The organism is Streptomyces sp. NPDC057638, assembly GCF_042800315.1.
In the GTDB taxonomy this organism is placed as follows: domain Bacteria; phylum Actinomycetota; class Actinomycetes; order Streptomycetales; family Streptomycetaceae; genus Streptomyces.
The window spans coordinates 1-57,671 of sequence record NZ_JBHVHF010000013.1 but is presented as its reverse complement, the minus strand read 5'-3'; the positions used below and the strand labels follow the sequence as shown (position 1 = coordinate 57,671).

The window sequence follows — 57,671 nt, the reverse complement described above, 5'->3', positions numbered from 1 at the left end:
CGAGCGGGATCGCCGCTTTCCGGAACTCCGTGTCCGCTGTGCGTGCGCCAACATACCGGCATGACGGTGTGTTGGCCATGCTTGAAATGAGCATGACTCATAGGGATACTGCCGGGCCGCGAGACAGGGTGCGGGAGGGCGCCTCCGACAGATCAGCCCGCGCCGAGGGCAGTCCTCATGCGCGGTGCGGATACCACGGAGTCCCAGCTGGCGGACGGGACCACCTCGCCGGGAGAGAGGCGCCGACAGCCCACCTCCATCACGCGGTGATCGAGCCCGGCCGCCAGCCCGACAGGCCCTCACCGCACACCTCACGGCCTGCGGGCGCGGCCCGCGTCCGCAGGCCGTGACTCCCCGCCCCACAACTCCCCCGCCCCACTGCTACATTGGCGAACCACTGGAACAGCGTTCGAGGGCACGAACATCGTTCCAGTGACAGTGACAGGAGGGCCGCCTCGGTACCTCCAGGCCTCGGAGCGGAGGAACACATGAAGCTGATCATTTTCGGCGCGAACGGCCCTACCGGTCGGCTGGCCACCGCGCAGGCGCTCACCGAGGGCCACTCCGTCACCGCCGTGACCAGACAGCCCGGCGACTTCCCGCTCAGCGGCGCCGGGCTCCGGGTCGTCCGGGCCGATGCCCTGGATCCCGATGCGGTGGACCAGGCGATGGCCGGTCATGACTCGGTCATCTCGGCCTTGGGCGTGCCCTACACCAAGGGGCCGGTGACCGTCTATTCACAGGGCACCGGGAACATCGCCGCCTCGATGGCCGCGCACGGGATCCGGCGCCTGACCTGTGTCAGCTCGATCGGTGTCAACTACCAGGACGCGCCCGGTGAGGCGCTCGTCTTCCGCAAGGTGATCGTGCCGGTGCTGCTCAGGCTGGGGCGCTCCCTCTACGAGGACGCGGCCCGGATGGAGGAGCGAGTACGGACCAGCGGCCTGGACTGGACGATCATCCGTCCCGCCGGACTCTTCGACGCCACGACCACCACCGACTACACCGTCAGCACCGTCCGCCACCCCGGCTGGTTCACCTCACGCAACGATCTCGCCGACGCGCTGGTACGGGAGGCGGTCGACGGGCGGTCCATCGGGTCCGTGGTCGAGGTGATCACCACCGAGGGCGTGCCCGGCTATCCGCGTGTCTTCCTCAAGGAGGCCCTGCGGATCGGTGGCAAGCGCTGAGCGGAGGCGGGAGCACATCAGAGGGAAGGGCACGGGTCCGTCCGCGCGGGCGCCGGGACGGACCGGCCCACTCCCGTAGCTACGGTGAGAGGTGCGGCCGTACCTCTCACCCGTCTCGCCCGCCGCAGGGGCCGACATCCGGCGGAACGGGCTCCGGTCACCGGCGGGGCGTCGCTCAGGCGCCGGGGCCCACCCGTCGCGCCAGGCCGTCCAGCACGAACTCCAGTCCCAGCCGGAAGTTCTCCTCCCAGGCGTCATCCATCAGATACGCGCCCCCGACGAGCGTGGGGTAGTCGTCCCGGCTCAGCCGCAACCGCTCCTGCGCGGCGGCGCGTTCCTCGTCCGGCCAGCACAGACTGGACTGACTGGCGGTGGAGCCCTGGACATGGCTGTACAGCAGCCAGCAGGCGGCCTGGACCTCCTGGCCCCTGAATCCCGCCCGGACGAGCGTGGCCTGGAAGAACTCCATCCAGCTCAGGAAGTTGGGCCCCAGCATCGGCCGCCGGCGCAGCGGCAGAGCCGCCGACCAGGGGTGTCGCAGCAGCATGGCCCGGCAGCCGGAGAGCAGGGCGACCACGTCCTCGCGCCAGGCCCCCACCCCACCGGCGGCGGGCAGCGGCGCCTCCGCGAAGATGGCGTCGACCGCGAGGTCGATGACATCGTCCTTGGTGTCGACATGCCAGTACAGCGTCGTGGCACCGGCCCCGAGCCGCTCCCCGAGCCGGCGCATGGTCAGCCGGTCCATGCCCTCCTCGTCCAGCAGGGCGACCGCCGCGTCGACGATGCGTTCCCTGCTCAGTGGCGGCTCGGACGCCGCCGCCGACGGCAGTCGCAACCAGACGTTCCGCGTTCCGGCGCCGCTGTTGCCACGGCCCGTGCCCCGTGCTCCGCCCGCCATGGCCAGCGCCCCCGCCTTTCGGCCGATCGTGTGATGGGGGCTCACCCTAGTACAGGGATCGATACGCCCGTACCCGGCTCGGGGTGCCGGTCACCGTACGGGACGGTGTTGGTGCCTGCCGGTCAGGCGGCCGGGGTCCCGTCGTTCCCGGACCGGCCCCCGGCCGACCGCCGGGTCCGCCCCTCGCGTTCGGCCTCGTCCAGGCCATGGGGCTGGGGACCCAGCGGCGGCCAGGAGCCGCCGCGACACGAACCCCCGGCCGGTCAGTCGTCCTCGAAGAGCAGCCGCGGGCCCGCTCCCCGCACCGCGAGCGCGTCCTCGGGATTGAACACCCGGCAGCGCTGGAGCGACAGACAACCGCAGCCGATACAGCTGGTGATCTCCTGCTCCAGGCGCTCGATCTCCCGTCGGCGTGCCGCCAGATGCGCGGCCCACCGCACGGAGATGCGCTCCCAGTCCCGCTTGCCCGGCATCCGCTGGTCCGGCAGCCCGGCGAAGACCTCCGCCACCTCGGCCAGGGGAATGCCCAGGCGCTTGGCGACCAGGATCAGGGAGAGCCGCCGCAGGACATGCCGCCGGTAGCGGCGCTGGTTACCGGCGGTGCGCTCGGCGGAGATCAGCCCCTGCGCCTCGTAGAACCGCACCGCCGACGTCGCCACCCCGGCCCTGCGGGCCACTTCGCCCACGCTCAGCAGATCACTCGGGCCCTGCCCCACGGCGGCTCCTCGACTTCACGTTCGGTTGAAGTTCCAGCGTAGCCCGCCGTCGCGCCCGCCAGCCATGCCCCCCAGGCTCTGTCCACCAAGGTGGGGACACGTCCACGAGCCGCCCCGGCCTTTCCGCCGCCGCTCCGGCGCCGTCGGCGGCAGATCCGTACCCGTATCCACCCGAGGCGAGAGACATCGCGCCCGCCCCAGGTCAGCGGTGGGCGCGGGCGTGGTGGCCGCGCGGTGGGCGCGCGTACGGTACGAGACGCAGGTGCCAGGTGGTCGCGTACAGCAGCAGGGCACCGATGAGCCAGGCACCCGTGCCCTTGGCCGCGTCGGACAGCGCGTGTTCGGCGACCGTGGGCCAGGGAGCCCGTTCGGTCCTGCTGGGGTAGGTCTCGCTCACCACGCCGTTCTCCTCCTGGACGATAGGACGGCTCATGTCGTAGACGGTCACCGTCCGGTACGTGTCGATCCCCCGCGTCTGGGTGGCGGCACCGGCCAGGGCGGCCAGCACGAGGGCGGCGATCACCGTCCAGCGGACCGGGCGCGCGGCACACGGCCGTGGAACCGTACGGCCGGTACGGGCCCGACGGCGGAGCAGATACCCGGCCAGGGCCGCCAGGCCGATCGCCGTGCTCAGATGCTGAAGCAGCCGGGCCAGGGTCAGTCCGCCCAGCACGGGATCACGCAGGAACGCCACCCGCGTGACGGCGTACCCGTCGGCATGGGTGAAGGAGTCCCACACCAGATGGGTGGCGATGCCGATCAGGGCCGACAGCGTCAGCCACGCTCCCTGGCGGACGTACCGCGCGGCGCCGCGCGGTACGGCGGACCCGGTAGCGGAGGTGGTGCCGGTGTCCGGGAGCCGGAATCCGGCCGGAAGGAGCGCGCTGACCGGTTCGCGCAGCAGGTGGTATCCGGCGAGCAGGGCGAGCGTGAAGGGGAGGGTGACCGTGAGGACTCCGGTCGGCGTGTGCGAGGTGGTGGCGTTGAGGTAGGGCTCGTACCACGCGCCCGCGTACGACCGGATGCCCGAAGTCGCGAGGAAGTAAGGGACATCGGGCGCCATCGCGCCCGCCACCAGGGCCGCCGGGACGAACGGGCGGCGCAGCAGCGGAAGGACGGCGGCCGGGTGGGACAGGGTGAACGGCACCGCGGGGCACCCCTTCGCTCGGATGGCCCGCTCCGGCGGCGGGCCCGCGCGGGGCGGGCCGGTGGCCGCCTCGGCCGACGGCGGCCGGGTCGGGTGGGAGGGACCGGAGGAATAGTACGCCAGCAAGACTATTCCGTTGGAGTGACTATGTCGAGCGGAGGCGGTCCTCCGCCGACGGGCAGCGGGAGGGCCGGTCGCTGACGGGGTTCGGCCGGGGCGGTCCGGGCGGCCCGGGCGGAGAACCACCCGCGACCGGGGCGGGCGGGCGCCCCTGAGGTCATGGGCGGATGCCCCGAGCGGCCGGGGCGGAGCGTCCGTCATAGCCGCACCAGGTGCCCCGCCCCGGCGGCTCGCGGGCGGCCAGTCGCCCCCTCCACGGGCGAGCCCCTGGCCAGGACACGGCGGGGACTCGAACGGGCTCAGCCGCCAGGCCCCGAGGGAGGATCGCAAGGCGGAGGATGGGGGCACCCCCACCCGGGCCGCCAGGCCCGGGTGGCCATCGGCGATGGGCGGCAACGCTGAGGGAGGCACGCGAGCCCGGCGAGATCCGCCAGACAGGCCCTCAGCCGCTCCCCGGCTCAGCGCGTACGCGAGCGGGCGCGTACCGCGGTGACAAGGAGCGCCAGGACCGGAAGTGTCAGCGCGAGCACGACCATGCGGTCGGGGCCGGAGCCATACCGGACCCCGTCGAGCGCGTGGGCCACCAGCGGTGGGGAGGCCACGATCATCGCGGCCGTCTCCCGCAGTCCCGAGGCCCTCGGCCGTGTCCGCGGCGTCCCGCCTGGCCCGCGACGCCCACTCTCTTTCTGTTCCCTGTGGGCCCGCAGCGCGCACACCACCCCGGTAGCGGTGAGGACCAGCAGCGGCCAGGCACCGTACTCGGTACTGACACCGCTGACCACCCCCACCTCCACGGCCACGACGGGCACCCAGGCGGCTCCGCCCATCGCCACGGCGACCGCGGACACACGGTCCCCCGGCCGCAGTTCGGGCGGACAGGCCAGGACCACGGCGATGGTCAGCAGCGCCACCACCGGAACGACCACCCGGTCCCCGTACAGCCATGGCTGGGTCAGCGCCAGCGCGCCCGTGACCAGGAGTCCGCAGACGGCCGCGGTCACCCCCGCCGCCCAACGGCCCGTCAGGGCGACCACCGCACCGGCACAGACCAGCAGCGAGGAGAGCAGGCCCAGCGCGAAGGGCGCGTCGAGCGTCCGCAGGGACAGCAGGACCGGGCTCGGGGAGACGACGAGCCCCTCCCACCAGCGGGTCAGCCGGATCGCGGCGACGACCGCCGCCGCGACGAGCGCGAACGGCGCCGCCGAGGCGAGGAACCGGCCCAGGTCATCGGCCGGGCCCAGTCCCGTCCGCACCCGCAGCGCGTGCGCCGCCAGGTCCGCGGCCTCGCGCAGCCGGGCCCGGCGGGGCAGGCCGGCCGTCATCTCGCGGTAGGTGTCGGCGATCTCACCGCCGTACGCGGCCCGGTAGCCGGGCGGGTAGAGCCGGAGCAGCCGGGCGATCACGCCGTCACCGAGGCGCCGCCCAGGCCCAGACGCCGCCGGGCCTCCCGGACCGCCACGGCCAGCCGCTCGGCCTCCAGGGCGAGCCGCTCGCGGCCCGTGTCGGTCAGGGCGAAGATCCGGCGCGCCCTGCCGTCGACGATCTCCTCCTGACGCACCTCGATCAGCGCCTCCCCGACCAGCCGGTCCAGCGCGCCGTACAGCGCGCCGGTCCTCGGCACCACCCGGCCGTCGGTGATGGCCTTGACCTCCTGGGCGATCGCGTACCCATGCCGGGGCGCGTCCGCCAGGGCCGTCAGCACCAGCAGCGCCAGTTCCTGCATCGCCCGCTCGCTCATGGGCTCAGGGTATGCCGTGGGGTGGCGCGGGCGGGATCCGGGCGGCGGGGCGCGGTTCCGTCAGGTCAGGGCGTGGGACCAGAAGCGGGCCTTGTAGAACCTGGCGCCGGTACGGACGGAGTCGGCGCGGCCGGAGAAGCCGATCGTGTCGCTCCACCACTCGTTCGCGGTCGGGGCGTCCTGCCAGAACGACGTTCCGTCGGGGAGCCGGCCGAAGGACTTGGTGAAGAGCCAGTCATGGATCCTGACGGGAGGAGCGAAGCCCCACGCGCCCGTCGCCGTGTCGCGCTGGAGCCTGGTCTCCCAGATGCCCCGGCCGGGGTTGGTGGCGTCCCCGCCCACGGTGTAGAAGATCGTGTCGGAGGAGTAGTCGGGCTGGACGTCATGGCCCGCGCCGACCAGCCCCAGCGAGGTCTCCAGCGCGAGGCCCGTCACGCTGCCCGCGGCGTCCGTCACCAGACGGTACGCGCGCAGCTCGCCCTCGCCGGTGGCCACCAGCAGCTCGTTCGCGTCGTCCCACCACACCCCGCGCGCGCCGCGGAAGTCCACGCCGAAGCTGTCCGCGAACGACATCGACGGCAGCCCGCCGGGGGTCGGCGGCACGAAGACAGTGAGGCCACCGCCGTTCTGCCAGTCGCCCGCGGTCCGGCCGAAGACCCTCGCCCGGGAGCTGGCGGTGACGATCACCCCATGCCGCTCGATCCGCTCGATCGCGTGCGGGTTCCCCGGCACGACCGCCGACCAGACGACCGACTTGTCGCTCTCCCGGATCATCGCCACACAGCCGCCGAGCTCCGAGGTGCCCGAGGAGGTGGAGACCAGCACGGCGCCCCAGCGGGTGGTGAGACGGCGCTTCACGTCGGAGAGCCGGTACCACGGTGAGGTGTTGGCGTTGGACGGGGCGGTCCAGTACCAGCCGGGGGTGCCGTTCCAGTCCGCCGTGCCGTTGCTGAAGCGCTGGATCTGGTTGGCGCCCTGCTCGACCGTCAGGATCAGATAGTTCGTCGCGGCGGTGGCGGGCCGGGCGGCCGCCGCCCCCGCCACAGCCGCCAGTCCTGTGGCCACGGTTCCCCGCAGCAGTGCTCTTCTCCGCATTCGCCCGGCCTCCGGATCGTCGAGGGTGAAAGGGGAAACCGTGCCATGGGAGGGAGCGGGGCGACAAACACGGCTCATGCCCCGGTGGGCGCACGAGCTGTATCGCCCCGGGTGGTCCGGGCGCGCGCTCCGCCGTTCGCGTCGCGCGCGCCGCGTCCGACGGTTCGCCGCCTCCGAGGTTCGCCGCGTCCGACGGTTCGCCGCCTCCGGATGCAGCGCCCGGGTTCAGCACCTGAGTTCGGCGCCTGGAGCCAGGCTCCCATCAGTGCCCGGGAGTCATCGCTCGTCGGGACACAGGGCGTCCAGGATCAGGCCGAAGCCGAAGCCGAACTCGTCGCCGTAGGTGTAGCCGGGTTTGAGGACCAGTTCGGTGGCCAGCTCGGTGAGATGGGGGTAGGCGTCGGCGGGCATGGAGTTCAGGATGGCGCCGGCGACCTCCTCCACCTCCTCCGGGCCCTGGAGTGGCAGGCTCAGTTCCTGGATCACGAAGCCGTACAGATAGCTGTCGATCAGCGAGACGGCGTGCGCGGCCATCACGACGGAGAACCCGGCGGTGCGCAGCGTACCGATGACGGCATCATGGTGGCGCAGCGTCGCCGGTCCCGGTGTGGTGCGGGAGTCCAGCAGGCCGACGGCCCAGGGATGGGAGCGCAGCACGGCACGGGCGGAGTCCGCCCGGTGCCGGATCGCGCTCTTCCAGTCGGTGTCGCGCGGTGGCAGGTCGATCTCGCCGAAGACCGCGTCCACCATCCCGTCGAGGATGTCCTCCCGGCCGGAGACATGGTGGTACAGCGACATCGCCTCGACGCCGAGGGGTTCGGCGATGGCCCGCATGCTGAGCGCCGCCAGCCCCTTCCGGTCCGCGACCGCCACCGCCGTACGGATCACGTGCTCACGGCTGAGCGGCGGGCGCGCCGACGTTCCGCGCCGCCCCTTGCGTCCCTCGGGCATCCGTCCCTCTCTCTCGTCTCGGTGCCTCGGTGTCCTGGCACACCGTCAGCAGCCTGTCTCCGCCCTGTCCATTGACCACCTTATGACATAAGGCTAACTTGCCTTATGCCATAAGGTAAGTCTCCGGGAAAGCGGGAAAGGCTGTGCCATGGGATCGGATCGCATAAAGAAGGTCTGTGTCGTCGGAGCCTCGGGGAAGCTCGGGCGGTACATGGTCCAGCACGCGCTGGACCGGGGCTACGAGGTGGTCGGCGTCTGCCGGGAGGCCAGCGTGCCCAAACTCGCCGCGTTCGAGGGGCGGATCACCGTCATCCCCGGACCGACCAACGACCCCGAGGTGATCCGGCGGGCGGTGGAGGGCTGCGACGGGGTGCTCACGGTGCTGGTGCCGTGGGGCGTGCGGAAGTACTCCTCGGGTACGGCACAGGCCGTGCTCGACCACGCCCGGCCGGGCGCGCGCCTGGTCTTCTCCTGCGGCTGGCACATCACCCGCGACGGCAAGGACCGGTACGCGTGGACGCTCGCCGTCGGCGTGCGGATCGCCACGGTCCTGGGCAAGCTCGTACGGGCCGTCGAGATCGACGACCAGGTGGAGGCGTGCCGCCGGATCTTCGCCAGCGACACCCGGTGGACCGTGGCGCGCGGCAGCACCCTGCGGGAGGGTGCCAGCCAGGGCCTGCCCATCTGGCGCAGACATGTGGGCGACCCGGCCCTGGCCAGTGATCTGACCCACCGGGTGGACTACGCGCTGTTCATGGTCGACGCGCTCACCAATGACGCGCTCGTCCGTGAGGCCCCGGCGATCGTCGGCCGGGGCACCCCCAGCGCCCTCGCCCACGGCGGTGACCGTCAGGACCACGGCCACCGGGCGTGAGAGGCGCGGTGGTCCAGCAGGGGCGGGCCACCCCGGCGGCGGGCCGCTCCGTCAGCCGTCGTACCCGGCCCCGGCGGAGTGGACCGCACCCGGGCGGAGCCGGGGGAGGACCCGGCGGATCTCCTCCTCACCGGCGTCCTCCACCTCGATGGCACCGGCCACGCGAAGGTCCAGATGGGCGAAGCGTGGCGCCAGTTCGGCCAGGGCGGCCAGCGGTTCACCCGTGCCGTCCTGGCGCTGGATGACCAGGTCCCTCAGCGACAGCCGCTCCAGCCCGGGCAGGACCGGGGAATCAGCGAGGGCCCGCAGCACCTCGTACGAGGTGGCGTCGAACTCCATCCGCGCGAGGTCCAGGCACCGGAGCCGGGGATACGGGGACGAGCCCAGCTCATCGAGCTGTTCCAGCGGGCAGTAGCCCCCGAAGACATCGCCGCCCATCTCGGCCTCCCAGGACGTCAGCCCGGCGGCCCACCCCAGGGCGAAGCCGCGCCCGGTCCTCGCTCCCGCTCCCCCGCTCACCGGCGTGTTCCAGCCGGATCGCCGCGCCCCTCGGGTCATCCACCGCCGTCAGCGCGTCCGCGTAGGCGAGCCAGGCCTCCCAGTCATCGCTCTCCGGGATGTCCGGCGTCATGTCGGAGTCAGGGGAATCAGAAGCGGAAGCAGGAGCAGAAGCGGAACTCGCAGTGGGGTCGGAAAGGCTCATGTCGTTCTCCCCGTACTGGCCATGGGCACCGGACGGCTCCGGGCCCACCCTCGTGAGCGGCACCTTAGACGCGGCCTCTGACACAGGTCCCGCGTCGCGGGCCCGGTTCCATGGGGGGTGTGTCAGGAGCCGCGCGGGGCCCGCACCACGAGACGGGTGGCCATCCCGGTGGCCGCGTCGCCTCGTCGCGCCGAAGCACCCGCGTCAGGGGCCGGATTCCGTCCAGGACCCCAGATTCCTGGGGTACGCGGCGGCGGGGCGCTCTGAGAACCTCCGTCCTGGCTGTCGAGGTCGGCGGAGCCGTATCCGGCCGCTCCGGATCTCCGGGCGGGACACCACGGGTGAGGGCCTGTCCTTCGGTACCTCACTGATCGCGCCGACGGGACCGCTCCCGCGGCGCGTCCGTGCCGGAGGGTCCGCCGTTGAACAGGGGGGAGAGCACAGTGAATGACACGTCCGAGGTCACCGTCGTCATCGTGGACGAGGACCCGGTGTTCCGACTGGGCATGACGGCGCTGCTCGGATCGGTGCGCGGGCTGTCGGTGGTGGCCGAGGCGGCCACCACCGTCGAGGCCGTCGCCGTGGTCGAGCGCCACCGGCCCCGGGTGGTGGTGATGGATCTGCGCGCGGGCCCGGGGCGGGAGTCCGGTGTCGACGCGGCGCGACAAGTGCTGCGGCTGCGGCCTCAGCCCGCCGTCCTGGTGATGACCGGGGTCGACGACGGCGACTCCGTACTCGTCTCCCTGCGTACGGGAGCGCGCGGCTATCTCCTCAAGGGGGCGAGCGCGGCCGAGGTGGAACGCGCGGTGCGCGCGGTCGCCAACGGGGAGATCCTGCTCGGTCATGGCGTCGCCCGCCACGCCCTCGCCTGTGTGGCCGGCCCGCACCCGGGCGGCCGGGCCCCGGTGCTGTGCGGGCTGACGCCCCGGGAGCATGAAGTGCTGGATCAGGTGGCCCGTGGGCTCGACAACGAGATGATCGCGCGCCGACTGGCACTGAGTCCGAAGACCGTACGGAACCACGTCTCCACCATCCTCACCAAACTCCAGGTCAACAGCCGGGCCCAGGCGATCGTCCGGGCCCGGGAGGCGGGGCTGGGCGGGGACGGGCCAGGCGGAGCCGGGCTGGGCGGGGGGCGCTGAGGGCGCGACCCCCGTCCCGGGGACCGGCCCCTCACCGCGAGGGGCGGTCCCCGGGCGGGACCTCAGGGGCGGGCGTGTCCCCGGCGGGAGTCCTGGCGCGGCCTCCCGCGCGGCCTCAGGCGTGTCCGTCAGGTGTGTCCGTCAGGCGATCCGCCAGTGCTGGTTGATCTGGCCCGCGCCCAGGCAGTCCCACAGCTGCACCCGGCCCGGGTTCTGGTCGATCGTCTGGAGATGCCCGTCCAGACAGCGGTTGTTGGTCTCGACGGTGATCTGGTACGTGTTCGGCAGGTTGGTGACCGGTCGCATCCGCCAGTGCTGGTTGGTCTGGGCGGGGCCCACGCAGTTCCAGACCTGCATCCGGGTGCCGTTGGTGCCGATGGATCCCCAGTCGGCGTCCAGGCAGAGCCCGCTCGTCGCGCCACGCAGCTCGTAGTAGCCGCCCGCCTGGGTGTAGACCCAGGCGATGTCCCAGCGCTGGCGCGGGTCCTGGGCGTCGCAGTTCACCAGCCGGGCGTCGGAGCCCGGGACATCGCCCCGTGCCTGGAGACAGCGGTCGTTGTAGCGGTTTCTGATGGTGACCTCGCCCGCCGCGGCCAGCGCCTTCGCGGTGGCCGACGGCGCCCGGTCCGCCGGGGCGGCGGCTCCCACGGGGGCTGTTCCCACGGGGGCCGGTGTCGCCTGCGCGGTGCCCGCGGCGACCAGCAGGGCGGCCGGGACGGCGACGGCCGCCAGGGCGGCGGTCAGGGACTTCCCCATCGTATGTACCTCTTCTTCCGGTTGTGGATGAATCGCTCTGTTTCGGCGATGGACGTCATCCTCCGGGGCCCGGTGTCCTGGGCACACGGGGCCGATGTCCCGTCCCTCCGGGCAGTTCGCCGGAGCGCGGTGCGCCGGGCGACCGGGGGGCGCCGGGCCCAGGTAGCGGCGCCGAGCGATCAGGGCCCGGCGGTACGGTCACGGGCCCGGCGGTACGGTCAGGGCTTCCCGTCCCGGTCTCCGCCGGGACCTCGCTCCCCGGGCCCCGCCGCGGGGCCGCGTTCCCCGGGCGCCGCCGCGCCGTCCGCCGCCGGAGGTACGGCGGCCGTCAGCAGGCGCGGCTCCACCTGCCGGGTGAAGAGCGAGGCCACCAGATCACGACGGCTGCGCACGCCGGTCTTGTCGAAGATCGACGTCAGATGCTCCTGGACGGTGTACGCCGACAGACGGGTCCGCCTGCTGATCTCCGCCGTGGAACTGCCCCGCAGCACCAGGGCGGTGATCTCGCCCTCCCGGGCGGTGAGCCCATGAGCCGCCATGATCAGCGCGAGGTGCTCGCCAGGACCGGCCGCTTCGACGGCGACCGCGATCCGGGCGGCGCCCCGTCCTTCCAGCCGCCAGGCGTGCAGCCGGACCCGGCCCCGGGTGCGGGTGTGCCCCCATGAGGTGAGGGAGCCCGGGGAGCCGGGTCCGCGTACCGCCGCCGCGACCGCGTAGAGGGCGGGCGGGAGCCCTCCCTCCGTCGGCCCCGGCGGGGCGTCACCCGGTGCCCCGCCCACCGGTCCCGGGTCGTCGGGGGCGGGCAGTTCGTCCAGCCAGAGCCCGGCGGTGGAGCTGAGCTGCACCGGAACGTACTCCTCGTCCAGCAGCACCAGGGCGGGGGCGGGATCGCCGCCGGGGCCCGGCGGATCGTCGTCCCCGGCCCTGCGGGCGAGATGGAGCCGGCGCAGGCTCTCCCCCAGCGGCTGGGCGAGGGACCGGGCCAGAGCCTCCTGCCTCGGGCCGAAGGGCGGGGTGTCCCGGCTGATGCTGAGGATGAGCGCGCCCCAGACCCCGTACCGGTCGCGCAACAGGATCCGTACCTCGTCCGTGAGTCCGAGGGGGCGGATGATGTCCCGGTAGCGGGGGCTGCGGTCGCGGACACCGCCGACCGCGTCCCCGAGCAGCCGCACCGGCGTGGTGCCCCGGGCCAGTTCGGGCAGTCCGTTGACATCGCCCTCGCGGTACTCGATGTCGAGCATGCGCGGCAGATAGCGGAGCGGAACGGCCCGCCGGTAGTGGCCACCGGTGTTCATCAGGGTGCCGGGGTCGACGGTGATCCCGGCCCAGACATCGGACCTGAGCACCGGGCGCACGGCCCGCATCACCCCGTCGAAGAGTTCGTCGACCCCGTTCGCCGCCGCCGCCACGCGCACCGCGGCCTCCCGGACCCTGCCGACCCCGCCCGTTCCCCCGTAGCCCACCATGACCGCAGCGTAGAACGGGCCCCTGGGAGCCACCCCGGGGTTCGGCGCGCGTCGCCGTGGTGGGTGTCGCCGCCATCGGTGAGGCCGTGATCCCGGGCCGGTGGCGCGGCGGTCGCGGGCCGGTGTCCGCCGCGGCGGGCGCGGTCCCAGGTCCGTCACGCCGATCACGCCGATCACGCTGGCCACGTCAGTCACGACCGGCGCGGCGGTCACGGTCCGGTGGCGTGGACCGACACCACCCCCGCGCCGCCGTCCACCGTGACGATCTGTCCCGTCCGTACGGCGTCCATCGCGCCCCGCACACCGACCACGGCGGGAATCCCGTACTCCCGTGCCACCACGGCCCCATGGGAGTTGGCCCCGCCCATCTCCATCACCAGGCCACCGGCGGTGAGGAAGAGCGGGGTCCAGCCGGGGTCGGTGGACGGTGCCACCAGGATCTCGCCCGGTTCCAGCCGGGCGCCGACCGGATCCCCGACCACCCGGGCCGGTGCGGTGACCGTCCCCGCCGACGCCGGAGTGCCGGTGAGGGAGCCGGGGGCGGCCGGTTCGTGGGGCGGCTCGGGGGCGGTGCCGTCCGAGAGCAGCACGCGGGGGACGGGTCTGCGGCGCAGTTCCCTGGCGTAGCTCTCCTTGCGCGCGGCGATCGTGGCGCGCAGATCACCAAGCTCCGTCGCCGTCCCCGTCGCCGTCCCCGTCGCCACCCCCGTACCCACCCCCGTCTCCATCTCGTCGAAGTCGAGGAAGAACACATCGTCCGGGGCGTCGATCCGGCCTTGGGCGTGCAGCCGCGTCCCGTGTTCTGCGACGCGTTCGCGCACCACGGCCAGCACCCGGACCGCGAGGTACTTCGGGTACTCACGCAGTCCGGCGAGCAGCCGGGTGCGGCGCAGCGCGAACCGGACCAGCGGGCCACGCGCCCCGGCGCGCCGGGCGAGGCGCTCCACCATGGCGTCGGCGTCGGCACGGGCACGGGCGAAGACCGCGTCCGGGCGGGCCGCCGGGTCCTCGACGTCCAGGAGGTTGGCGAGCACGCCGAGGAGCTGGGAGGGATCGTCGGACCAGCGGGGCAGCCCGAGGTCGATCTCGGCGACGGCGCGATGGCCCCAGCGGTCCAGGAACGCGGCGAGGCCCCGCTGGGCGGTGCCGGGGAGCGCGCCGTCGTGGTAGGCGCGGGCCAGTTCGCCGACCGTACGGCCGGGATCTCGGAAGGCCCGCGCGGCGGCGGGGTCGGCGCGGACGAGATCCGCGAGGTCCCCGAGGGCCAGGTCCATCGCGGTGGTGACGTTGTGCGGCAATCCGCGCAGTACGGTCTGGAGCTCCCCCGGTTCCGTACGGACGATCCGGCCGGTGAGGGCGAGCAGCGCGTATCCGGTGAACGCGGCCGGGGCGATCCTGGGCAGTACGGGCACGATCTGGTCGCGCAGCGCGCCCCGGACGGTCGTGGCCCGCGCCCCGGCCACGGTCTCCCGCTCCAGCCGGTGCGCCGCGCGCACCGCGTCCCCGGGGCGCAGGAGGGCGCGGCCCAGGCTGGACGGGACGTGGAACCGCCGGGCGAGCAGCAGCGCCCGGCGCAGGGCGGGCCCGACCGAGGTGGAGGTGAGGGCCAGCCGCGGATCACGCGCGCAGAGGCCGGTGAGCACCTCGGCGGATCGCGCCTCCATGAGGCCGAGCAGTCTCAGGACGAACGCGCGGCCGATCCGGTCGCGCAGTACGTGGGTGAGATCGAGGAAGATTCGCTCGCCCGCCTCGGTGTAGCCGGTCGCCGCCGGGTCACCGATCAGGATCGCGTTGGCGGACCGGGCGATCTCGCGGAACGCGGCCCGCCCGGCGGGGGTGATCGGGCGCTCCAGGCCCTGGGCGAGGCTGAAGCAGAAGTAGACGTGGAAGCCGTCCCGTTCGGGCAGGGGGAACAGGGTGGTGACGGGCCGGGCCTGGGTCAGGTGGAGCGCGCCGTCGGCGTCGATCGCCCACTCGATGTCCTGGGGGCCGCCGTAGTGGTCCCGTACCGCGCGTCCGAGGGCGGCGAGACGGCGGATCTGAGCATCGGTCAGACAGGGTTCGCGGTCCGGCTCGGCCGTGACGCGTTCGGTGCCACCGTCCGGCAGGGGCCGGATGGCCAGCCGTTTCTCCCCGGTGCTTCGCTCCACGATCGTGTCGCCCTCGGTGACGAAGTGGTCGGGGTCCACGGCACCGGAGACGACGGCCTCACCGAGCCCGGGGGCGGCGTCGATGACGGTCCGGCGCCGGTCTCCGGTCACGGGGTCGGCGGTGAACAGCACCCCGGAGACGGCCGGGTCGATCATCCGCTGGATGACGACGGCGAGCTGAACGGAGTCCTGGGGAACGCCGTTGGTCTCGCGGTAGACGACCGCCCGGTCACTCCACAGCGACGCCCAGCAGCGCCGGACCGCGTCGACGACCCGGTCCGCGCCGATGACGTTGAGATAGGTGTCCTGCTGACCGGCGAAACTCGCCGAGGGCAGATCCTCCGCCGTGGCGCTGGACCGCACCGCGACCGGTACGCCGTCGCCGAGCGCGCGGTAGGCGCTGACGATCTCCTCGTACACCCGCGGCGGTACGGGGGCGTCGAGCAGCGCCCGCCGGGCGGCGGCCGGGGTGAGGCCCGGCAGCGCGCGGGTGACCCGCACCGCCCGGTAGGCGTCCGTGGTCACACAGAAGCCGGGCGGTACGGGCAGTCCCGCGCGGGTCAGCTCGCCCAGATTGGCGGCCTTCCCGCCGACGAGCGCCGCCTGGGTCACGTCGACGGCGCGCAGATCGATGACGAGCGGCATGCGGACCTCCAGGGGGCGGCTCCGGCCGGGGAGCCGCGGACTTCGGCGGGTGGCTCCGGCCGACGGGCCGGAGGGCCGGGGAGACCGGGGGACCGGGGGACCGGGGGACCGGGGGCTGGGGAGCCACCGGCCGGGCGGGGCGGACGAGGGCGGGGTGGACGAGGGAGGGCGGGGCAGGTGCTGGGCGGACGAGCGCGGGGCGGGCGCGTGGGGTGTCGGGTGCCCCGCACGGCGGAGCCGGTTCGGCCGTTTCCACGCCCGCCCTTCATGTACCACGCCGAGGGGCGTGTGACGCGGGGCGACAGGCGTCTTCGTCCGGACCGCTCGGTGGTGGAACGGCCCCGCCGGGTACCGGAGCGGGACTTCGGGGCCGGGGGTACGGGAGTACAGGACCCGGGTTCGGCCCCCGGTCCGGGCGGGAGCGGACGTACGATCCCGGGCCCGGAGCAGACGCGACCCGGCACCCGGCACCCGGCACCCGGCACCCGGCACCCGAGCGGACGTCCGGCGGTTCCCCTGTGGCGCGATCGTTCAAGACGCCCCCGCCCGGCCCGGCCTACCGTTCCCGCAGAGCGGAGCGAGAGGACGGTCATGGAGGAGTACGCGAGCGCCAAGCTGCTGGCGCTGGTCCAGCAGGCGCTGGCGGCCGAGGGCATCCGTGTCGTCGCCCCCGTGAGCGGCGGCGCCCAGCTGCCCCTGGCCGAGAAGCGCCGGTTCCTGACGGAGGTAGCGCATGACCACGGTCTCCTGCCGTTGCTGCGGGTCGGCGCGCTGATGCCACGGGCCCCCTCCGATCCCGCCGTCGCGGCCCTGCTGGGCGCCGTCGACCCGCATGACCTCGTCGAACGCTGGCGGCGGCTGGAACGGTTCACCCACTCCCGGCACCGCGTGGTCGTCCGGGAACGCGGCACGGGACATCTGGTCGTGGAGCACGCCGGGCCGCCGGGAGCCCCGCCCGACCCGGCCGAGGACGCCCTCGTCCTCGGTGTGCTGACCGCCCTGCTGCCCCTGTGCGGGGCGCGGGACCTCACGGTCACCGTGGGCGGCGCCGACCCGGTCACCGTGTTCTCGCACGGCGCCTTCACCGCGCCCCCGCCCCGGACGGCGAGCGGTCTGTGGCGGTTCACCTGGTCACGGTCACGGGCGACGGCCTCGCGGGGAGCCCGGGCGGCGGAGCGGGACGGTCAGCACACCGAACACACTCAGCACACCGAGCGCATCGAGCCCACCGAACACACCGAAGACGAGGCGGCGCGGGCGCGACGGCTCCTCACCGCCGACCCCGCCCGCCGCTGGACCCTCGGCGCCCTCGCCGTCGAACTGGGCGTTCCCACCCGGAGCCTCCAGCGGCGGCTGTCAGGGGCCGGTGGCTTCAGCGGACTCCTGGGAACGGTGCGTACGGAGCTGGCCGCCGAGCTGCTGATGCGCGGCGAGCACACGGTCAGCGTCATCGGCTTCGCCTGTGGCTACGCCGACCAGCCGCACTTCACCCGCCACTTCAAACTCCGTACCGCCATGACGCCCGCGGTCTACCGCTCGGTCTTCCAGCGCCCCACGCCGGGCCGGGCGGCGCACCCGGACCAAGAACCGAAGCAGAGAAGGACACCATGAAGCTCACTGGTACGACGGTCCTCGTCACGGGCGCGACCCGTGGCGTGGGCCGGGCCCTGACCCGGCAGCTGACACAGCTCGGCGCGCACGTGGTGGCCGTGGGCCGTGATCCCGGCGGACTCGCGGCACTCGCGGACGCGCACGGCGACCGGGTCTCGGCCGAGGCCCTGGACCTCGCGGACCCCGACGCCGTCGACGCCTACACCGACGCGCTCCCCGACCGCCACCCCGGCCTCTCCGTCGTCATCAACAACGCCGGGGTGCAGCACCTCAGCGACTTCCTGACCACCGAACCACGGGACGTCCGGCCGGTGCTGCGCCGGGAGCTGGCCGTGAACCTGGACGCCGTCATCACCCTCTCCACCGGCCTCCTCCCCCATCTGCGGAAACAGCCCTCGGCCGCGATCGTGAACATCAGCAGCGGGCTGGCCATCGTGCCCAAACCGTCGGCGCCCGTGTACTGCGCCGCCAAGGCCGCGGTCCGTGCCTTCACCCGGTCCCTGCGCTACCAGTGCGAGGACGGCGCCCCCCAGGTCCGGGTGATGGAGGCGATCCTCCCGCTCGTCGACACCGACATGACCGCGGGCCGGGGCCGGGGCAAGATCAGTCCGGCGGAGACCGCACGGGCGGTGATCGGGGGCATCCACCGGGACCGGCCGGAGATCTACGTCGGCAAGGCCCGGTTCCTGCCCGCCCTGATGCGGGTCGCGCCCTCCCTCGGCTACCGCTCACTGCGGCATGGCTGACGCCCCGGCGGCGACGGCCGTCCCGCCCGCTCCCTCCACCCGTGCCGGACGCCTGCTGATACGGCTCGACCGGGCGGCGGACCGGCGGTGGTTCCTGCCCGCGCTCGCCGCCTTCCCGCTCAGCGACTACGTGCTGCCGTTCCTGCCCAACCAGATGCTGCTCATGGGGGTCTCGGCGCTCCACCCACGCCGCTGGCCGGTGATCGCCCTGACCTTCGTGACCGCGTCCGTCGTGGGCGCCTTCGTGATGGCGACGGCCATCCAGTCGGCCGGGCCCTGGCTGCTGGAGGCTGTGGGCGTCGGCGAACTGCCCGCGGCCGGCGCGTTCGTGACCGAGCACGGCGCCCTGGCGCTCGCCGTCCTCTCCCTCCTGCCCTGGACGCCCCGGGTGACCGTCCTGCTCTGCGCCCTGGCCGGACTCCCACCCTGGTCGATCGCCCTGGCCATCCTGGCGGGCCGCCCCCTGCCCATGACGCTCCTCGCGGTCATCGGCGCCCGGGCGCCGCATCTGCTGCGCCGCTTCCGGCGGGTCGACCGGGTCCTGGCGGAGGTACGGGCGGCGAACCCGCCCCGACCGGGCCACGCGACCTCGACCTCGACCTGACCGGATCAGCACCGCCACCCCGGCCGGGCCACCGCCCCCACACCGAAGTCACCCCCACCACGGCGGAGTTCGGCACCGCCCCACGGCCCCCGGAATCACCGTGGCCGAACACCACCCACCCGCCCAGCGGTCTGCTACGGTGCACACATGTTCCCCTTCCGTGCATAGGAGCCAGCGCCGCCCGCGCCCGTCGAGGCGTGGCACTCGCTGCCCCCGCATGCCCGGAGCGCCATATGTCCGGCGCTGTCTCCGAGGAACATCACCGTGTCTTCTTCACCTTCGCCTTCTTCCGCGTCTTCGCCTTCCCCGGCCCCGTCCTACGCGGCTGTCCTGCGTACCCCGCACGCCTGCCGTACGTTCGGTGCGGCACTGCTGGGCCGGCTCTCCTACGGAATGGTCTCCTTGTCGCTGGTGCTGGCGACCAAGGAGGCCACCGACTCCTACGCCATCGCCGGAACCGTCATGGCGCTGTTCGCACTGACCAGCGTCGTCCTCTCACCGGCCCGCGCCGGTCTGGTCGACCGGTACGGGCCGCGCCAGGCCCTGCTGCCCATGGCCTCCGCCTACGCGCTGGCGCTGACCGCGCTGGCCTTCGCGACCTCGCGGCCGGATGTGTCCGGAGCTGTACTGGGGTTCTTGGCGGCGGTCGCCGGGGCCTGTACGCCACCGCTGGGCCCGGTGATGCGGACGCTGTGGAGCGATCTGCTGCCCGACCGGCGGCTGCTCCAGCGCGCGTACAGCCTGGACGCGGTCGCCGAGGAACTCCTCTTCGTCGCGGGACCGCTGATGGTGGGGCTGCTGGTGTCCGTCGCGGCGGCGCCCGTCGGCCTCGGAGTGAGCGCCGCGCTCGTCCTGACCGGCTCACTGGCCCTGATCTCGTCCCCGGCGGTCACCGGCTGGACGCACCGCCGCAAGGCCCCTTCCGAGCCGTCACCGCCGACGGGATCCGTCCCCGGCGCTGCACGTCGGCGGCTGCCCCTGAGCACCCCCGGGCTGCGCCAGGCCATCGTCGTCTCGGCGGCGGTGGGCATCTGCCTGGGCGCCTTCGAACTCCTGGTGGTCGCCTTCGCCGACGATCTCGGCGACCCGGGGGCGGTGGCCTGGGTGCTGGCCGCGCTCTGTGGGGGCAGCGCGATCGGCGGCCTGCTGTACGGCGCCCTCCCGTGGCGCGCCTCACCCAGGACGCGGCTGGCGTTCCTCGCGGCGGCGATGGGGCTGGCCCTGGCCACGGCGGGGCTCTCCCCCCATCCGTACGCGCTCGTCGTGGGGGCGGCGCTCGGCGGGCTCTTCATCGCCCCGGCCATCACCACCGCCTATCTCATCGCCGATGAGTGCGCCGGTCCGGCCGCCCGCACCCGGGCGGGTGCCTGGGTCAACACCGCGTTCAACGCGGGTTCGGCGGGGGCCACGGCCGCCACGGGGCTCCTGGTGGGCCGCCTCCCCCTGTCCCTGTGCTTCGCGCTCGCCGCGGCCCCGGCGGTCCTGTCCGCGGCGACGGCCCTCCACCGGTCCCGCCGCCCGATCCCCCACGAGTCCGCTCCGCGCGGTCCGGGCACGTGCGAGGTACAGATGGCCTCACGGACCCCTAAGGGTGACGTCTAGGCCTCGGGGAGTTCGGCGCGGACGCGGCGGGAGGGGCTGAAGGTGTAGAGGTCGAGGACGCTGGGCGGATCGGCGAGGCCGGGGCCGCCGTCGCTGATCCAGGCGGTGATGTCACCGACAGCGTCGGGGTCGTTGACCAGCCCGAGCCAGACCGGGCGGCCACCGGCCCGGTGCCCCTCGCCCGAGGGCTGGACCACGATGACATTGGCCTGTTCGCAGACGTCGAGGCAGTCGGTGGCCCGTACGGTCGCCTTGCCGTTCAGGGCCGTGCGCAGATCCCGGAGCTGGGCGGCGTGGTCGACCCCGGGGATCTTGGGAGTGCCACAGCAACAGCCCCGGCACACGGTGACGGTGGGCCGTATCGCCCCCGCTGCGGACGTGGCACGGCGGGACTGGCTGGTCATCTGTTCTCCCTGACGCTTGGCGGTCCGGACATTCTCGCGCAGGGAGACCGGTCACTGACACCCACGGTGGGTGCCTCGCGTGATGGGTGGTGCCGGAGACGCGCTCCACACCAGGGCCCGGTGGGGCGGATCCCTCCGGGGCACCCTCCGCATTCTCGCCAGAAACAGCGGCGTTCTCTGCCGAAACCGTACCTTGTGCGAGGCATATTCCCGCCGTACGCTGCGATTCTCTTCACCGACCGGGCGGCCCACTCAAGCAAGACGGCGACGCCCCCGCTGGTGCGGTGCGTCGATGTGCACACCCCTGAACAGCCCATACCCGACGGTAGCCACAGGTGGTGCGATGCCCATTTCCGCCAAGATGAAATCGAATTACGGCGACCCCGCGATAACGTCGAAGTACACACCCTTAGAGGAAATCGGGATCGGCGAAGAGGAACGTGCATACTGCTCCGGCATACTCACGTCCCGGATGAACCTCCTTCGCCGGGGAGGGCTCATCAACCACCTGTGGCTGACCGTTGAGAGTTGGGATGCCCTTGCCGGAGATGAGGAGACACAGGGCCGCCAGCCACCCCTTGTGGTGGTCTCCAGCAATCGGGCCAACTGGATCGCGAGAGGAATCGAAGCCGCGGCAGATCACTTGGCGGAGAATCCCGCGTACGCCGATGTCGGAGATCTGCGAGCGCTGGGCACCTATAGACCGCAAGGACGCAACCCGATCCCCGGGCCGACGAGTTCTCCTCCGTTCTACGCCCCGGCCCGGGTGGGGGCAGGACGCGGAATCTATATCGTCGTCCACGAGTTCGAGTACAGCCACTACAGGGAATCTCTGAGGGGCACGGGTATCACCGTGGTGGGCTGGAGGTTCCGCCCACCGCCGAGCGTGGCACCAGAAGACAAGGTAGGAAAGCCATCGGTCGAACTGACCGGCTTCGGCGCCAGCCGCTTCGCCGCGCTGCAGTTCTGCAAGGCGCTGCGCGGGCGGGCGGCGAACAGATGGAACTCCGCCTGGCTCCTGGATGACAATGTTGTGGCACTCGCCGGATTTCCCGGATTCGGCACTGTCGAAGGAGTCCTTGGGGATCACACATGCATAGGGTTCCAGGCGGGAACCCAAGCGCTGCCCCAGAGTACGATCCAGACATGGGCAGCCGGTGAGCTCAACGGTGGAAGAGGCCTGAGGTGCACCGCGATCCCAAACTTTCCGATATGGGAAGCGCCAACCGGCCTGGTGCAGCAGGTCGTGCTGTGGAACATCGGTAAAATCTCCAGGGAGTCCGTCAACATCAGTCCGGCCTTCATCGCCTCAGCCGAAGACGTCAGTATCACCAACTACCTCAAGTTACAGGATCATCAATCCATAGGGCAGCTCACCAGGATCAGCGTGAAGAAAGAGAGCGCTGAGACCGATGACAGTAACGGTGCGAAACAGCTGCTGAGGACACGCGACGCGTTCACCCAGGCCATCGCGCAAGCCGAGAGCCGGGCATCCGGCGGGCCGCCCTATCCAGTGGTTCCACCTCCGGTCTGGTTGCGCGACGGTGACAGCACCACCGAAATGACCGTGGGCGCCTTCATCGACGCAAAGCAGAAAGGCAAGTCGCCCGCTGCTCGCTTCCGGGCCAAATGCCAGGTGGTGGAGCAAGTGACGGCCCGCGCGCTGAATTTAGGTCTCCTTGACCAAGATGTCATCTCAGCGGCTTTCAAGATCCCTGTCGGCGACCAGCCCGACCAGCTCAGCGTTGATCTCTATGACGAGGACACGCTATGACCGGCCCCCTCACCGATCTCGTCACCGCCCTCACCAGTCAGCTCAACGCGTCGGCCACATCGGATCCGACCATCGACCTCAACGACGCGGTCCTGGGCGCGAGCACGGCCACCGCGCTCGCGGCGGCGTTCGCCCTGCCGGATGGTACCTACCTCTCCGTGTCCGGTGTCGCCGCGGGTGACATCGCCGATCCCGTCGATGGTGTGCTGACGGTGAGCACCGGGCATGTGGCCGTGTTCGGGGCGGACCATGCCTCGGTGACGCTGGACTTCTGGGCCGCCGACGGTGTGGTGCAGGTGTCGGTCGCGGTCGCCCTGCCCGACGACTGGCGGCTCACCAGCGGATTCCCCAAGCTCACCCGGTTCCCGTTCGATGTGCTGACCATCAGTGAGGCACGGTTCGTCTGGACCTCGGTCGCGCAGCCCCAGTACGCCTGGCCCGACGAGAACCTCACCATCGCGCTGGAGCCCGGTCAGAACCTCCTCTGCCGACTGGTGCTCGGCGGGGTGTCGCTGGTCGGCGAGTTGCTGGGAGAGGTGGCCGGGAGCGGTTCGGTACGGGCGTACGGGCCGTTCTCACCGGTCAAGGGTCAGGCGCTGCCGGTGGGCACCCTGGTGGCGCCCATCGTGGCGGGCCAGGTGTTCTCGGTCGGCGTCGCACCGCTGACGCTCTCGCTCAGCGATCCGGCCGTGGCCGTGCGGATCGATCCCACCGATGAGCTCACCCCGGTCCAGGAGACCAGTCTGCTGGTCCAGGGCACTTTCCAGAACCTCCTCGATGTGTCGGTGGCGATCCCGGTGACCGGGGGCGCGTACCAGCTGTTCGTCGCTCCGCTCACTGCTCAGGACGGCTCGCTCACCACACTGATCAGCGCCCTTCCCGGTGGGGCGGCGGCACTGACCTATCTCCCCTCCGAACTGGACGACCTGTTCTCCTCGGTCGGTCTGGACTCCTTCACCCTGGCGGTGGGGGGCCATCCAGCCAAGGTGACCCACACCAGCCTGGCCCTCAGCACCACGGAATCCTGGAAGGTCATTCCCGACGCCCTGGAGCTGACCTCGGTCCGCCTGGTGGTGGACACCACCAGGGACCCGTCCGGCCCGGAGGAGACCTCGGTATGGATCGACGCCGAGGCCGCGTTCCTGCCGGAACTCTTCACCGATCCGTTCGACTTCACCGTCGAGCTGGAGAAGCAGGACAGCAGCTGGGAGGTCGCCTCTGTCAACGGAAGCTATCGGGGCGCGGTCGGTCTCGGCACCCTGATCGCCGAGCTGACCGGGGACACGATCAGTGCGGACTCCGTCCCCGAGGCGCTGCGGGCGATCACCTTCTCGGACTTCGGGGTCACCGCCACCCATACCGCCGACGGACAGCCCGCCACCCATACCGCCCCAGGACAGCCCGCCACCCGTCCCGCCCGGCCGTTGTTCGAGTACACCCTCTACGGCACGGTCGAGACCTCACTGTCCCTGCTCGACACGGCGCTCACCGCACGGTTCGACCTGGTCGCCACCAAGTCCGGCAGCGGCCACACGGTCAAGCTGACCGGTCTCGTCCTGATCGGTGAGCAGACCTTCGCCTTCGAGATCATGCTCGGTGACGACAAACCCCATCTCAAGGGCGTCTGGGCGGACACGGGCGGTTCGCTCAGCCTCACCGGTATCGCCGAGACATTCGGCTGGAGTGATCTGCCCGCGCTCCCCGTCGATCTGGACCTGGCGCTGACCGGGGCCGGTTTCCAGTACGACTTCACCAGCGATGCCCTGGTGCTCACCATCACCTCGGCCACCCACGGACAGCTGGTCTTCAGCACCGCGAAGGAGAACGGGACCCGGGTCTATGTGGTGGACCTGGCGGTGCCCCTGGATATCGCCCTGTCCGATCTGCCGGTCGCGGGCCCGCAGATCCCGCCCTCGGTGGACATCGGCATCGAGAAGCTGGAGATCGCCTACGCCTCGGCCGACGTCTCCCAGGACTCGGTCACCGACCTCAACACCACCCTTCAGGCACTGGGCGGGAAGGCGATCGGCCAGACCCAGCTCACCTCGGGGCTGTTGCTGAGCGCCGGTCTGAAGCTGGGCGGCGAGACCCGCCAGATCGATCTGCCCCTGGGCAAGCCCGCCCCGGCGGCCACCTCCGCCACGAACGCCCTCGCCTCCGCCGACGCCCCGGCCTCCGGCAGCAGCACCCCAGAGACCCCCGCACCCGCCACGCCCTCCGGCACCCCGGCGCAGGACACCGGGGTCTGGATCACCATCGGCCGCTCCTTCGGTCCCCTGCACATCGACCGGATAGGGCTCCGCTACACCGGAGGAGTGCTCTTCTTCGAGGTGGACGCCGATGTCGCGTTCGGCCCGCTGGCGCTGTCGCTGGACGGGCTCGGCGTCGGGTCGCCGCTGACCACGTTCCACCCGGAGTTCTCCCTCACCGGGCTCGGGGTCTCCTATGACGCCCCGCCGATCCAGATCCTGGGCGCGATCCTGCGTGTCCCGGACGACCAGCTCACGGCCGGGGTGACGTTCCAGTTCGACGGCGAACTGGTGGTCCAGTCGGGGAAGTACGGATTCGGCGCGATCGGCTCGTACGCGCAGTTCACCGACGGGGTGCCGTCGCTGTTCGTCTTCGTCCAGCTGGAGGCTCCGCTGGGCGGGGTACCGGCGTTCTTCGTCACCGGGGTGATGGGCGGCTTCGGGTTCAACCGGACGCTCGCCCTGCCGGGCCAGGACGAGGTGATGGACTTCCCGCTGCTGCTGCTCTCCACCGAGCCACCGGGCGGTACGGGATCGGGACCCCAGGGCCCCGACGCGGTCCTGAAGATCCTGGAAGGGCAGGCCGGGCTCAACGGCGCCACCCCCAAGCAGTGGATCACCCCCAAGGCGGGGGACTACTGGCTGGCGGCGGGCCTGGAGTTCACCACCTTCAAGGTGATCAAGTCCAAGGCGCTGCTGGCGGTCGACTTCGGCAGTGATCTGACCATCGCGCTGCTGGGCCTGTCGACCCTGCGGCTGCCGCTGGACGACGAGGGGTCACAGAAGCCGTTCGCCCTGGTCGAGATGATGATCCGGGTGGTGGTGGAGCCCTCGCAGGGCATGTTCGCGGCCACCGCGATCCTCACCGGGAACAGCTATGTCCTGACCCCCGACTGCCATCTGACCGGCGGCTTCGCCTTCTATGTCTGGTGGGGTGCGAACCCGAACGCCGGACAGTTCGTGGCCACCCTCGGCGGCTACCACCCCGCCTTCAAAGCGCCCGCGTACTACCCGCAGGTGCCACGGCTCGGCTTCGACTGGACCGTCTCCGACAGCGTCTCCATCACGGGCGGGGCCTACTTCGCGCTGACCCCCTCCTGCGCCATGGCGGGCGGCTCCCTGGCGGCGGTCTACCACGACGGGGGTCTGCGGGCCTGGTTCACCGCGTACGCGGACTTCCTCATCAGCTGGCACCCCTTCTTCTACACGGGGGACATCGGGGTCTCCATCGGGGTCTCGCTCCGGGCCCACATCCTGTTCTTCACCGTCACCATCACGCTCTCCCTCGGTGCCTCGCTGGAGATCTGGGGGCCGCCGACCGGTGGCGTCGTCACGGTCCATGTCGTGGTGGTCAGCTTCAGTGTCCATTTCGGCTCGGACCGGTCCGCCATCGCGACCGAGCCCCTGGACTGGTCGGGTTTCGCCGCGCTGCTGCCCGCGACCGCCGACATCTGCGGGATCACCCTGACCGACGGGCTCTACAAGACCCAGCCGGACACGGCCGGCGCCAGCGGGAAGAAGTGGATCGTACGCGCCAAGCGGTTCGCCTTCGAGACCCTCTCCGTGATCCCGGCCAGCGCCCTCACCTATGACGGAAAGAGCAGACACCAGACCACGTCCGGCACCATCGCGATCACCCCGATGGACAGGAACGATGTCGTCTCCACCCACGACCTCACCATCAAGAACACCGATGCGAGCACGATCGTGGATGTGGTGGGCTGGTCGCTCACCCCGCTGACCCAGACCCTGCCCGCCTCCCTGTGGTCCGCGCCGCCCGACCCGTTCACCCATGTCCCGGCCGCGCCCTCGGCGGAGGTCCTGCCGGACCAGGTGGTCGGGTTCAGCGTCACCGCTCCCACCCCGGCCCCCGGTGCGACCCAGGGCCCCGTTCCCCTGAAGCGTCTGTTGGAGGAGTACCTCTCCCCCGCCGGTGAGGCACCGTGGTCCGCCGCCGACGCCCCGACCCAGGAGTACGTCCCCACCGCCGACGCCCAGTCGATCGGCCTGCTGGCGGAGGTGAACACGACGACCGTACGGCAGCGCCGGGCCGCGCTGTTCGCCGCGCTGACCAGCATCGGCACCGATGACGGCAGTACGGCCTTCACCGGCACCGACGGTGATCTGAGCGCGCTCGCCACCGGAGCGGGCCATCTCTTCGCCGACCCGCCCCTGCGGCAGGACGCGGCCCTGACGGACGCGTGAGCCCATGGCCAAGCCTCCCGAAGTCGCCCCGCCCCCACGGACCGGAACGGAGCCGATGTGGCCCCCGAGCTGAACGCCGATGACCTCCCCGTCGGCGACCTGCGGTTCTACGACAACTACGTCCCCGCGCTGACCGCCGGGAACTACGAGATCACCGTCACCCACACCCTCCAGGGCATCACCACGGGCTCCCTGGGGGCCGTGCAGAACATGGTGGTCAGCGCGCCCCAGTTCGCCGTGGACCCGAATATGGTCCTCAACCGGTATCCGCCCGCGAACAGCACCGGGCCCTATGACCGGGTGCTGCCCCATATCGTCCTCAATGACGCCCTCCTGCCCTGGGAGCGCGCCATGACCGGCCCTTCGGACCAGCAGGGCCGGACACCGTGGCTCGCGCTCCTCGTCCTCGGCGAGGACGAACTCACCGGAGGTGAGCAGTCCCCCACCCGTAGCCAGACCACCACCGTCGACGGCTTCCTCGCCACGGACGGGCCGGTGCTCAAGCCCCAGGTGACCCGCGAGGGCGATGTGGCGGGCACCGACCCCTGCACCTTTATCGAGATCTCCGCCGACCGCTTCCCCCAGCTCCTCCCCCGCCTGGCCGAACTGCGGTTTCTCACCCACTGCCGCCAGTCCTCTATCGCCGACAAGGCCGAACAGGGGCTGGAGACCAACGGGCTGTTCTCCGCCGTCATCGCCAACCGCTTCCCCGCGCCGCCGTCCACCACCGCCCCCGGGCCACGGAAGTCCATCGTCCATCTGGTCTCCCTGGAGGGGCTGGAGAAGTATCTGGTCGACCAGCCGGACTTCTCCGGCCATACCTCCGTCGCCCTGGTCTCCCTCGCGTCCTGGACCTTCCAGACCACCGCCGACCCGGGCGAGGACTTCCGCGCCCTGATGGAGAACCTGGTCGACGGGGAGTACCACTCCGCCGACACCGCCCGGCCGGAACTGCTGTGGCTGCGGCTGGGCTGGAACTCCATGGACGCCAGTGCTCCGGGCGTCCAGGAAGTGGGCGACCGGTTCGACCAGGGCTTTGTCCCGCTGGGTTACCGGCTGCGCACCGGTGAGGACACCCTCGCCTGGTACCGGGGCCCCTGCGCCCCCGTCCGCACCACCCCACCACCCCGGTCCGGCCGCACCCCGTATCCCAGCGCGGACGCCGCCCTGGTCTACCAGGAGGAGTACGGGGTCTTCGACGCCTCCCGCGCCACCGCCTGGCAGGCGGGCCGCTCGCTCGCCCTGGCCGACCGCGCCTTCGCCCAGGCCCTCCATGACCTCCGCCGGCGCGCCCACCAGCTCACCGACCGACTCCTCCAGCAGCGCGACAGCGACACCTTCCCCGTCACCGCCGCCAGCCAGCTGACCGTGGACGCACGGGCGCAGAACACCTTGCTCACCCGGCTGTCCGCCCAGCTCCTGACGGACCTGAACACCAGCGTCCCCACCGCACCCGTCACCTCACCGACCACGAAACCCGCGTCGACCACCACCCCGGTGGATCCGACGCGGGCGGTCACCGACTTCCTGGGCGACTCCGACGCCCTGAAGCTGATCGCCCAGGCCGCACAGGGCGATCTCGCGCCCGTCGCCGTCTGGCTCGCCCGGCTGCGGCTGCTCTACCCGCTGCCGTTCCCCCTGCTCGTCCCCGATGACCGGCTGCTGCCCCCGGAGAGCCTGCGCTTCTTCCATCTGGACGAGAACTGGATCGCCGCCTGCGTGGACGGCGCGCTCAGTATCGCCACCCTCTCCTCCCGGGACACCCTGCTCAACAAGGCCCTGGACGAGACCATCCAGCGGGCCGTCCGGGAGCAGGCCGTCGAGGCCCGCGCCCAGAGCACCGGCACCACCGCCCCGGCCACCCCGGCCGACGGCGACGCCCCGGTCTGCGGGTTCCTGCTCCGGTCGGCCGTCGTCTCCGGCTGGCCCAATCTCGCCATCCGGGGATACGAGCAGGACGGCACCACCCTGGTCCCGCTGCTGCGGCTGGACCGGCTCTCCCGCGACCTCCTGCTCTGCCTCTTCGCCGGGGTGCCCGACCACGTCGATATCGCCGAGCCCCAGGAAGGCTTCCGGTTCGGCGTGGACGACGACGGGCACATCCCGCTGCGCCGCCCCACCGGCACCAGCGATCTGGGGGAGCAGCTCCAGCCCGCGACCCTGCCGACCCTCTTCCCGGACCAGCTGCGCTCCGGCGGTCTGCGCGTCCTGGATATCGGCGGGGCCATCCCTGTGATCACAAGCGCCCTGTCCGACGCGGGCGCACCCGTCACGGAGTTCGGCCCGGCGGACTTCGCGCTCCAGATGGTCAAGTCCCCCGAAGCCCTCCGGTTCACCAGCCAGCAGAGCTGACCCGCCCGACGGACAAGGACACCCCCGTATGCCCGGTCTGCCGCTCGCCGTTCCCCTCCAGCTCGATGTCCTCGTGGCCAACCGGGCCGTCCTCAGCCGGGACGCCTTCCGCTGGTGGCAGTTCAACTACCAGGCGCTCAACCACTGGCACAGCCCGCAGCCGACGGCGTTCGACCGGGACGAGGGCGGTCCCGGTGAGGGCGTCCATCTGAGCTGGACCCTTCCGGCGGCGCTGCGCCACTCCCCCGCCGACGCCCAGGGCGACTATCCGCTGGTACCCAACCGATGGCTGATCGTCCGGATGAGCGGGATCCTCCCCCGTACCGCCACGGCGTGGGTCGTGGAGAGCGACTGCCCCCTGACCTCCGGGGCGCCCGTGGTCGGATTCGGTAGCACCGGCCCGGACGAGCGGTGGTGGAGGCCCGCCACCGACCCCGGATACACCAGTCAGTATCTGGTCGATCCCACGCTGATCAGGGCATGGCAGGCGTCGAGCGACCCGGTCCGGTCGGCGACCACCCTGGACGCGAGCGCCGACAGCGCGCAGGTCGCCCGGCTCGGTGTCTCCTTCACACTCGCCGACTGGAGCGAACGCGCCGCCGACGTGGCGCCGTTCCTCACGGCGATGGCCCCGGGCAACCCGCTCTTCACCGGCTACCTCGCCCACCACGCGGGAGTGTTCTCCTTCCATGACCCGCTGACCGGCATCGACCAGGACACCCTCAGCTACTGCGTCCTCGGCTGGTACTCCGACCCCGCCCAGGACATCCTCGCCCCCGCGACCGACGCCGCCGCCTTCACGGGCCTGCTCACGAAGCTCGGCTGGGCCCTGCCCGACGGCATCACGGCCACCGCCGACACCGCGACCAACTGGAGCGTCTACCACGCGGCCTCCTTCCGCGTCGCCTGGGACCGCCAGGGAGCGCCCCCGGACAACGACCCGCTCCAGACGATCCGCGACAGCGGGGAGGTCAATGTCGGGGTCGGCAACACCGCCGCCGACGCCTTCACCTCGCTGGTCAGCGACCGCCTCCACGACCCGGCGGCGGTACGGCTGCTGCGGGCGCTCCAGGACGACCTCCTCCCCCAGCTCAACGAGCCGGGCGGAGACGCCCTCCTGGACCGGGCCATCCGCGACACCTGGTACCAGCCCACACCCGGTGGCTACTCCTGGACCATCACCGACACCACCTCCGAGAGCGGCGTCCAGGCCCCCCTCACCGCCGCCGAGGAGAGCTGGCTCACCCAGCTCAACCGCGACCAGGCCACGCTCGACGCGGCCCTCGCCACCCTGAACAGCCTCCAGCAGCAGGTCCACCAGCTCTGGTTCAAGAGGGGCCATCTCTCCGCAAGCGTCAACACCTGGCCCACCCCGCCCACGGGCGTCGGTGACCTCACCACCTTCCTCGGCACACTCAACCCCGAACTCGACCCGGCGCACAGCGGGAGCGCCGCCGCCCGGCTCATCGCCCAGTTCACCACCGTGCAGGGGCTGCTGGCGCGGGTGCCCCGACCGGATCCCGCGTCCACCGACCCCCAGCGGGCCCTCCAGGAGGGCATCGCCGCCTTCGCGAAGAGCAAGGGCCTCAGCGGCGGCAAGGTCCTCAAGCCCGTCAACGGCGCCCGCTACTGGCAGGGCAACAACCCCACGGTGGTGCTCTCCGGCGTCGACGCCCCGCCCGCCGCCACTCCGCAGGACGCGCCGCTGACGGTCCGTCCCTACAGCAGCCTGATCACCGCTGTCCGCCCCGCCAACAGCACTCTCGTCACGGCCTCCGCCGTCTCCCGGCTGCTCCCGTCGGCCGACGCGCTGAAACAGCTGCCGACCGGAGCCGTCCAGCCCCTGCTGGAGGAGTTCCTGCTGCTCGATCCCGCCAGCGCCACCGCCGTGGGCCAGGCCGCCGGAGTCTCGCCGACCCGGGTCGCCACGGCCCTCGTCGGACACCCCGCCGACCGTTTCACCGGCACCCTCCCCCACATTCCCCTCACCGACTGGAAGCAGCCCTGGGCCCCGCTCCTGCTGGAGTGGTCCGGCACCTACACCCGTATCCCGTTCACCGACGGCGCCACCCGGAACTGGGTCTTCGACGGCACCGACTACCGGCTGACCTCCGTACCGTCCACCGCCGTCGAACAGCGGACCGTCGAGGGCATCTCACCGCTCAGCCCGCACACCTCCACCCTCTTCCGCACCCGACTGGACAGCTTCGTCCGCCAGTTCGGCGACAACAGCGACCTCGCCCGGCTCGACGACCTCATCGCGAAGACCTACGAATGGAAGTTCCTCGCCCAGGAACTCACCGGCTTCCACCAGATCCTCGCCCTGCGCGACCACCGCCCCTTCCGCCGCCCCACCCCCACCGAGAAGCTCGGCTCGCTGCCCCTCGCGGCACTCCTCGGCTACCCCGATGTCCCCGCCCCGACCGGCCCCGCGCTCCCGGCCCCGGCCCAGGGCCGGGTCGACAGCGCCCCCCTGCTGCCGTCCGGCCCCCCGCTGCCCTTCCACGGCGCCGTCCACGGCGGCTTCCACTTCACCGATCTGCGGATCTACGACGCCTTCGGCCGGGTCCTCGACGTCATCGAGTCCGGGCCGTACAGCGGAGTCCTGGACGAGACCAACTTCCCGCTCCGGCTCGATCCCGCCCTCACCCCCGACCGGACCATCGACCCCGTCATCGCCTCCGTGATCCAGCTGCCGCCCCGGCTGCTCCAGCACGCCCGGCTCGACATCCGCCTCCTCGACGCCCACGACGACCGGAAGGTGTACGGGCACGATCCCGGCGTCACACCGATCGCGGGGTGGATCCTCCCCAACCATCTCGACCGCGGCCTGCTGCTCTTCGCCCCCGACGGCACCGCGCTGGGCGAGTACCGCCTGATCACCCAGTCCGACGGCACCCGGCGGGGCCAGTGGTCACCGCCGCCGCACACCCAGCTCACCCTCGACAACGTCCAACACCTCGCGCCCCGGGTGCACGACATGATCGGCGCCCCGGGGCTGGCCACCGAGAGCGGCTTCGACGCCTTCCTCTCCGTCATCGACGCGACCCTGTGGAGCACCGATCCGCTCGGCAACCGCGCCGACACCCATCTCTCCGTCCTCATCGGACGGCCGCTCGCGCTGCTGCGCACCCGGCTCGCCTTCCAGCTCGACGGCGACCCGATCACCGACACCGGCTGGTCCGCGACCACCGGCGGCGATACCACACCCGACGTCCTCAGCCAGTCGTTCGCCATCCGGCTCGGCGATCTGACCACCCATCAGGACGGGGTGCTGGGCTACTTCACCGGCACCGACTACACCGTCTTCCACAGCACCGCCGCCCCACCTGCCACCGCACCGCCCCCGCTCGTCTCCCCTACCACCGTCACGCCCCCCGCCGCGCCCGTCAGCGCCACACAGAACTATGTGCGGGTGATCGGGCCCGTGGGCGCCACCAGCGGCACCGAGGACTACCTCCGGCTGACCTTCACCCCCGACGACCACCAGGACGTGACCGTGCTCGCCGACCCCCGGGCCGCGATCCACGCCACCACCGGCATCCTGCCGGTCACCCGGCTGGACATCCCCCAGCCCTATGTGGAGACCGCGCTCGCGTCGATGGAGATCGCCTTCCGTACCGGACCGCTGCTCACCAGCGTCGGCCCCGCGCCCGCCGGGGGAACCACGGGAGAGAGTCCTGGGCAGGCCATCACCTACCCCACACCCGCCGAGCAGAACGGCACCTGGTCCTGGTGGGAACCCGGCCCGGTGGGCACCTGGACCGGCTACGACCTGGTCAAGACAGCTACCTCCGGCACCACTCCCCAGCGGAACACCCTGCGCGAGGGGTTCCTCCAGTTCATCGCCACACCCGGGGACGACACCGCGCCGCAGACTCCCGGCAACGACACCACACCGCAGACACCCGGCACCGTCACCGATCCGGACAAGGTCACCCCGCCACCCGATAACGGCTCAGAAGAGGTCACCCCGCCACCCTTCACCAGGCCGGACACGGTCACCCCGCCACCCGTCACCGGACCCGGGCCGCAGACACCGCCATAGCGCCCGGGGCCCGCCCCCGGCACCCACCTGCCCGCCCGCGTCCGCCCGGTCCTGACCCCCTGACGGGACCGACCCGGTCCGCGCCCGCCATGAAGGAGCACACGATGTCCTCGGACACCCCGCTGCTCACCTACACCGTCTCCGCCAGCCCGTCCCGGCTGCCCGTCAGCGATCCGCAGGCCCAGGTGAGCATCACGGCGGCCGCTCCCGCCGACACCCCCGTGTACTGCGGCCAGATCCTGGTCTCGGTGCCGGTCGGCCCCGGCACCACCAGCCTCTTCCTCACCCCACCGACCGCGTCCGTCAGCGCCAACACCTGGGCCCCGACCACCGGCCCGCGCCGCAGCGCCGACCCCTACGCCGTCCCCGGCACCACCGACGACTACCACGAGACCGTCATCTACGACTCCACCTCCGGCACCCGCCAGCCCCTCGCGGACGCGCTGAACCTCGGACTGCGGGGTGCGGTGAACGACGCGGTCGGCGATATCACCCTCCGTATCCGGGAAATCTCCGGCACCTCCCCGGACCCGGCCACCTTCACCCCCAAGGAGAAACAGGTCATGGTCCGGAAAACACCCGCCGACTTCTATCTGAGGAACGTCACCGCCGCCAGGCCGGGATCGAACGAACTGCCCCGCACGGAGTTCGTGAAGGGCGAGTCGATCTATCTCTCCTGGGAGAGCAACGGCAGCAATTTCACCATCTCCCTGCCGGACCGGAGCGCCTCCCCCGGCAGCGATCCCACCACGAGCCACGACACCGGTACCACCACCCACTACGAACTCGCCTCGGGCCTGACCCGGGACACCACCATCCTCCTCACCGCGACCCTGACCGGCGGCGCGGTCGGAGGCACCACCTCCGGCGGGGCGTCGACGGACGAACGGCTCTACGCCACGCTCCCGCTGACCATCTCCAACCCCGTCCTCACCCCGACCAGCGTCGATGTCTCGACCACCCTGAAGGTCACGGGCGACAGCACGCTCGCGGGCACCACGACCGCGCACCTTGACGCCGCCAGCGCGACCATCACGGCGGCGCTCAAGGCAGCGACGCTGACCGGTACGACGGCAACGGTCGACAGCCTCGTCACGAACAAGGACCTGAACAGCGGATGGGGAAACGTCTCACTGTTCAGCCAGCAGAAAGCGCTCTACAGCGGCACCTCTAAAACGTCCACGAAGCAGGCGGCGACCGACGGCATCATCGTCGTCATGTTCCCGATCACGGATAACAAGACGTGGGAAACCTCAGTCGTGATCGGGGTGAACTATGAAGAATTCAGGGTCAATGGATCCGCCCAGGCGAACGAAGCCGTCTATCAGCAGCCGACAATGACGATTCCCGTTCCCAAAGGCGCAGAACTGGCATACAAGGTAGTGGCCGACACCACGAAGCCGGACAGGAACGACGCCCATATCATGTGGTTCCCCCTCGGCACGGCTTCGCTGCCGTCCGAGTGATGAAGCGGCCCTGAGGAGGGCCAGGGCGGGGTGCGGAGGTGCGGGTGCGTCCACCGGCGGATGGACGACGCGGCACCCCGCGCCCCCGCCCCTTCAGCTCGTCCCCGCCGCACCCTCGGCGCCGCCCGGCCGGTCCGCCGTCAGCGCCGCGAGCCCCACCAGGTCGTCCGCCTGCGCGTCCGGGACCTCCTGGTCGAACCGGGCCAGTACCCGGACCCGGAGCGAGACCGCTCCCAGGAGCAGGATCGCGGCGCCGAGCAGGATGTAGAGCAGTCCGATGCCCCGGCCGTCGCCCGTGCCCAGGACGGCGCCGACGGTGTCGGCGAGGCCGCCGCCGGGGGACATCAGCGGCTCCAGATAGTGGCTGCCGAACGGCGCGATCAGCAGGAAGCCGACCGGCAGGGTGGACCACGCGACGAGCTGGTTGAGGGCCATCACCCGGCCGTGGAACCGCTGCGGCACCTTCACCTGAATGATCGTCAGATAGATGCCGTTGAGCAGGGAGAGCGACATCGACATCCCGAACACCCCGGCGCAGACCACCAGCAGTTCGGGCCGCAGCCCGGTCAGGACGGCGAAGAACGCCAGCACCGGCACCACGAGCAGCATGCCGCGCATCCGGCGGTGGCGCGGACCGCCCCAGAGGCCCATCGCCAGCCCGCCGGTGATCGCGCCGATCCCGCCCGCGAGGGAGACGGTGGCCACCGTACCCAGTCCGGAGAAGCCGAGCACCAGCGGCGGAACGAGCTGGAACAGGACCGGCAGGAAGAGGTTGAGCAGGGCGAAGAAGACGAGCATCGCCCGGAACCCGGGCCTGCGCCAGACCAGCCGGAACCCGGCGGTGATCTCCTGCTTCAGGGTTTCGCGCCGTCGGGCGGCCAGGGTGCGCGGGAAGCGGACGGACAGCAGCACCAGTGCCGCCACCGCATAGCTGACCACGTCGATCAGCAGCACTCCGCCCAGACCGATGGCGGCGAGCAGTCCGACCGCCGCGAGCGGGGCGACCACCTGGGCGATGCCGCCCGAGATCTGCACGACGCCGTTGGCGTGGCCGAGGTAGCGCTTCGGTACGAGTTGCGGGATCGCCGACTGGAAGGCGAGCCGCTGCCCGGTGAGGGAGACCGAGAGGATCGCCAGCAGCACCCCGACATGCCAGGGCCGCAGGGTCCCGAAGACCTCGGAGAAGTAGAGCAGCGCGAGGAGCGCCTCGCACCCACCGCTGACCAGGGTCGCGGCCAGCATCACCCGGCGGCGGTCGACCCGGTCGACCAGACCGCCGAGGACCGGGGCGGCCAGAAGTCCCGGCACGATGCCGAGGACGGCGAAGAGCCCGAACCAGGCGACCGAGTCCGTCGACAGATAGATCCACAGCGGCAGGGCGAACTCGGTCAGCGCCGAGCCGGTCTGCGAGATCACCTGGGAGGCGGCGACGGCCGCGAAGCGGCGGGTGTCGCGGCGGGTCGTCGGAGTGGTGGGGAGTTCACCGGCGCCGGGCGCGTGGTGGACTCCGTCCAGCCACCAGGTGGCGCGGGCGGGGCGGTGGTCCCGGGTGAGTGCGGTGACCTCAGTGGCGTTCGTGGTCCCGGCGGGCCCGGGTACGGAGTCGGCACGCGAGGCCGCGACCGCCGGGTGGACCGTGGTGACGATCTCGGCGAGTTCCGCCGCGCGGTGCTTGAGGAAGTAGTGGCCGCCCTCCTCCAGCACGGCCACGGCGGTGGTCAGGCCGACGAAGCCCCACTCCCGGTACCGCTCGCGGTGGAACTCGGTTCCCGGGTCGGCGGAGCCGATCACCGAGACCACGGGGGACGCCAGCGCGGGCACCGGCCGGGCGAGCCGCTCGGTGAAGTACGCCTCGGCGGCGCGGGAGTCCTCCCGTACGTTCCGTACGATCGTGGCCAGTTGCTCCGGGTCCAGGCCCTCCAGATCGGCGCCCATCGAGCGGAGCCAGTTGAGGTGGAGCCGTCCGCTGCGGCGCCGGTCGAGGGCGGAGAAGCGGGCGAGCAGTCCGAGCAGGCCCTCGGTGGGCCGGGCGAAGGGGAAGATCCCGCCCAGATAGACGGCGGCGGGCTCCCGTCCGGCGGTCGCCAGCCGGTGGGCCAGTTCGACGGCGAGCGCCGCGCCCACCCCGCAGTGCCCGTACACCGCGACCGGGCCGGTCACCCCGTCCAGCACCTCCTCGGCGCAGCGGCGCGCCACCTCCTCCAGCGGCAGCGACTCCTCCGACATGCCGAGGTCGTGCCCGGGGACGGCGACGGCGTGCAGGGCGACACCGGGCGGCAGGGCGTCCGCGAGCGGCTGGTAGACGACGGCGCTGCCGCCGCCGTAGGGCAGACAGACCAGGGAGAGCGTGACACGGTCGGCGGGCTGACGAGGGGTCAGCTCGTGCAGGAGACGGCTCGGTCCGCGCTCGGTTCCGGACCGGTCGGCCAGGGCGGCGAGCGCGGCCACGGTCCGCTCCCGGAAGACGTCCATCAGGGTGATCCGGGCCTCGGGCCCGAGCACCTTGCGCAGGGCCGCCACCATCCGCATGGCCAGCAGGGAGTGGCCGCCGAGGTCGAAGAAGTCGTCGTGCGCGCCGACGCGTTCCAGCGCGAGCAGAGCGGCCCAGCTCTCGGCGACGGCGCGCTCGGTGGGGGTGGCCGGGGCCGTCCAGGCGGCGCCTTCGGCGGGGCCGGGCGCGCCGGGTTCGGGCAGGGCCCGCCGGTCGACCTTGCCATGGGCCTGCCGGGGCAGCTCGGGCAGGACGACGAAACGGGAGGGGACGAGGTAGTCGGGCAGCTTCTCGGCCAGCAGTCGCCGCACTTCGGCGACCGGCGGCGGGGTCGCGTCCACGGCGGGGACGAGATAGCCGACGAGGACGAGTTCCCCGGCCGGGCCCCGGGCGGCGGCGACGGCCTGGGCGACGCCCGGGAGCCGGGCGAGATGGGCCTCGACCTCGCCGAGTTCGACCCGGTAGCCACGGATCTTGACCTGGTGGTCATCGCGGCCGAGGAACTCGATCGTGCCGTCGGAGCGGTGTCGGGCGAGGTCCCCGGTGCGGTACATACGGGGGGCTCCGCCGGGCCTCGCGCCGGGGTCCCCGGCGCGGTGTCCACGGCCCCCGGCTCCGGGATCCCCGGTGAAGGGGTCGGTACGGAAGCGTTCGGCCGTCAGCTCCGGCAGGCCCAGATAGCCGCGCGCCAGCCGGTCGCCGCCGATCCACAGCTCCCCGGGCACCCCGGCGGGCACCGGCCGCCGCCGGGCGTCGAGCAGATAGACCCGGGCGCCCGGCAGCGGGCGCCCGATGGGGGTGGTGGGTCCCGCCGCCGGGGCAGCCGGATCCACGAGGTGGGTGGTGGCGCCCACGGTGGCCTCGGTCGGTCCGTAGTGGTTGATCACCCGGCAGCCGGTACGGGCTCCCGCCGCCGCGAGCCCGCGTGCCCACTCCCAGCCGGACGCCTCGCCGCCGAGGACGAGCAGCCGCCGGGGCAGCAGTTCCGCCGGGTCGTCCACCTCCGCGCTGAGCGCGGCCAGATGGGAGGGGGTGAGTTTGACGCAGTCGACGCGCCATTTCGCGAGGTAGGCGGCCAGCTCGGGGCCGGGAGTACGCGGGGGCAGCAGATGCAGGGTGCCGCCGGTGGTGAGCGAGAGATAGAGGGTGGTCAGGCCGAAGTCGAAGGCGAGCGACTGGAGCAGGACATGGCGGGCGCCGTCCGCCAGCCCGGCCTCGGCGAAGCGCTGGCGTACCCCGGCGAGGTAGGTGAGCACCTGGCGGTGCTGTACCGCCACGCCCTTGGGGGTGCCGGTGGAGCCAGAGGTGTAGATCACATACGCGAGGTCGTCGGCTCCGGCGCCGGCCTCGTGGCCGGGTGGGGTGTCGGGGACGGCGGCGAGCCGGTCCGCGAGCCCGTCGAGCAGCAGGACGGGAGCGTCGGACGCGGTCAGCAGGGAGCGCCGGACGGAGGTGGTGACCAGGGCGACGGGCGCGGAGTCGGTGAGCATATGCGCGAGGCGTTCGCGGGGCTGCTCGGGATCGAGGGGGACGTACGCGGCGCCGGACTTCAGTACGGCGAGCAGACAGACCGCCTGGTCGAGGCCCTGGTCCAGACAGACGCCGACGAGCCGGTCGGGCCCGGCGCCGGTGGTGCGCAGCAGCCGGGCCAGCCGGTTGGCCCGGCGGTCGAGTTCGGTGTACGTGAGGGTGCGGCCCTCGTGGACCAGGGCGACCGCGTCGGGGGTACGGGTGGCCTGCGCGGCGACCGCGTCGGCGAGGGTCGTGGCGGACGGGCGGGCGGTACCGGAGTCGTTCCACTCGTACAGCACCCGGTCGCGTTCGGCGGGGGTGAGGAGGTCGAGGGCGCCGACGGGGGTGTGCGGGTCGGCGGCGGCCTGGACCAGGACGCGCCGCCAGTGTCCGGCGAGGCGGGCGATGGTGTCGGCGTCCCAGAGGTCGGTGCGGTAGGTGATGAAGGCGTCGATGCCCGGCTCGCCGCGTCCGGCGGTCGCTTCGGTCGCTTCGGTCTCCGTGCAGTACAGCCCGAGGTCGAGATGGACGCCGCTGCCCTCGAAGGGGAAGGTGCGCCACTCCAGGTCGCGCGGGCGGACCGTCTGGGCCCGGTGGTTCTGGAGCGCGAAGGAGACCTGGAAGAGGGGCGGCCGACCGAGGTCACGCGGCAGGTCGAGGGCCTCGACCAGCCGCTCGAACGGGGTCTCGCGATGCCGCTGGGCGCCGAGGGCGGCGGCCCGGACGCGGTCGAGCACGGTCGCGAAATCGGGTCCGGCGCCGTCGTCGGACCCCGCCCCCGGCCCGGGTGTGCTCAGATCGGCCCGGAGCGGCAGCATCGTGCTGAAGAGGCCGATCAGCCCCTCGGTGGCCTCGGTGGGGCGGCCCGCGAACGGCGTGCCGACGGCGAAGTCCCGCTGGCCCGCCCAGCGGCCGAGCACCACCTGGAAGGCGGCGAGCAGGGTCATGAAGAGGGTGGCACCCCGGGACCGGGAGAGCGCGCGGACGGATCGGTAGGTGTCGGCGTCGAGCCGGAAGGTGTACGTCGCGCCACCCGGTCCGGGCAGGGCGGGCCGCGCCCGGTCACCCGGCAGGTCCAGCGGCGGGACTCCGGCCATGGTCTCGCACCAGTACCGCAGGTCGGCGGCGGCCTCCGGCAGGTTCTGGCGCTCGCGCTGCCAGTGGGCGAAGTCGCCGTAGCGCAGGGGCAGCGGCGGCGGGGCGGGGGTGACACCCCGGGCCAGTTCCTCGTAGCCGGAGAGGAGTTCGTCCAGGAGCACCCCGGCGGACCAGCCGTCACCGACCAGGTGGTGCTGGCAGATCACGAGGACGTGGTCGTCGTCGGCGAGGCGGAGCAGCAGGGCCCGCAGCAGGGGCCCGTCCGCGAGGTCGAAGGGGCGCGCGACCTCGGCCTCCACGGCGGCGCGCGCGGCGCTCTCCCGCTCCTCGGCCGGGAGCCCGGTCAGATCACGCGTACGCCAGGGCACGGTGAAGCCGTCGGCGGGCGCGACGCGCACCTGGGGCGCGCCGTTGTCGTCCTCGGGGAACGAGCCGCGCAGGGGGTCGTGGCGGACGGCGATCAGTCGCAGCGCCTCGGCGAGGGCGTCGGCGCGGAGCGGCCCGCGCAGCCGCCCGGCGGTGGGCAGGACGTAGGCGGCGGTGCCGGGGGTCAGCTGCTCGACGAACCAGAGGCGTTCCTGTGCGAGGGACAGCGGCACCGGTTCGCCGTGTGGACGTACCGGGATGCCGGTGGGCCGGGCGGACCCGGCGGCGGCGCGCTCCCGCAGCCGCCGGGCGAGCAGGGCCCGCTGATCGCCGTTCAGGGCCCGCCGGGCCGGACGGGCGGCGGGCGCGGGTCCCGTGGGCGCGGGCATCGCCGGTACGGAGAGGGACGGTACGGCAGCGGAGGCCACGGGAACGGGCAGGGGAACGGAGGCGACGGAAGCGGATGGTACGGGCGCGGCAGCCGTGGCGGCGGGGCCGCCCGGGGGCGTGTGGGGCCGGGAGGGCGGGGGGTTCAGGGGATCCATCACGCCTCCTCCGCCAGCAGTTCGCGCACGACCTCGTCGGTCACCGTGGCCACCGTCGTGGGCTCCTCGTAGAAGACGTGCAGCGGTACGTCGACCCCCAGCCGGTCCCGGATCCGGGCCGCGACCTGGGTGATGGTCAGGGAGTGCGCGCCGAGGTCGACGACATCGTCGTCGCGGCCGATGGCGGGCAGGCCCAGCACCTCGCACCAGATGGCGGCGATCTCGTCGGCCAGCTCGTCCCATCCGTCGTCCGGGGCCGTGGCCTCGTCCGGGGACGCGGTCTCCGGTGTGCCCCGGACCGGTTCGGGCAGGGCCGCGCGGTCCGTCTTGCCGTTGGGGGTGAGCGGGAGGGCCGCCAGCGGGTGGACGACGCCGGGCACCATCACATCCGGCAGGGTCCGGGCGAGGAAGGAGCGGAGCTCGGCGCCGGTCGGTTGGGAGACCTCGGGCCGCCAGACCGGGTAGGCGACGAGCAGCCGCCCGGCCGGGTCGTCCTCGCCGCCCCGGACGGCGACGGCGGCGGCCGCCACGGCGGGGTGTTCCTGGAGCCTGGCCTCGATCTCGCCGAGTTCGATCCGGTGGCCGCGCAGCTTGATCTGGTCGTCCCGGCGGCCGAGGCAGTCGAGCGCGCCGTCGGGCCGTACCCGCGCGAGGTCGCCGGTGCGGTAGTGGCGGGCGCCGGTGACCGGGTCGGTGACGAACCGTTCGGCGGTGCGCTCGGGCAGACCACGGTAGCCCCGGGCCAGTCCCGCGCCGCCCAGGGCCAGTTCACCGGTGACACCGTGCGGTACGGGGTGTCCGGCCGGGTCGACGACGAGGGCGGTGGTTCCGGCGATGGGGTGGCCGATGCTGATCTCGCCGGGCGCGGGCGGTACCTCGGCGGCAGTGGACCAGATGGTGGTCTCGGTCGGCCCGTAGACGTTCCAGAGCCGTGCGACGCGTGCGCGTAGTCGGCGGGCGAGCGCGAGGGGCAGGGCCTCGCCGCCGCAGAGGGCGGTGAGGCCGGGTGCGGTCAGCCCGCCGTCCAGCAGGAGCCGCCAGCCGGACGGGGTGGCCTGCGCGTGGGTGACACCGTGCCGCTGGACCAGGGCGGCGAGGGCGCGGCCGTCGCGGGTCTCGGTCTCGCGCGCGATCACCACCCGGCCGCCGGTGATCAGCGGCAGCAGCAGTTCGAGGGCGGAGATGTCGAAGGAGAGCGAGGTGAGGGCGAGCCAGACATCATCCGGGTCGGCGGCCACGGTGTCACGGAAGGCCAGCAGGAGGTGGGCGAGGGCGCCGTGGGGGACCTCGACACCCTTGGGGCGTCCGGTGGAACCCGAGGTGTAGATGAGATAGGCGAGGTCGTCGGGGGTGGGCAGCGGCAGCGGCGCGCCCTCCGTCCGGCCATCGGTCCCGTCCGCCGTCAGCGGGTCGTCGAGCGACAGCACGGTGCCGTGCCCGTCGACCAGATGGGCGGTACCGCGCTGGGCGAGCGCGAGCGAGACGCCCGCGTCGGCGAGCACCCACGCGACGCGCTCCGCCGGATAGGACGGGTCGACGGGCAGATAGGCGCCTCCGGCGAGGGTGACGGCGAGCACGGCGGTCACCATCTCGGCGGAGCGCTCCGCGCACACCGCCACCACGCTGCCGGGGCCGGTCCCGGCGGCGGTGAGCCGCCGGGCGAGCGTGTGGGCGGCGGTCGCCAGTTCCGCGTAGGTCAGGGTCTCCTCGCCGACCGTGACGGCGGGCCGCCCGGCGTACGCGGCGAAGGAGCGGGCGAGCAGCGCGGGCAGGGTGGCGCCGGGGGCGTCGGCGGCGGGCGCGGGCCCGTGCAGCGGGGCGCGTTCCGTCTCGTCCAGGAACGGCAGGTCGGCCAGCGCGGTGCCGGGGGCGGCGGCGATGGCGGCGAGCAGTCCGCGCAGATGGGCCCCGACCCGCTCGGCCCGGACCGGCGACGGCACATCCGTACGGTGCGTCAGCAGGACGCGCAGCCGGTCCGGGCCGTCGAGGAGATGGAACCGGAGGGCGCCGCGCGCGGTGCCGGGGAAGAGCGTCCAGTCGATGGTCGCGTGTACGCCGGGGAAGGTGACGGGGGCGATCCGGCGGCGGTAGGTGAGGATGACGGGCGCGAGGGCGGGACCGGGCTTCAGGCCCCGGACGGCGCGGGACAGGGGGACGCGGCGGTGCGGGTAGCGGTCGCGCAGTACGGCGCGGACCGCGCGGGCGAACTCGCTGAAGGGGGTCCCGGGTTGGGGCGCGGTGACCACGGGCAGCTCGTTGGCGTACATGCCGATCCGGTCGGCGGTGCCGGGGGCGCGGGTGCCGAGGCCGACGGTGACGGCCGGGCGCTCGTTCCCGTACCGCAGCAGGAGGGTGTGGACGGCGGCGACGAGCAGTTCGAAGAAGGTGACGCCGAGTTTCCCGGCGGTGTCGGCGAGGTCGGCGCGGAGGGCGGGGTCGAGGTCGAAGCCGACGGCCGCGCCGGGGCCGGCGCCGTCGGTTCCGTCCGGTCCGGTGTCGAGGCCCGGCAGCAGCACCGTGGGATCGGGCAGCGGACGGCCGGCCCAGTGGGCGGACGCCTCGGTGATCGCGCGGGCGTCGGGCCCGGGCAGGTCGGCGGTGTGGGTGAGCGAGGTGCCGCCGGGGGCGTCCGGGGCCGGGGCCGGTCCGCGCCCGGTGCGGTGGGCGTAGCAGGCCGAGAGGTCACTCAGGAACACATCGGTGGAGGTGCCGTCGAAGGCGATGTGGTGCGCGACCACGAGCAGGGTGGCGTGGGTGGCGTCCGTACGGAGCAGAGTGAACCGCACGGGGGGTCCCGCCGTGAGATCGAACGGTTCGGCACTCGCGGCGGCCAGCTCCCCTGGCAGCCGTTCCGGCGTGGTCTCGCGTACGGCCAGCATGGGCGCCGGGCCGGGAGCGAGCAGCGGAACACCGTCCTCCGCGCGCACGGTCAGGGTCAGGGCGGGGTGGCGGTCGGCCATATCGGCGCAGGCGGCGGCGAGGGCGGCGGAGTCCAGAGGGCCTTCGAAGCGGACGGCGAAGGGCATGTGATGGACGGAGCCGAGCGGCGCGAGCCGCTCGCTGATCCAGATGCCCTGCTGGGCGGCGCTGGCGGGGGTGCTGGTCACAGGTCTTCCTCGGTCTGTTCGGCGTAGGGACGCGTGGTGCGGGGTGCTGCGAAGGAACAGGTGGAGCGGTACGGCGGTTGGGTGCGCGCGAGCGTGATCGGGCACCGCTCCCGCCCGGCGCGGGTCGGTACGGGGGCAGGCGGGGCGGGGTGGAGGCGCGGGGACGGGAACCCGAATTCGGCGCTGTCGGCGCTGACGGCGGGCGGAGGGGTGACGGTGACGCGACAGGGTGGGCCGCGTTCGACGGCGGGCGATGGTGCTTGATGGCACGTGTCACGACGGGGTGACGGTCGGAGCGGATGACGTCAGGAGGGCAGAACGCCAGAACGGGGGCGGGTCGGCGAGGACGGATGCTCCGGCGGAACGACGGCCGGAACAGGGTGCTGGTCAGGGCGGGGCGATGGCCAGGTGGGGGCAGGGCTCGACGGGGAGCGGGACCAGGCAGGTGTCAGGACCGGACAGGTGTCAGGACCGGTCGGGTCTCGGGGCCAAGCAGGTGTCGGGGGCCAAGCAGGTGTCAGGGCCGCGTCGACGCCATCAGGACCGGGCAGGTCTCAGGACCGGATCGGCGTCAGGGTCAGGGTCAGGGGCAGGCTGATCTCAGGGCCGGCCAGGTCTCTGGACCAACCAGATCTCAGAACCGGACAGTTCCCGTGGTCCGGCGGGTCTCATGACCCGGCGGCCGTGATCAGGGCCGTATGGAAGTCATCGGCGAGCGCGGTGATCACCGGTTCCTCGAAGGCGAGCGCGTTGTACTGGATCCAGCAGTTCAGCGACCCGTCCGGCTGCTCGACCACGGTCAGCTCGGGTACCCCGAGGTCCCCGCCGGGCAGCGGCCAGGGCACGGTGGTGCCGCGCGGCAACGGCCACGGCTCGCAGCGCAGGCCAGGCAGATGGGCTTCGGCGGCCCAGTTCTCGTACCGCAGCCAGGCCGGGAAGGCGACCACATGCGGTGTGAACTCGGCGTACGGGTACATCTGGTGGTCGAGCGCGGCGGTGGCGGCCCGGCGGACCCGCTCGGCGAGTTCGGCGAAGCCGGGGCGGCCGGAGCAGTCCACCCGTACCAGCAGGGACTGCACCAGACAGCCGACGGCCTGGTGCGCCTCGGCCCTGGTCCGACCCGGTACCGGGGTCATGAGCACCAGGTCGGGGCTGTCGGCGCGGGCCGTGAGCAGGGCGCTCCACAGGGCGGCGACAGCCATGAACGGGGTGACGCCGAGCGCGCCCGCCCGCTCCCGTAGCCGTGCGGCGGGGCCGGAGGCGACGGTGAAGGGGTGCGCGACGGTGTGCACGCGGTCGACGGCGCGCCGCCCCGGGAAGGGGTCGAGCGCGGAGGGGGCGCCCGCGAGCGCGGTGGCGAAGTGCCGCCGGCCGCTCTCCCAGCGGTCGTGGGACCAGCGCACCAGTTCCGGGTAGGGCAGGCCGGGTTCGGGCAGCCGGGGGGTGCGGCCCCGGCGCAGGGCGTCATAGGCGAGGCCGAGTTCGCGCAGCAGGACGCCGATCGACCAGCCGTCGGCGACCATGTGGTGCACGGCGAGCAGGACGATGTGGTCCTCGGGGCCACGGGAGACGACGAGCAGCCGGGCCGTCGGGTCGGCGGCCAGGTCGGTGAGGCGGTCCCGTTCGGCGATGAGCAGGGCGTTCACCTCGTCGTCGGTGGCGCCGGGGGCGTCCGTCAGAGTGACGCGGGCGCGGGCCTCGTCGTCCAGTACGGTGCGTACCAGGCCGGGTACGCCGCCGGGAACGGGGACGAACCGGGTCCGCAGGGCGGGGTGGCGCCGTACCAGCGCGGACAGGGCCTGGCCGAGCGCGGGGCGCTCCAGCGGGCCGGTGACACGGAAGAGGGCGGTGACGGCACCGACGTCACGGCCGTCCTCCGCGGCCATCCAGTCGAGGAAGTTCTCCTGCTGGCTGGTGAGCGGGACCTCGTGGCGCTGGGCCCGCAGGGCACGCAGATAGGGCGGTGGTTCCGGGGCGGGCGCGGGGTCGCCCGGGACGCCCTCGGGGGTCGGTTCCCGGCCCGCCGCCTCGTCCAGCCAGGCGGCCTGGGCCCGGAGCGAGGGGCGGCCGAAGACGAGGTCGGCGCCGGTCTCGACGCCGAACTGGTCGGCGACGGCGGTGGCGAGGTGTACGGCGCGGAAGGAGTCGCCGCCGAGGGCGAAGAACTCGTCGGACGCGTCCCGTACCGGACGGCCCAGCACCTCCCGCCAGAGGGCGGCGAGGCGGAGTTCGGTGGGGGTGCCGGGCGGCCGGACCCCGGCCGCCGTAGCCGTTTCCTCCGCTCCGTCGGTCGCGAAGAGCGGGCGCAGCCGGTGCTTGACCACCTTGCCGGAGGCGTTGCGCGGCAGGTCGTCGGCGACGATGACGCGTACGGGCAGTTCGGCGCGGGCGAGACGGGTGCTGAGGAAGAGCCGTAGCGCGTCGAGGTCCAGACCACTGGCGGTGGGGACGACGACGGCGACGGGCACGGCCCCCATGACGGGGTGCGGTACACCGAGTGCCGCCGCGTCCGCGACGTCCGGGTGCTCGTGCAGCGCGTCCTCGATCCGGAGGGTGGAGACCTTGAGCGCGCCGGACTTGATGACATCGCTCTCGCGGTCCACCAGATGCAGATAGCCGTCCTGGTCCAGCCGCCCGAGGTCGCCCATCCGTACCCAGCCGTCGCGGAAGACCGTGACACCGGCGGCCGGGTCACCGGCGTACGAACGCGGGGGGCCGGGCTGGCGCAACCAGATCTCGCCCGTCTCACCGGACGGTACGGGACTGCCGTCCGGCGTGCGGATCCGCAGGTCCCGGGGGTCCGTGGGGCGGCCCACCGCACCGGGCGGGGCTTGGCCGACGACGGCGGAGAGCTGTGCGGGAGCGGCTTCGGAGGAGGTGTAGACATTGACGACCGTGGCCTTCGGCAGGGCCTCGGTGAGGGCCTGGGCGACGGGCGCGGGAAGGGCGGCGGCGGAGGAACTGAGCAGCAGGACGCTGGAGAGGTCGTATCGGCCGGGCACACCGGAGTTGAGCAGTTCGATCGCCATCGACGGGACGAGGAAGACGGTACCGACGCCCCGTTCCTCGATGGCCCGGCCGAACTCCTCGGCGTCGAAGCGCGGCAGGACCACGGTGGTGGGCGCACCGGTGAGGGCGCTGATGAGCATCACCTGTCCGGCGTTGGTGCCGATGGGGAAGGAGTGCAGGGCATGGCGGGAGTGGGCGTAGGGCCGGGGGCGGGGGTGGAGCCGCTGCCCCGCCGTGAGGCTGGCGTGGGAGGCGCGTACGCCTTTGGGGTCACCGGTGGTGCCGGAGGTGCCGACGACCTGCGCGAGGTCGCCGGGGGCGGGGCCGCGACGCACGCGGCCGGACGCGGTCCAGGAGCTGGCCGACGCGTCCCGGCCCACCCCGGCCCCGGCCGCCCCGTTCCCCACTCGCCCGATCCCGACCTCCCCGGCCACCTCGGCCCCGACCGCCCCGGCCATCCCGATACCGACCGCCCCGGCCACCTCGATCCCCGCCAGTGACAGGTCCGCCGCGCCCAGGGCGGCACCCAGCGGCGGCAGTTCGGCCCCGCGCAGGACCGTGGTGGCACCGCAGATCCCGGCGAGCCGTACCGCCTCCGGTGCGGCCAGGTCGGCGCGGAGCGGCAGGGCCGCGGCCCCGGCGTAGTGCACGGCGAGGATCGCGACCGCGTAACCGTCCCACTCCCGGTCGGTGAAGCGCAGGGCCACGATGTCACCGGCCCGGATCCCGGCGTCCACCAGCCCTTGGGCGGCCCGCACGGCACGCTCGCGCCAGCCCCCATAGGTGAGCGAGCCACCGCCGCGCACCTCGATGGCGACCCGGTCGGGCTGTTGCGCGGCGCGGGCGTCGAGGAGGTCGGGAACGGTCAACGGTGCGGGCTGGGCGTTGATGGTGTCCTCCAAGAGCGAGTCCCCCGGGGGCGGTTGGTCCGGGGATCGATGGCACAGGAGACGTTCACGGGCATGGCGCGCGGATGTTGCCCTTGGATATGGTCTGGACCTTCGGCGGGGCATGCGAACCATAGCGTGCCGGTGTCGCACTTGTGTCGCAATGATGGAGAGTTCGTGGACATCGGTGGGGATCGGGCCCGTCGGCGGAACCTCGCCAGAGCCTGAACAGAGCAACAAAACCCCTCGTCAGAGGGGGTTTTATCGATGAGCTCAGCAGAGAACCGGAGCCCGGAACCCCGGATCGGCTCCGCCCGCCGACCAACCGCACCAGGGAACCCACCGCCCCACCAGGGAGCCGGAATCCGCCCACCGCACCCACCCACAGCGGTGTTCCGTATGCGCCCGTCCGCCCGCCCCGGCCGCGACCGCACCGCCGACCCGGACATTCCGCCAGGGCGGGCTCCGGCGGAGAGGCGGCCCGGGCGACACCCCCCTCACCACCACTCCCCATCCCCCGCTCCCCTCTCCCCACCCCCATCCGCACGGAGGAAGAACGCATGCTGTACGCGGGAATCGCCTGGTCAGTCGATGGTTACGACGTGGAGGTCATCGACGCCGACGGGAACCGGGCGACAGCCCCGACCCACTGGGACGCGGCGCGCGTACCCGAGCTGACCGCCTGGCTCGCGGCGCCCGGGCCCGCGCTGGAACCGCCCCACGCCATCGTCCTGGAGAGCACCAACGGCCTCGTGGACGGGCTGCTCACCGCGGCCGGGCTGCCGGTCTACCGCGCCGACCCCTGGGTGCTCCCCCAGCGGCCCGACTTCGGCTCCGTACCGGCGCTGACCCTCGCCGAACGGGCCAGGACCGGCCTCGCCTCCCTCTCCGCGCTGACGGCGGAGGGCGGCGGCCAGAGCGGCCGGGACGACGACTACCACGGCGGCATCCGGCGCAGCGCGCCCTACGAGGAGGAACTCACCCGGGCCGGACGCTACTTCCGCCATGGACCGCGCGACCGCCCTGAGATCGCCCTGACCTTCGACGACGGCCCGGATCCGGTCTACACCGGCCAGGTGCTCGACATCCTGGCCCGCTACGGCGTGCGGGCCACGTTCTTCTGCGTGGGCCTCCATGTGCACACGCTCCCCGACCTGGTGCGGCGGATCGTGGACGCGGGGCACAGTCTCGGCAACCACACCTGGTCGCATCCGTTCCTGCCGGATCTGACCCCCCGCCAGTTCCGGCTCCAACTGGAGCGCACCGAGGAGGCGTTCGACCGCGCGGTGGGCCGGATCCCGGCGGTCTTCCGCCCGCCGTACGGGGCGCGCACCCCGGAGGCCCTGGGCGAACTCCTCACCGGCGGGCCCGCCCTGGCCCTGTGGGACGTCGACTCCTGGGACTGGGCCCGCCCCGGCCCCGAGCGCATCGCCCGTACGGTGCTGGACCACGCCGGTCCCGGCTCCCTCATCCTGATGCACGACGGCGGCGGCGACCGCCGCCAGAGCGTGGCGGCCCTGCCCGCGGTGATCGAGGGCCTGCTGGAGCGGGACCTGCGCTTCGTGGCGGCCGACGCGCTGATGGCCGGGGCACGGACGGAGGGCGCGGGCACGCACCGCGGGGAGTGACGGCGGCGCACCGGGCCGCCGGGCCCGCCACCCCGCGGACCATGTGAGCGGGTCGGCCCGGCGCCCGTCCCCCGCTCGCCTCGCTCGATCGGCCCGGCACCCCCGGGATGGCGTACACGGGCCGACGGCGCGCACGGCCGGCCACCACCGTGACCGGCCGTGACCGGCGGCGCTCCCGCCGCACCACACGGGGAAGGGCCCCACCGCCCGGTTGCCCTGGCCGTGGAGCCCTTCCGTCACCCGGGGCGATGCGCTGCTACGCCCCGATGTACGCGTCGTACACGGCCACGCTCGCCGTGCCGCCCCGCGTGTCGGCGACCTCGCCGCGCAGCGCGACCGACTTCCCCTTGGCGGGGTTCTCGATGGTGATCCTGCCCTTGCTGACGGGCGTCGTCCGCCAGGTCACGCCGTGGTCATAGGAGACCGAGACCTGAAGGGACTTCAGCCCCGTACCCGCGGCGGGCCCCTGCACGCTGACCGGGAACGTGACCGTACGGCCCGCCGGAACCGTACCGTCCAGCTTCACCTGGGCACCGAACCGTACGGTGGACAGGGCGGTGCGTGTCTCGGCGTCCGTCGGCGGCCTGGCACTGCGGAAGGTCCAGGAGGCGTCGATCCGGGTGCCGACGGCGGAGACGTCCGGACCCCGCCGCACCGATGTGGCCAGGGTGTACTCGGCGTCATCCGCCCCGACACCGTAGAACTCCCAGCCCATCAGCGGGTCCTCCTTCTCCCCGATCAGGGTGGTGCCCTGGTGGAGCGTGGTCTTCGCCGAGAGATACGACGACCGGCCGAGGTTGCCCCGCCCGTCGGAGAAGAGCGGCACGGCGAACTCCAGCCGGTTCCCCTGGCGGAAGACACCGTTGCGGCCCCGCATCAGCGGACCGTGCACGGCGGTGCCCAGCGTCACCCGGTCACTCGTCCCCGGGCCGAAGTCCCGCTCCGGAGCGGTGTACTCGATCTCCTGCCAGCCCTGGGCATCGAGCTGCTCCCCCGACAGCGACCACAGGTTGGCCTTCCCGTCGGTGGCCAGATAGTGGGTCCGGGAGCCCGGCAGGGCGAAGGGGTAGGCGGAGTCGAAGTCGAAGCGTTCCGTCCCGCCCAGTGCCGTCGTGTGCCCCGTCTTGCCCGGGACGGAGGCACCGAGGCTCGCGGTGACCCTGGCGTAGTCGGCGGCCCCGAACCTCTTGCTGTAACCGGTGAAGAGCCGCGTCACCTCGCCTCCGGCGGCGAGGCTGTACTGGGTCGAGGCGTCGCGCTCCCACTGGGCGTAGAGGGCGTCCCGCAGCTCGACCCCGGCCGGCTGCTCCGTCCCCAGCCGCGCGGTACGGAAGCCGTCGAAGGTGGTGGCGAAGTGGTCCTTGAACTCCATGGACCGCGCTCCGATGCCGACGGAGACGGCCGCGGCGGCGCCGGTCATCCGCGCCCCGGGGTCCGTGACGGTCATCTCGACGGGCTTGGTGGTGCGGGCGTCGATGCTGAGGGTGGTGTTCTTCGTCAGCGCCAGACCGGGGTGGACCAGCCGGTCCGAACCGCCGGACGGGTGCGACTGGTTGGCGAAGACGGCGTAGTCACCCCTCGGCAGCCGGAGCTTCTCCGTGCCGGTGGCACTGCCGTTGAGGGTCTCGGCGGCGTCGCCCGCGCCGGAGATCTGCCGCAGATAGGTGTAGAACTCGGTGCCGGGCCGCCCGTCCCGGCCCACGAAGTCAAGGGTCAGGTCGTACGACTCGACCTCCCGGTCCACGGCGGCCGTGGACCGCACGGTCTGGCCGCCGCCGGTCGCGGTGACGACGGCGGTGTAGAGGCCGTTGTCATCGCCGCCGATCCGGGTGTCCACGGTGAAGGGCACGGTGACGGTGGCACCGGCCGGAACGGTGATCTTGTCCGTACCGAGGGTGAAGAAGCCCGCGGGGGCGGGCCCACCCCCGGGGGCGAGCCCCTGGACCGCCAGGTCCAGGGCGATCTCCTGGGTGCCGAGGTTGCGGTAGGTGATCTGCCGGGCGACGGTCTGGTCGTCCGTGTGCGGCCACAGCTGACGGCCGAAGGCGACCGTGGTCTCGTCGGCCACCACCCTCTGGTCGAGGGCGCGGTCGACCACGACCCGGCCGGTGCCCTGCTGGACGACGGAGTGCCCGCCGTCCTGGGCGGAGGCGGTCAGCGCTGCCTTGAGCCGCTCGCCGGTCCAGCCGGGGTGCCGCTGCTTGAGCAGCGCCGCGGCGCCCGCCACATGCGGGGCGGCCATGGACGTACCGCCGATGGTGAAGTAGCCGGGCGGGTTCTCGCCGACCTGTCCGGCGATGTCGCTGCCGGGGGCCGACGCCGCGGTGATGCCCACACCGGGCGCGGTGATGTCGGGTTTGACCGACCCGTCGTGCAGCGGGCCGACGCTGGAGAAGGGGGCCATCCGGTCCGCGTCGTCCACGGCGCCGACGGTGAGGGCGGCCTCCGCACTCCCCGGGGAGCCGACGGTACCGGGGTTGGGTCCCTCATTGCCCGCGGAGACGGTGAAGAGGACGCCCTTCTCCCTCGTCACCCGGTTGATGTGGGCCTCAAGCGGGTTGATCTCGGGCCCGTCACCGGTGCCGAAGCTCATGTTGACGATGTCGGCACCCTGGCCGACGGCCCAGTCGACGGCGGCGATGGCCCCGGACTCCATGCCGAAGTCGCCCATGACCTTGCCGTTGAGGATCTTGGCCCCGGGGGCGACACCCTTGTACCGGCCGCCGGACTTGGCGCCGGTTCCGGCGATGGTCGAGGCGATGTGCGTGCCGTGCCCGTTGCGGTCCCTGGTGTCCGCGGACGAGGTGAAGTTCGCCGCTCCGACGACCTGGTTCGCCAGGTCCGGGTGGGTGTCGTCGACCCCGCTGTCCAGGACCGCGACGGTGACGCCGGTGCCGTCGTACCCGGACTGCCACGCCTTCGGCGCGCCGATCCGTCCCACGCTGGTGTCCAGGTTCGCGGTGTACACCGCGTCCAGCCAGATCCGCTCGATCCCGGGCGCGGTCCCGGCGGCCCGGGCGGTGGCGCTCCCGGCTCCCGCCCCGGTGAGGGCGGACCACAGCGCACCCGCGTCCCGCTTCGGAACGGTCACGGCGTCCGCGTTGATCGACGGCAGCGTCCGCGCCACCTTCGCGTCGGCACGAACCCCCTGCCGGGCCCGGGACGCCGACGCCCCCGCGTACTCGACGATGACCTTCAGCCCGTCACCGTAGGCCCGTCGGCCCTCGGGGCCGCCGAGCCCCGTCACATCGAAGAGCCTGCGGTCCAGAACACCCCGGCCGATCAGCCGCCCGGCGTCGGCGGGCACGGCGTAGGTACGGCCGCGCTCGGTCCAGCTCCGTACCGCCGTCCGCTCACGCCCCTCGCCCCGCTCGACCGAGACGACCTGATCCCGGCCATCCAGACCGACCCGGTCCCCGGTGATCAGGGTGACCCAGCGGATACCGGCCCCGGCCTGGCCGACGGTCACCCCGCCCCCGGTGGTGCCGGGTTCCGCGACGGCCGTCGTACTGGTCAGTCCGGCGACAAGTGCCGCCGCCGCAAGGGTCGCGGTGGCGGTGATCCGCCCGCGACCTGGACGTTTACTGGAGAACACGTGACTCCCTGCTGCACGGGGTCGGGGGGTGCAAGACCGGGACCGGCCCCGCTACCCGGTCCCGGCGGAGAAGAGCGGGAAGGCCCGGACCCCGTTGCCCCCCGACCACACGGATGGCCGAAACTCGACCCTCCGCACCGGAGATCGTGGACATGACGGACACTCGCACACCGCAGCCCACCGCCCCCTTCTCCCGACGCGTCCCTCCGACGTGCCCGCCGAGATGCGTCAGGACGCGCCGCCGGGACAACGGTCGACCCACCACGGGGAGCGCGTGGTGGTCAACCGACCGGCGCGTCCCTCCCCCGCCCGCGCCCTACTCGCAGGCGACACCGTCACCATCGCGGTCGAGGTGGGGGCCGAACCCGGGATCACCCCGGCGGATGGGGTCGGCACCGGCGGCACGAACCGCCGTGCAGTTCTTGTAGTACACGTCACCACCGCCCCCGTCCCTCGTCGGCGTCATTCTCGGCTTCGCCTCGGGCTTGGGCTTGGGCTTCGCCTCGGGCTTGGGCTTCGGCGGTGCTGTCTCCCGCTCGGTCGCCTCCGGTGCCGGGGAGGTCGGCGGGGAGGTCGGCGGAGGCACCGGCGGCGGCGCGGTGACGGTACGCGTGGCCGTGACCGTGGGCCCCGGAACGGCCTTGGCCTTCACCACGTCATCGGGCGCGCAGGCACCGGCCACCAGGGCGAGGACAAAGGTGACGGCCACCATCCCACCACAGCCGAGCAGCGTCTTCCGCTTCCCGTCGAGCGAGGTGCCACCGCCCGCGCCGGGCGGCGGAGTCGGTACGTGGGGGTGCGGAGGGTATGGATTGCTCATGGACAGGTCTCCTCGATCTTGACGGCTCCGAAGTCGACCATCCTGGACGGATCAGCCGCTCCCGGAGCGGGGCTCTGGGAGCAGACCTTCCAGTTCCGGTCCAGCACCTGCATACGGTCCGCACCGGTCGCGTCATACGAGCTGAGCAGGTAGAAGCCCGCGGCCTGCGCCGCGTCCTGCGCGGCCTGGAGCTGCTGCCCCACGAGGTTCGGCAGCCTCGCCGTGTCCGTGTCCGTGTCCGTGTTCGCCGCCGAGGTCGCGGCGCTCGTGCCCACGGGCCGCGGCTTCTTCGGCTGAGTGGCGCCCTCGGGTGCCTTGGCCTCCGGGGTGACCGTCACCGTCACCGTCTTCGTCACCGTAGGCCCGGGAACCGACTTGCTGACCGTGCGCGGAGAGGAGGAGACCGTGGACCCGATCAACCCGATGGCCAGGACGACGAAGACCAGCCCGCCGCATCCGAGCGTCGCCTTCTGTTTGCCACTGAGCCGGTTCGCGGGCGGCGGCGGAGGCGGGGGCGGGCCGAGGGGCGGCGGGTACGCGGGCATGGCCAAAGCAGGCTCCAGGAAACGTGATCGTTCAAGAATGGACCAGATACAAACAGATGGGCATCCCCCTCATCCGGTGGACGGGCGGATCGAGACCACCCCGAGACAAACCGGCGGGAAGCACTGAGCCAGACACGTCGCGAGGGACGGCGAAGCCACGCTCGTATCCGGATCACCCGCACGGTCACGGCGCACCAGGGGCGGCACGTCATACCCCCGCGGTCGCGCGCCGACGCCGGGACCGTACCCCCTGGGTCACGGCGGACACCCCCTGAACTCCCCCCGAGGGGACGAAGGGGCGGGCGAGTGCCTTGCTCCTCTACCGGCTCCCTGCCTGACACAAGAGGCAGGCCCGGGGCAACGGGCGGGACGGGCCGCTGACCCAGCCGCCCTGGCCTGGCTCACCCATCTCGGCCGCAGCGACGAGGAACGCCCCACCGGACCTCCCGCCCCCGGGAGGACGACAGAACGGCCGGGCCCGTCCGGCTCAGTCGTGGAGGGTGATGCCCGGCAGTGCCCGCCCCAGCCCGTCGAACAACGCGGTTCCGCAGTCGCAGCGCTCATCGGCCAGGGTCTGGTCCGGCGGCAGTTCCCAGACCAGCATCCGCGCGCAGTCCGGGCAGTCCAGGCTGACCAGGGCCGGATCGCGTGCCGAGCCCCAGGCCCGCACCGGAACGCCCTGGTGGGTCAGTCCGGTCGGCTCGCTCTCCCCGGTCAGCGCCACCAGCAGTTCATAGGTGTCGGTGCCGGTGTCCCACACCAGGAGCGCGCAGCCCAGACGCGTCAGCACCCCGGCGAGATGATCGAGCTGGCGGACCGGGGCGTCGCCACGGCCCGGCGCGGGATCCGCCCCGGCGGTCGCCCGGTGGACGGCTTCGGTGTCGACATCCACCGGCTCCACGCCGAAGGCCCGCACCCGACCGGCCACGAACGCCGCCAACTGCCCCGGGTGCTCCTCGCCCGTCCAGTCCATCCCGAACAGCACACCGTCGACCGGGACCCCCCGGGCCCGCTCGTCGGGGGTCAGGACCAGTTGCTCCAGCTCCGTCACGGCGATCACGCTACCAACCACCCGCCGGACGTGCGCCGCCGTACCCGTCCGCTACGGCGCCTCCTCGTACCGCGCGGGCTTCCCGAGGACATGGGTCCGTCCCCACCGCCCCAACGGCACGAGCGCGGCCCCGAGTTCCGCGCCGGGACCGGTCAGCGCGTACTCCACCCGTGGCGGGACCTCGTCGAACACCCTGCGGGTCACGACGCCATCGGTCTCCAGTTCGCGGAGGTGGGCGGTGAGCACCTTCTCGGTGACCCCGGGGAGCATCCGGCGCAGCTCGCCGAATCTGCGGGGCCGCTCCTCCAGCGCCCACAGGATCAGCACCTTCCACTTCCCTCCGATCACATCCATCGCGGCGTCGATTCCGCAGTGGTACGCGTCGGGCCCACCCGGCCTGCCCACGGTCGCCATCCCTGTCCACCCCTCTCCGACCTGGTCACATACCCAGGGGAACGTGCCCACTTCGAAGTACGTACTTGTCCCGCGCCGATCGCGCGACAAGCCTCATCGTCATGACTCACCCTATTTCTGATTACCCCTCCGTCGCTTCCGGCGCCTCCGCCCCTTCCCTCTCCTTCCTCGGCCTGGGCGGCATGGGTACCGCCTTCGCCCGTGCCTGGCTCGCCGCGGGCTGCTCCCTGACCGTCTGGAACCGCACCGCGGGCAAGGCGGACGCCCTGGTGGCCGAGGGTGCGGTGGCCGTACGGAGCCCCGCGGCCGCCGTGGCGGCGAACACCCTGGTCGTGACCTGTCTGCTGGACGACGCGTCGGTCGGGCAGACGCTGGAGGGCACCGACCTGGCCGGCAAGGACCTGGTCGACCTCACCACGGGCACCCCGGCCGAGGCCCGTGCGCGCGGCGCATGGGCCGAGGCACGCGGCGCGCGCTTCCTCAGCGGCGGCATCATGGCGGTGCCACCGATGGTCGGCGTCCCGGAGGCGGGCGGCTATGTCCTCCTCAGCGGCTCCCGCGGCCTGTTCGAGACGCACGAGGCGACCCTGGGTGTCCCGCTCGTCCCGGAGTTCGCCGGTGTGGACGCCGGACACGCGGCCCTCCAGGACATCGCCCTGCTCAGCGGGATGTACGGCACACTCGCGGGCGTCACCCACGCCCTCGCCCTGGTCCGCGACGAGAAGGAGATCAACCTCCGGGACTTCACCCCGCGCCTGGTGAACTGGGTGATGTCGATGGCCTCCGCCATCGAGCAGATCTCCGACCAGGTGGCGAGCGGTCACTACCCCACCGGCGATGTCGCTCCCCTGTCCATGCAGTCGGCGGGGGTCAGTACCTTCCTCACCACGGCCCGCGACCAGGGCGTCAGTCCCGAACTGCTCACCCCCTACTTCGCCCTCATGAAGCGCCGCGTCGAGCAGGGCCATGGCGACGAGGGACCGGCGGGGCTGGTCGAACTGCTGACACCCCGGCCGACGGCACCCTGACCCGCCCGGGGCGGCCGTCGGTGTGGATCACCCGCCGACGCCCGGGAACTCGCCCGCGGTCGCGGCCGACTACTGGCACACAGGTTGTCGGGGCGAGCGAGAGGGTCGAGGAATGAGTGACGAGTTCGGGCAGGACCGCCGTGGAGTGCTGCGGACCGTGGCGGGGGTGACGCTGGGCGCCGGGATCGCGGCCACCGCGGCGGCGGCTCCGGCGGCGGCCGCTCAGACGGCCGGTCAGACGGCGGGGGACGGCCGTCGCGGGCGGGTCGAGGTCGCGGTGCTGCTGTACGACGGGTTCACGGCGCTGGACGCGGTCGGACCGTACGAGGCCCTGTGCCGGGTGCCGGGGGTCCGGGTGACCACGGTGGCCGTCAGGCCGGGACTGGTCCGGACGGACACCGGCGAGCTGGGCATCGCGGCGGAGAAGTCCCTGGGTGAGGTCCCGCGTCCCGAGGTGCTGGTGGTGCCCGGCGGCGGTGAGCGCGGGACGACCGCGTCGATGGCCGACGCCCGGATCCTCGACTGGATCCGCCGGGCCCACCGGCACACCGTCTGGACCACCTCGATCTGCACCGGTTCGCTGATCCTCGGCGCGGCCGGGCTGCTCCGCGGGCTTCCCGCCACCACCTACTGGGCCTCCCGCCCCTATCTGAAGGAGGTCGGGGCGGTCTACGCACCGGGACGGTTCGTCGAGACCGGGAAGATCATCACGGCGGCGGGGGTCTCCGCCGGGATCGACATGGGGCTGCACCTCGCCGCCCGGCTCTCGAACGAGCAGGTGGCGCGGGCCATGGAGCTGGCGATCGAGTACGACCCCGAGCCCCCGTTCCGTACCGGCGACCCGGACACGGCGGACGCCCAGACCAAGGCACTGGCGCTGAAGCTGATCGCCGACGCGGCGGTCTGACCGCGCACCCCGGCCC

The 57,671-nt window shown here is 72.8% G+C and carries 35 protein-coding genes; 15 read left to right on the top strand and 20 right to left on the bottom strand.

Going from position 1 to position 57,671, the window contains the following annotated elements:
• Positions 1–488: 488 nt before the first annotated feature.
• On the top strand, positions 489–1,190 hold the full coding sequence (locus ACFVIM_RS03540) for an NAD(P)-dependent oxidoreductase (RefSeq protein WP_384297843.1): 702 nt from the start codon (positions 489–491) through the stop codon (positions 1,188–1,190).
• Positions 1,191–1,365: 175 nt separating this feature from the next.
• Here ACFVIM_RS03540 and ACFVIM_RS03535 read toward each other — a convergent pair whose 3' ends face one another.
• From ACFVIM_RS03535 to ACFVIM_RS03505, 7 genes are all read right to left on the bottom strand, one after another.
• Entirely contained in the window at positions 1,366–2,133 is a 768-nt protein-coding gene (locus tag ACFVIM_RS03535; RefSeq protein WP_384297841.1) for a TetR/AcrR family transcriptional regulator C-terminal domain-containing protein, read from the bottom strand.
• A gap of 218 nt (positions 2,134–2,351) precedes the next feature.
• A complete protein-coding gene (gene soxR, locus ACFVIM_RS03530; protein ID WP_384297839.1) occupies positions 2,352–2,804 on the bottom strand; it encodes a redox-sensitive transcriptional activator SoxR in 453 nt (150 codons plus the stop codon).
• 202 nt (positions 2,805–3,006) lie between these two features.
• Positions 3,007–3,951: a DUF4184 family protein gene (locus ACFVIM_RS03525; RefSeq protein ID WP_384297837.1), complete on the bottom strand. Its 945-nt coding sequence runs from the start codon at positions 3,949–3,951 to the stop codon at positions 3,007–3,009.
• A gap of 578 nt (positions 3,952–4,529) precedes the next feature.
• Positions 4,530–5,474 carry a hypothetical protein gene (locus tag ACFVIM_RS03520; RefSeq protein ID WP_384297835.1) on the bottom strand — a complete coding sequence of 315 codons (945 nt, stop codon included), beginning with the start codon at positions 5,472–5,474 and terminating at the stop codon, positions 4,530–4,532.
• A complete protein-coding gene (locus tag ACFVIM_RS03515; RefSeq protein ID WP_384297833.1) occupies positions 5,471–5,809 on the bottom strand; it encodes a PadR family transcriptional regulator in 339 nt (112 codons plus the stop codon). The genes ACFVIM_RS03520 and ACFVIM_RS03515 overlap by 4 nt, the downstream gene beginning before the upstream one ends.
• 60 nt (positions 5,810–5,869) lie before the next feature.
• Positions 5,870–6,874 (bottom strand): hypothetical protein, encoded by a 1,005-nt coding sequence (locus ACFVIM_RS03510; protein ID WP_384297832.1) that lies wholly within the window; start codon positions 6,872–6,874, stop codon positions 5,870–5,872.
• A 306-nt stretch (positions 6,875–7,180) separates the two neighbouring features.
• Positions 7,181–7,855 carry a TetR/AcrR family transcriptional regulator gene (locus tag ACFVIM_RS03505; protein WP_384297829.1) on the bottom strand — a complete coding sequence of 225 codons (675 nt, stop codon included), beginning with the start codon at positions 7,853–7,855 and terminating at the stop codon, positions 7,181–7,183.
• A gap of 148 nt (positions 7,856–8,003) precedes the next feature.
• Here ACFVIM_RS03505 and ACFVIM_RS03500 point away from each other — a divergent pair, with 148 nt between their 5' ends.
• Positions 8,004–8,729 (top strand): NAD(P)-dependent oxidoreductase, encoded by a 726-nt coding sequence (locus ACFVIM_RS03500; RefSeq protein ID WP_384297827.1) that lies wholly within the window; start codon positions 8,004–8,006, stop codon positions 8,727–8,729.
• Between the two features lie 51 nt (positions 8,730–8,780).
• On the opposite strand, the gene ACFVIM_RS03495 is transcribed toward ACFVIM_RS03500, so the two are convergent.
• Entirely contained in the window at positions 8,781–9,248 is a 468-nt protein-coding gene (locus ACFVIM_RS03495) for a hypothetical protein (RefSeq protein WP_384297824.1), read from the bottom strand.
• Between the two features lie 627 nt (positions 9,249–9,875).
• Between ACFVIM_RS03495 and ACFVIM_RS03490 the strand changes: the two genes are divergently transcribed.
• The gene (locus tag ACFVIM_RS03490) at positions 9,876–10,574 is read left to right on the top strand and encodes a LuxR C-terminal-related transcriptional regulator (protein ID WP_384297822.1); all 699 of its coding nucleotides are present in this window, start codon (positions 9,876–9,878) and stop codon (positions 10,572–10,574) included.
• Positions 10,575–10,715: 141 nt separating this feature from the next.
• On the opposite strand, the gene ACFVIM_RS03485 is transcribed toward ACFVIM_RS03490, so the two are convergent.
• The 3 genes from ACFVIM_RS03485 to ACFVIM_RS03475 form a co-directional block, all read right to left on the bottom strand.
• Positions 10,716–11,330: an RICIN domain-containing protein gene (locus ACFVIM_RS03485; RefSeq protein WP_384297819.1), complete on the bottom strand. Its 615-nt coding sequence runs from the start codon at positions 11,328–11,330 to the stop codon at positions 10,716–10,718.
• A gap of 218 nt (positions 11,331–11,548) precedes the next feature.
• Positions 11,549–12,796 (bottom strand): LuxR C-terminal-related transcriptional regulator, encoded by a 1,248-nt coding sequence (locus ACFVIM_RS03480; protein WP_384297817.1) that lies wholly within the window; start codon positions 12,794–12,796, stop codon positions 11,549–11,551.
• Between the two features lie 209 nt (positions 12,797–13,005).
• Positions 13,006–15,591 (bottom strand): PEP/pyruvate-binding domain-containing protein, encoded by a 2,586-nt coding sequence (locus tag ACFVIM_RS03475; protein WP_384297814.1) that lies wholly within the window; start codon positions 15,589–15,591, stop codon positions 13,006–13,008.
• A 591-nt stretch (positions 15,592–16,182) separates the two neighbouring features.
• On the opposite strand from ACFVIM_RS03475, the gene ACFVIM_RS03470 reads away from it, so the two are divergent.
• The 4 genes from ACFVIM_RS03470 (at position 16,183) to ACFVIM_RS03455 (ending at position 20,154) form a co-directional block, all read left to right on the top strand.
• The gene (locus ACFVIM_RS03470; protein WP_384297812.1) at positions 16,183–17,202 is read left to right on the top strand and encodes a helix-turn-helix transcriptional regulator; all 1,020 of its coding nucleotides are present in this window, start codon (positions 16,183–16,185) and stop codon (positions 17,200–17,202) included.
• Positions 17,199–17,948, top strand: a complete 750-nt coding sequence (locus tag ACFVIM_RS03465) for an SDR family oxidoreductase (RefSeq protein WP_384297809.1) — start codon at positions 17,199–17,201, stop codon at positions 17,946–17,948. The genes ACFVIM_RS03470 and ACFVIM_RS03465 overlap by 4 nt, the downstream gene beginning before the upstream one ends.
• The gene (locus tag ACFVIM_RS03460; protein WP_384297807.1) at positions 17,941–18,552 is read left to right on the top strand and encodes a hypothetical protein; all 612 of its coding nucleotides are present in this window, start codon (positions 17,941–17,943) and stop codon (positions 18,550–18,552) included. Before ACFVIM_RS03465 ends, ACFVIM_RS03460 begins: the two co-directional genes overlap by 8 nt.
• 264 nt (positions 18,553–18,816) lie before the next feature.
• Positions 18,817–20,154 (top strand): MFS transporter, encoded by a 1,338-nt coding sequence (locus ACFVIM_RS03455; RefSeq protein WP_384297804.1) that lies wholly within the window; start codon positions 18,817–18,819, stop codon positions 20,152–20,154.
• Here the strand turns inward: ACFVIM_RS03455 and ACFVIM_RS03450 are convergent.
• Complete coding sequence (locus ACFVIM_RS03450) at positions 20,151–20,558, bottom strand: (2Fe-2S) ferredoxin domain-containing protein (RefSeq protein WP_384297803.1); 408 nt, start codon at positions 20,556–20,558, stop codon at positions 20,151–20,153. The two genes, ACFVIM_RS03455 and ACFVIM_RS03450, sit on opposite strands and share 4 nt — an antisense overlap.
• A 343-nt stretch (positions 20,559–20,901) precedes the next feature.
• Here ACFVIM_RS03450 and ACFVIM_RS03445 point away from each other — a divergent pair, with 343 nt between their 5' ends.
• The 5 genes from ACFVIM_RS03445 to ACFVIM_RS03425 all read left to right on the top strand — a co-directional run bounded on the left by ACFVIM_RS03445 (position 20,902) and on the right by ACFVIM_RS03425 (position 34,652).
• Positions 20,902–22,332, top strand: a complete 1,431-nt coding sequence (locus ACFVIM_RS03445; RefSeq protein ID WP_384297801.1) for a hypothetical protein — start codon at positions 20,902–20,904, stop codon at positions 22,330–22,332.
• Complete coding sequence (locus ACFVIM_RS03440) at positions 22,329–26,786, top strand: DUF6603 domain-containing protein (protein WP_384297798.1); 4,458 nt, start codon at positions 22,329–22,331, stop codon at positions 26,784–26,786. Before ACFVIM_RS03445 ends, ACFVIM_RS03440 begins: the two co-directional genes overlap by 4 nt.
• A gap of 57 nt (positions 26,787–26,843) precedes the next feature.
• Positions 26,844–29,138 carry a hypothetical protein gene (locus ACFVIM_RS03435; protein ID WP_384297796.1) on the top strand — a complete coding sequence of 765 codons (2,295 nt, stop codon included), beginning with the start codon at positions 26,844–26,846 and terminating at the stop codon, positions 29,136–29,138.
• 28 nt (positions 29,139–29,166) lie between these two features.
• On the top strand, positions 29,167–33,186 hold the full coding sequence (locus tag ACFVIM_RS03430; protein ID WP_384297794.1) for a hypothetical protein: 4,020 nt from the start codon (positions 29,167–29,169) through the stop codon (positions 33,184–33,186).
• A 104-nt stretch (positions 33,187–33,290) separates the two neighbouring features.
• On the top strand, positions 33,291–34,652 hold the full coding sequence (locus ACFVIM_RS03425; RefSeq protein WP_384297792.1) for a hypothetical protein: 1,362 nt from the start codon (positions 33,291–33,293) through the stop codon (positions 34,650–34,652).
• A 93-nt stretch (positions 34,653–34,745) separates the two neighbouring features.
• On the opposite strand, the gene ACFVIM_RS03420 is transcribed toward ACFVIM_RS03425, so the two are convergent.
• The 3 genes from ACFVIM_RS03420 to ACFVIM_RS03410 all read right to left on the bottom strand — a co-directional run bounded on the left by ACFVIM_RS03420 (position 34,746) and on the right by ACFVIM_RS03410 (position 47,682).
• Positions 34,746–40,664 carry an amino acid adenylation domain-containing protein gene (locus tag ACFVIM_RS03420; protein ID WP_384297790.1) on the bottom strand — a complete coding sequence of 1,973 codons (5,919 nt, stop codon included), beginning with the start codon at positions 40,662–40,664 and terminating at the stop codon, positions 34,746–34,748.
• Positions 40,664–43,771 (bottom strand): amino acid adenylation domain-containing protein, encoded by a 3,108-nt coding sequence (locus tag ACFVIM_RS03415; protein ID WP_384297787.1) that lies wholly within the window; start codon positions 43,769–43,771, stop codon positions 40,664–40,666. The genes ACFVIM_RS03420 and ACFVIM_RS03415 overlap by 1 nt, the downstream gene beginning before the upstream one ends.
• 668 nt (positions 43,772–44,439) lie before the next feature.
• Positions 44,440–47,682 carry an AMP-binding protein gene (locus tag ACFVIM_RS03410; RefSeq protein ID WP_384297785.1) on the bottom strand — a complete coding sequence of 1,081 codons (3,243 nt, stop codon included), beginning with the start codon at positions 47,680–47,682 and terminating at the stop codon, positions 44,440–44,442.
• A gap of 545 nt (positions 47,683–48,227) precedes the next feature.
• Here ACFVIM_RS03410 and ACFVIM_RS03405 point away from each other — a divergent pair.
• Positions 48,228–49,295 (top strand): polysaccharide deacetylase family protein, encoded by a 1,068-nt coding sequence (locus ACFVIM_RS03405; protein ID WP_384297783.1) that lies wholly within the window; start codon positions 48,228–48,230, stop codon positions 49,293–49,295.
• 256 nt (positions 49,296–49,551) lie between these two features.
• Here ACFVIM_RS03405 and ACFVIM_RS03400 read toward each other — a convergent pair whose 3' ends face one another.
• The 5 genes from ACFVIM_RS03400 to ACFVIM_RS03380 form a co-directional block, all read right to left on the bottom strand.
• Positions 49,552–52,890: a S8 family serine peptidase gene (locus ACFVIM_RS03400; RefSeq protein ID WP_384297781.1), complete on the bottom strand. Its 3,339-nt coding sequence runs from the start codon at positions 52,888–52,890 to the stop codon at positions 49,552–49,554.
• A 316-nt stretch (positions 52,891–53,206) separates the two neighbouring features.
• On the bottom strand, positions 53,207–53,710 hold the full coding sequence (locus tag ACFVIM_RS03395; RefSeq protein ID WP_384297779.1) for an excalibur calcium-binding domain-containing protein: 504 nt from the start codon (positions 53,708–53,710) through the stop codon (positions 53,207–53,209).
• A complete protein-coding gene (locus tag ACFVIM_RS03390; RefSeq protein WP_384297778.1) occupies positions 53,707–54,255 on the bottom strand; it encodes a hypothetical protein in 549 nt (182 codons plus the stop codon). Before ACFVIM_RS03390 ends, ACFVIM_RS03395 begins: the two co-directional genes overlap by 4 nt.
• A 487-nt stretch (positions 54,256–54,742) precedes the next feature.
• On the bottom strand, positions 54,743–55,306 hold the full coding sequence (locus ACFVIM_RS03385) for a hypothetical protein (RefSeq protein ID WP_384297775.1): 564 nt from the start codon (positions 55,304–55,306) through the stop codon (positions 54,743–54,745).
• A gap of 51 nt (positions 55,307–55,357) precedes the next feature.
• Positions 55,358–55,720 carry a winged helix-turn-helix transcriptional regulator gene (locus tag ACFVIM_RS03380; RefSeq protein WP_384297773.1) on the bottom strand — a complete coding sequence of 121 codons (363 nt, stop codon included), beginning with the start codon at positions 55,718–55,720 and terminating at the stop codon, positions 55,358–55,360.
• A gap of 101 nt (positions 55,721–55,821) precedes the next feature.
• On the opposite strand from ACFVIM_RS03380, the gene ACFVIM_RS03375 reads away from it, so the two are divergent.
• Positions 55,822–56,748 carry an NAD(P)-dependent oxidoreductase gene (locus tag ACFVIM_RS03375; protein ID WP_384297771.1) on the top strand — a complete coding sequence of 309 codons (927 nt, stop codon included), beginning with the start codon at positions 55,822–55,824 and terminating at the stop codon, positions 56,746–56,748.
• Between the two features lie 112 nt (positions 56,749–56,860).
• Positions 56,861–57,655 (top strand): DJ-1/PfpI family protein, encoded by a 795-nt coding sequence (locus ACFVIM_RS03370; RefSeq protein ID WP_384297769.1) that lies wholly within the window; start codon positions 56,861–56,863, stop codon positions 57,653–57,655.
• Positions 57,656–57,671 lie beyond the last annotated feature (16 nt).

Bases quoted from the DNA above. Each gene is read 5' to 3' on its own strand.
- ACFVIM_RS03515 (WP_384297833.1), bottom strand. From the start codon at position 5,809: ATGAGCGAGCGGGCGATGCAGGAACTGGCGCTGCTGGTGCTGACGGCC.
- ACFVIM_RS03485 (WP_384297819.1), bottom strand. From the start codon at position 11,330: ATGGGGAAGTCCCTGACCGCCGCCCTGGCGGCCGTCGCCGTCCCGGCC.
- ACFVIM_RS03420 (WP_384297790.1), bottom strand. From the start codon at position 40,664: ATGGATCCCCTGAACCCCCCGCCCTCCCGGCCCCACACGCCCCCGGGC.
- ACFVIM_RS03505 (WP_384297829.1), bottom strand. From the start codon at position 7,855: ATGCCCGAGGGACGCAAGGGGCGGCGCGGAACGTCGGCGCGCCCGCCG.
- ACFVIM_RS03540 (WP_384297843.1), top strand. From the start codon at position 489: ATGAAGCTGATCATTTTCGGCGCGAACGGCCCTACCGGTCGGCTGGCC.
- ACFVIM_RS03375 (WP_384297771.1), top strand. From the start codon at position 55,822: ATGACTCACCCTATTTCTGATTACCCCTCCGTCGCTTCCGGCGCCTCC.
- ACFVIM_RS03500 (WP_384297827.1), top strand. From the start codon at position 8,004: ATGGGATCGGATCGCATAAAGAAGGTCTGTGTCGTCGGAGCCTCGGGG.
- ACFVIM_RS03480 (WP_384297817.1), bottom strand. From the start codon at position 12,796: ATGGTGGGCTACGGGGGAACGGGCGGGGTCGGCAGGGTCCGGGAGGCC.
- ACFVIM_RS03475 (WP_384297814.1), bottom strand. From the start codon at position 15,591: ATGCCGCTCGTCATCGATCTGCGCGCCGTCGACGTGACCCAGGCGGCG.
- ACFVIM_RS03450 (WP_384297803.1), bottom strand. From the start codon at position 20,558: ATGACCAGCCAGTCCCGCCGTGCCACGTCCGCAGCGGGGGCGATACGG.
- ACFVIM_RS03430 (WP_384297794.1), top strand. From the start codon at position 29,167: ATGCCCGGTCTGCCGCTCGCCGTTCCCCTCCAGCTCGATGTCCTCGTG.
- ACFVIM_RS03460 (WP_384297807.1), top strand. From the start codon at position 17,941: ATGGCTGACGCCCCGGCGGCGACGGCCGTCCCGCCCGCTCCCTCCACC.
- ACFVIM_RS03370 (WP_384297769.1), top strand. From the start codon at position 56,861: ATGAGTGACGAGTTCGGGCAGGACCGCCGTGGAGTGCTGCGGACCGTG.
- ACFVIM_RS03405 (WP_384297783.1), top strand. From the start codon at position 48,228: ATGCTGTACGCGGGAATCGCCTGGTCAGTCGATGGTTACGACGTGGAG.
- ACFVIM_RS03425 (WP_384297792.1), top strand. From the start codon at position 33,291: ATGTCCTCGGACACCCCGCTGCTCACCTACACCGTCTCCGCCAGCCCG.
- ACFVIM_RS03390 (WP_384297778.1), bottom strand. From the start codon at position 54,255: ATGCCCGCGTACCCGCCGCCCCTCGGCCCGCCCCCGCCTCCGCCGCCG.
- ACFVIM_RS03445 (WP_384297801.1), top strand. From the start codon at position 20,902: ATGCCCATTTCCGCCAAGATGAAATCGAATTACGGCGACCCCGCGATA.
- ACFVIM_RS03440 (WP_384297798.1), top strand. From the start codon at position 22,329: ATGACCGGCCCCCTCACCGATCTCGTCACCGCCCTCACCAGTCAGCTC.
- ACFVIM_RS03470 (WP_384297812.1), top strand. From the start codon at position 16,183: ATGGAGGAGTACGCGAGCGCCAAGCTGCTGGCGCTGGTCCAGCAGGCG.
- ACFVIM_RS03465 (WP_384297809.1), top strand. From the start codon at position 17,199: ATGAAGCTCACTGGTACGACGGTCCTCGTCACGGGCGCGACCCGTGGC.
- ACFVIM_RS03395 (WP_384297779.1), bottom strand. From the start codon at position 53,710: ATGAGCAATCCATACCCTCCGCACCCCCACGTACCGACTCCGCCGCCC.
- ACFVIM_RS03380 (WP_384297773.1), bottom strand. From the start codon at position 55,720: ATGGCGACCGTGGGCAGGCCGGGTGGGCCCGACGCGTACCACTGCGGA.